The sequence below is a fragment of the Anaerococcus sp. AH8042_DFU013_CI05 genome (assembly GCF_047936775.1).
Lineage (GTDB): Bacteria > Bacillota > Clostridia > Tissierellales > Peptoniphilaceae > Anaerococcus.
This window is the reverse complement of record NZ_CP175954.1, coordinates 1,050,344-1,108,014: the sequence shown is the minus strand read 5'-3', so window position 1 is coordinate 1,108,014 and position 57,671 is coordinate 1,050,344. Positions and strand designations below refer to the sequence as shown.

Below are 57,671 nucleotides of genomic sequence, written 5' to 3'. Positions count from 1 at the left end.
GTATGGCTTGCCAAGGTGGATGCGTTGGAGGCCCTGGAGTAGTAATTGCAGATAAGAAAACTTCAAAAGCTGTAAAAGCATTTTCAAAAGCATCTGACTTTAAATCACCAGCTGATAATATCAATATCCCAGCAGAAGACAGACCAGATGATACAAAATTACAATAGTATATAAATAAAAGAGAGATATGATTATCTCTCTTTTAATTTGCCTAAAAATAATAGTTGTATTTAATTTTTATTATAGATATAATAAATAGATGAAATAATAAGAGAGGTTATTATGGGTCAAACGACATTTATGCTTATGTTCATAACTATCATCTCAAAAGTCTTTGGATTTATTAGAGAAGCAGTTATGGCAAATTATATAGGGGCAGGTGAACTAAAATCCATCTATACAACTGCAAATACCCTTCCGGTAGTAGTAGCAAACTTTGTAGCAGTAGGTATAATTTCTGGTTTCATCCCTATTTATAATAGAGCGAAAAACGAAGAGGGTGAGGCTTCTGCAGAGAAGTTTACCTCAAATATATTTAATATCTTAATGGTATTTGCGACTGTTGCCCTAATATTTGGACTTATTTTTGCAAAACCATTTTCAAAAATACTTTCTCCAGACTTAGATGGCCACTGGCTAGATCTAGCTGCTGACTATACCAGAATAATGATGTTTGCAGTATATGCATACCTTTATTCAGCTGTATTTAGGGGCTATCTAAATATTAAGGGAGATTTCTTTAATCCAGCCATTACCGGTATTATAATGAATATTATAATTATTATATTTACCGTAGCTACTGGGAAAACAGGTAATGCTTATCTTTTAATAATAGGAGCTCTTTTGGGTAATATTTTGCAATATATATTGTTCCCAAGAGCAACTAAAAAGGCTGGATACCATCACGAAAAGGTTATTGATCTATCAAATAAATACGTAAGGCAGCTGATGATTATAGCTATACCAGTAATTGTATCATCGGCAGCTGGTGAGATTTCAATAATTGTAGATAACTCCATGGCTTCAGCATATTTTGGAAAGGCAGCTATTTCTAAGCTATTTTATGCAAAAACAATGCTTACTCTAATTACTGGGGTAATTACAGTTTCAGTAACAACAGCTCTTTTCCCTAAGATTGCAGAACTAGGACAATCTGGCAAAATCAATGCCATGAAAAAATCTATTTCCTCATCAGTAGTTACAACATTATTATTAGTAGTACCGGCAACTATTGGTATGTCAGTATTATCTCAGCCAATTATTGAGCTAGTTTTCCAAAGAAATGCATTTACGAAAGAAGATACTATAATCGTAGCAAGTTTATTATCATCCTATGCTCCATTTATCATTTTCCAATCTATATCGGATGTGGTAGATCGTGGATTTTATGCTGTGGGAGATTCCAAAACTCCTGTTATAATTGTAGTTATACAACAAGTTATAAATGTAATATTCAATATGATTTTGGTTAACTTTTTTGGTATAAATGGTCTAGCACTTTCGACAGTTGTATCCACTATTGTAGGATCAGCGCTTATGATTTATAAATTTAGGGAAAACTTTGGGTCATTTAATTTTAAAACTGCCCTTATTTCTATAATAAAAATTACAATTGCAACAGCCCTAATGGCACTTACAGCAAGCGGAATTTATAATGCAATTGCTGGCAAATTACCACATATACTTGCAATATTTATAGCAATTATCCTCGCAGCTCTTGTATATGGGTTTTTAATTTTAATTGCAAGAATCCCAGAAGTGATGAACTTAGTAAATATTATCTATCATAAGGTCTTTAAGAAAAGAAAGGCACAAAAACATATTCAAACACCAAATCAAAAAGGCGATACGCTTGGAGAATTTAATAGAAGAAAAAATTCATCAAGAAGGTCAAGGACAAAAAAATAAGCAGTAGGTAAAATGAGCTGAACCCCAAAATCCGGAATACGGATGGAGGGGTTTTTTCATGCCAAAATATACGAAAGAATTTAAAATTAAATTAGTACTAGAATACTTATCAGGTCAAACAGGTGGGCGACCTGCAATAGCAAACAAATACAATATACCTGATAGCACTCTAGAAAATTGGATTAACAAATATAACTCAGGAGGCTTTGGTAACTTAGCTAAAAAACAAACTAAGAATAAATTCACTAGTGAATTTAAACTATCTGTAATACAATATAGACAAAACAATAATATCTCATACAGGCAAACCGCAGAGCACTTTGATATCACTAATGGATCAGTAATATGTAACCGGGAGAAAGCATATCGAGAACGTGGTTTATCTGGATTAGAAGATAACAGAGGAAGGCCTAAGAAAGATATGTCTAAATCAAAAAAGAAATCAAAGAACGAAAAACCAATAGTTGAGTCTGAAAGAGAAGAACTAATAAGACTTAGAGAAGAAAATAAATATCTAAAGATGCAAATACTATTCGAAAAAAAGTTTCAAGCCTTGCTACTAGAAGAGGAAGCAGAAGCAAGGAAAAAACAAAGATAATACTTCATCTTCTTAAAGAACATCCTGAAACAAAAGCAAGTGAATGGATAAAAGTAGCTAAGCTTGCTAAATCTTCATACTATGAGTGGAAAATTAAATTAGAAAATCCAGAAGACAAAGATAAAGAAGTAAAAGAAGAAATTAAATTAGTAGTTAAAAAAACTAAAGGTAGATATGGCTACAGAAGAGTAAGTACAGTTCTAAGAAACAAAGGCTTAATAGTAAATCATAAAAGAGTTCTTAGAATCATGAAACAAGAAGGGTTACTCTGTACTAAATTTAAAACTAGGTCAAGAAAATACTCATCATACAAGGGTCAAGTAGGTAAAATAGCTTCTAACGTAGTTAATCGTAACTTTAAAGCCAGTAGACCTAATAGGCTATGGTTAACAGATATAACTGAATTTAGAATTAAAGGTCATGAAGATAGACTCTACCTATCACCAATACTAGATGCATACAATAGCGAGATAATTAGCTATACACTAAGTCATCACCCAACAATTAAACTGACCAACTCAATGTTAGACAAAGCAATAAAAGGTATTAGTTCTAAAGACAATTTAGCAATACACTCAGACCAAGGATTCCATTACCAACATAGTTCATGGTCTAGTAAACTAAGAAAACTAAATATAATACAAAGTATGTCAAGAAAAGGGAATTGTCTAGACAATTCTCCGATGGAAAACTTCTTTGGTATACTAAAACAAGAAATGTACTATGGTGTAGAATTTACAAGTTATGATCAATTAAGAAAAGAAATAGAATTATATATAAAATGGTACAACGAAGACAGGATTAAGACAAAATTAAACGGAATGTCCCCTGTTGATTACAGATTACATTCCGCTTAAAATATTATTAAGTTATTCCGTGTTTATGGGTTCAGCTCAAAAATCCTGCTGCTTTTTTAGTTTAATATTTGATTTTTCATAAAAATTGAAACAATTTTACTAAAATTTTCTAGATTTGTAATTCTTACAAAATCTCTATTATAGATGAGTTTTGCATTTTCTACATCTTCATCTTCGCCAGTGAAAACTCCAAGGACTGAAACATTATCATTTCTTAAATTCCTAATTTCAAAGGCTGTGTCATCAATTGCAATTTGTCCAGTGTATTGGTCTTTATCTTTAAGTTTTACTGTATTTATATTTGCCTTTTCATCATTCGGTTTTCCATCTGAAAGGACTATTACTATATGACGGGTATCTTCGTCTGGATCGATGAGATGGTGGAGTGTTCTAAAGGCTAGTCCATCGCGGTTTGATCCTGCTGCAAAAAAATTATATATTTCAGTATTTTTATGCTTTTCCTTATAGTCACGGAAAACATTAAAAATTGTATGATCGCGGAGGGTAGAAAAGCTTGTTACACGAATAGGAATTCCTACTTCATCCATTGATTTTGAAATAATATAAGCTTGATTGGCCACAATATGTTGACGTTCGATTTGGCTTGCTGATGCATCAAGGATTAAGTCCACCTTAAATTTTGTAATCTCATCGTTTTCTTGGTTTAAAAATACATCATAATCATGTATTACTGGAGCTCTCCATACTTTTGTAGGATCAATAATCCCGTAGTCCTTGCTTACATCTACAAAATCTTCAAAAGTAGCTAAAGAATTTTTTATAGCAAGGGAAAGCTCATTTATATTTCTGTGGTTGATTGCAAAATTATTTTCTATATAGCGTTTATTTCTTTCATATTGCTCGCGCCTATTTTCTTTATAAAATCTTGCATTTGGTTTTTGTGTGTATTCTCCCTTGGTAAAGTAAAGTTTTTTGTTGGAATGGATGCCAGTTGCAACTTCTTTTTCAATTTTTTCAATCTGACCTAAGGGTAAAATTGGTTTTCCAAAAAAATCTTCTATAAATTCGCTAGAAGAGTGGTAGTCATCATTTGAAGAATTCATAAACATCAAGTTTTTGTTCAAATCTTCTTTTCTATCTTCATAGTAGATTAATCCGGTAAATTCCGCTGCACCGATTCCAAACTGTTCATCTATATTTTCATCGCTATATTCTTTTGGGCTATCATCATCAGATTCAAACTCTTTTGGCTGATTTTCTTCTACCATTTTTTCAAAAAGCTCTTCGTCTTCTTTTGCTCTTTCAAAATTGAAATAAGTTTTAAAGACTTCGTTGAGCTCATCTATTAATACATTGGTATCAGTAGTATAGATTCTAAAAACAGCTTCGTAAATTGACCTAAAAACTGGTCCTTCCACAATAGGTTTATTAAAAACTTTGCCATAATATGCTTTTTCCATTTGCTCTATAAGATTATCAGGCTGGTGGAAGTTATATCTGTGTAGTTTTTTACGGGCATATTCTTTTTGCAAATCGTCAATGACTAAGTTTTGTTTACTAAGCTCTTTAAAAGCTATTTCTTCTATCAAGAGATTTGTTATAAATTTAAACTCTTCATAGAAAGGATTTTCTTTATTTAGATAAGCAAAAAAAGAGTTTAATATTTTTGTATCAAAAGTTTTGATAGTATATCCCAAAATGATATTTTTATAAAGTTCATCCATTGGATAGGACTTATTAGGTGTAAATCTATAGTTTTTTGCAAAATCCCAAATAATATTATATTCTCGGACCTTATCAAGAGATTCAGTCATTAAATACACTCTCTTCTATGCTTGGGGGTACTTTTGTTTTTATAGTATCAATTACTATTTGTCTTTCAAATTCATCGAAAGATTTATTAGCAAGTCCCATAAGAATTGCATCAAATGGATTTAATCCCACTTCCATAGTTTCAATTGCAGAAATCAATCCGCGAAGGTCAACAGATTTGGTAGATATTTCATTGTTTTCACTTTTAAATTGAAGTGAGATAAACATATCCAAAAATGCATTTCTATATTTTTCTTTGAGTTTTGGGAAAGTATCCATGAGCAATTGATCTAGGTTCTCGCGTGTAATATTTGGCATATTTATAATCATAAACCTTGAAGCAAGGGCTTCGTTTACCTCACGAGTGCCCACATATCCGTAGTTCATGGTTGCAATAAATCTGGTGTTTGGATCTAGATTTATTTTTTCGTAACCCGGAAGGTCAATAATTCTTCTATGATCCAGGGTTGCATGTAAAACAGAAATTGCTTCGTTTTTTGCCATATTTATCTCATCAAGTACTGCAAAGCCACCCTTTGTAGCTGCTTCATAGATAGGTCCTTTTCTAAATACAACTTCTCCATCCTTAAAGGTATCAGATCCAATTAGGGAATTAAAGTCCGTATTTACGTGAAAAGAAACATTCCAAGATGGTCTAGCAAATAAATAAGCCAAATTTGATGAAAGTACGTTTTTTCCTGTAGCTTTTGCACCTGTTAGCAAAATATTTTTACCAGCTAGTATTGCCGAAATAGCTTGCTCTAGTACTTCCTTACCATAGTATTTGAATTCTGGTTCGCTAACTCTTGGATCATCGAACAATCCATTTTTTTCTCTATATATTTCAACTTGTTTTATAAGATTTTTATCAACATTTTGTTTTTCTAAGTATTCAATCATTTTTACTCCTTTTAACCATAATATTATACAATTTATTTGCAAAAATTCACTTGACAAAGTCCATTTATAGACTATATTATATTAGTATTTATGAGGAGGTCTCAAATTGGACGAAAAAACATGCGAAATATTCGATATATTTTCCCTACTTAGAAAGATTAATGGTCTAAATAAACAAAGGGTAGAGAGTTTTGGTCTGAATAATCTTGAAAGCATCATCTTATTTCATATAGATAAGATAGATAATTTAACCCAAAAAGATTTGGTAAATAAGCTCCAAATACCCAAGCAAACCGTAAATAGTAAAATCTTAAATCTAAAAGAAAATGACCTTATTACTATGCAAGGGTCTACATCTGATAAAAGAATAAAAACTTTGGTTTTAACAAAAAAAGGAGAAGATGAAGTAAGAAAGATAAATGAAGCCTTATCTTTATCCAACCAAAAAATTTATGACGACTTGGGAGAAGAAAGCATACAATCGATAAAAGAAAATCTAAATCAATTAATCGTAACTTTAGAAAAAATATAAATTAGGAGGTAATATGAATAGCTTAAAAGAGTTTAATGATGCTTATTCCTATCTAAAGCAGTATTTAAACCAGTATAAGAAAAATAGATTAATTTCTATGCTGATGACAGTACTAGAAACTATTTTTGAACTTTTAATTCCTGCAGTAATGGGGATTATTTTAAATGAAGTAATTTATCAAAAAGATCCAAGGCAGGCTTTAAAATATGGTCTTATAATTATAGTTTTATCCCTGCTATGTATGTTTACAGGTATAAAAGCTTCAAAGAATGCAGGTCTTACATCTACTGGTCTTTCTAATAATGTTAGAAAGGCACAATTTAGAAAAATTCAAGATTTTGCCTTTGAGGATTTTGAATATTTTGGAGTGCCATCACTTTTAACAAGGTTAACAACAGATATGCAGTCCCTATCTCAATCAACTTTTATGACTACAAGATTTGTTATAAAAACAGTAGTAATGGCGATAGTTTCCTTTATCCTTGCCTTCAATACTAGCTCAAAATTATCAATTATATTCTTGATATTAATGCCAATATTAGTAATTATTTTATTAAGCATCACATCAAGAGCTATACCAAAATTTAGGCAAACTCGTAAGCAATATGATAAATTAAACCAAGTTATTGAAGAAAACTTAAACAATATGAGAGTTATAAAATCCTTTGTTAGAAAAAAATATGAAATAGAAAAATTTGCCGGGGCAAATGAAGAAATGTTTAAACTAGCTGATAGCTCAGAAGGATCCATTTCTTATGTTTTCCCAACAGCCAATGCAATTTTATATGCAGCTTTTGTTGCCTTAACTTGGTTTGGTGGGATTGAAATTATAAATGGAAGACTTGGAGTAGGAGACCTTGTTTCATTTAATATGTATGCCATGATGCTATTAGGTTCCCTAATTGGTTTATCAATGGTAATCACCATGTTAATGGCAGCATCACCGTCAGTAACCCGTGTAAAAGAAGTATTAACCAGAGAAATTTCTATGGATAATAGCGACAAAGTAGAAGGTCTTACATTAGATGATGGTTCTATTGATTTTGATAATGTAAGCTTTAAATACGAAGAAGATTCTGATGCTTACCAATTAAAAAATGTGAACTTACACATTAAATCTGGAGAGGTAATAGGTATCCTAGGGCCAACTGGTTCAGCAAAATCAACCCTTGTTCAGTTAATTCCAAGACTTTATGATATTACAGACGGTAATTTAAAAGTCGGAGGTCATGATATAAAAGATTATGATCTAAAAACTTTAAGAGATGCCGTAACCATAGTTTTACAAAAAAATACCCTATTTTCAGGAACAATTATCGACAACTTAAAATGGGGAGATCCAGATGCTAGTTTTGAAGAAGTAGTAGCAATGGCAAAAATCGCCCAAGCAGATGAATTTATCAACGAAAGAAATGATGGATACCAATCAGAGCTTGGTCAAGGTGGTACAGGAGTATCGGGTGGACAAAAGCAAAGATTAACCATAGCAAGATCACTACTTAAAAAACCAAAAATATTAATCCTTGATAACTCAACAAGTGCAGTTGATACCAAAACAGAAGCAAATCTTCTAGAAGGATTTAACAAACTAGATGAGGATATGACACAAATTATCATTTCTCAAAGACTTTCATCATTTGACCATGCAGATAGGATTGTAATCATGGACAATGGCCAAATATCTGATATTGGTACTGCTGATGAGCTTTATCAAAGAAATGAAATTTATAGGATGACTTATGATATACAACAAAAAGGAGGGGAAGATGAGTAAAGAAAATTTAGAAAACAAAACAAAAGAATTTAAAATGTCTACTGACAAAAAATCTCAAGGTTTTGACTGGGCTTCCCTAAAAAAACTTTTTGACTATTTATTTGATCACAAATGGCAATTAGTAGTAGTCTTCATATGTGTAATACTATCAGCAGTTACCCAAGTTTGGGGTATTTCTATGATGCAACCAATCATAGATAATAGCATTTTAAAAGCTGATATAAATGGACTAAGAGCTGGCGTAATAAAAATGGCTATTATTTACTTAATTTCAGTAGTAACAACATTTATTTACAACAGACTAATGATCCGTATAGGTCAAAGATCAATTAGAAATCTTAGAAATGATTTATTTATCAAGATTCAAAAGATGCCTATAAACTTTTTTGACACAAACCAACACGGTCAAATAATGAGTAGATTTACAAATGATACTGACACACTTTCTCAGTCACTATCATCAACATTACCAACTCTTATCAGATCAATTTTGATGATTATCGGTACAGTTGTGGTTATGATTAGCCTTTCTCCAATCCTTACTCTTGTAATGTTTGTGGGGCTGGTTATTATGGTCTTAGTTTTAAAAAATATTGTCAGCAAGACTGGAAGATTATTTAAAGAATCACAAAAAAATGTATCAATACTTCATGGTTTTGATGAAGAAATGCTATCTGATCAAAAAGTTATAAAAGTCTTTAATAAAGAAAATGACATAATTAATGAATTTGATCAAAAATCAGAAAATCTAAGATCATCTATGGCAGAAGCTATGGTAAATGCCGGAAAAATGATGCCATTTTTAGTAAACTCAATAAATATTATGTATGCTATTCTTGCGGTAATTGGAGTTGTGCTAACAATCAATGGTAATATAACAGTTGGTATTTTAGCAACATTTTTAACAACGGCTAGACAACTTCAAGCACCTATTTCAAATATATCCCAACAAGCAAATGCAGTATTTTCTGCTATGGCTGGAGCTGGCCGTATATTTGAAATAATCGATATGCCAATTGAAGAAGATACTGGTTATATCGAACTTATAAATGCTCGTATAGATGAAAATGGCAATGCTATTGAGTGTACAGGAGATAGATGCTATTCTTGGACATGGCTTGAAGATGGCAAGAGAGTTTATAAACAACTTGAGGGTAGAATTGACTTTGAACATGTAGATTTTTCTTACAATGGCAAAGATAAAATCTTAAAAGATGTAACATTTTATGCAAATCCAGGTGAAAAAATCGCCTTTGTAGGTTCAACTGGAGCTGGTAAAACAACCATTACAAATGTAATAACTAGATTTTATGAAATCGATGAAGGTTCAATAAAAATTGATGGCATTGATACAAGAAATATTAAAAAAGACCATCTAAGAAAAGCTTTTGGTATGGTGCTCCAAGATGTAAATTTATTTACAGAAAATGTTAATGAAAATATTAGATACGGAAAATTAGATGCAAGTTACGAAGAAATCCTAGATGCCGCAAAACGAGCTGGAGCAAATGGATTTATCAATAGACTTCCTGAAGGATATGAAACAGAAATTAATGGAGATGGATCTTCACTTTCAGATGGACAAAATCAATTAATATCTATATCTAGAGCAGCGGTTGCAAATCCTCCAATGCTTATTTTAGATGAAGCTACAAGCTCAATTGATACTACAACTGAAATTAAAGTTACAAAAGCTATGGATAAACTAATGGAAGGAGCAACTTCTATAGTCATTGCCCACAGACTTTCCACAATTCAAAATGCTGATGTAATCATGGTTATGGAGCAAGGTAGGATTATAGAAAGAGGTAACCACGACCAGTTAATGGAAAAACGTGGCACATACTATCAATTATATACCGGTGCTTTGGAACTGGACTAATCAGAACTACCAGCTTAGCTGGTAGTTTCCACAGCGCCTATAAGGCGCGAATACCGGCACGCCCCTACTGGGGCTCCGAGTATTCTCCACATGCAACACTATCCCAGCTACTGCTTAAGCAGTTATTTATTTGCTCTTTGGTACTGACTCACCCGTAAACGGGTCATAATATTCCTTTAAGCTGATTTGGTCTGAATAATAATCTTCTTTTAATTGATTTTGTATATATTCTTTTATCATCTTTTCATTTCGTCCTACTGTATCAACATAGTAACCTCTACACCAGAAATGTCTGTTTCCATATTTATATTTCAAATTGGCATGACGATCAAATATTATTAATGAACTTTTCCCTTTTAGATATCCCATTATTTCTGATATACTATATTTTGGTGGTACTTCTATCAACATATGAACATGATCTACACAAAGCTCAGCTTCTATTATATTTATTCCTTTACGTTGACATAATTCTCTAAGTATTTGACCTATATCTTTTTTTAGTTTTCCATATATTGCTTGCCTTCTGTATTTTGGTGCGAACACTACATGATATTTACATCTCCATTTGGTGTGTGATAAACTATTCTTGTCCATTAAATTCTCCTTGTTTTAATTGTGCATGTGGTTATCACAATTATATATCAAGCGAGAATTTTTTGGCTTGAAGCTAAAGCTAAATTCCTCCACCTGCATAGCAGGTGGTTTATTGTTTCACTCACATTCGTTCGTTCAACTCACTTAAGTGAACAATAAAAAAATCGCTCATATTGGGCGATTTTTTACATAAGTTTTATATTCTTTTTACCATAATTTTACTTAATCATTGTTTAATTAGGTTATATAAATAATGTAAGGACAAAGAATTTCGCAACCCTATGACTTACATAAAAAGAGCACCATTGGGTGCTCTTTTGTGATTTTATTTATCATTTGCCACTAATTGGCATTGGTCGTTAAAGAATCTTTTGTAACCAAGACGTAAGAAGAAGAATACGCAAATGGTTACAGAACTTAAGATTGCAGTCATAATTGCAATTTGGTATCTAATAGCAATTAGAGGTGAGACTCCACCTAAGATTTGACCGGTCATCATACCAGGTAGGGTAATAATTCCCATATTTTTTATACCATTTAGACTTGGAGTGATGGCTGTATCAAATGAATCTTGAATAATATTATCCATAGCCATACGAGGAGAGGCTCCAAGCATCAAAGCTCCTTCTATATTTACTCTTTTATTTTCAATTGATCTTAGCATTTGATTTAGAGCAAGATTTATACCAGTCATCGAGTTTCCTATAATCATTCCCCCAAGTGGTATTAGATATTGTGGGTCATAAATAGGATCTGGTCTTACTACAATTAGTAGGAAAAATACTAGGGTGAAAATTGTACCTATTAGTTGGGCAATAACTATAGCTCTGATTAAGCCTTTTGATAATTGCCCTTTTTTTGATGAAACAATATTAAAGATTGCAAAAAATTCCATTAAAAGAATCATCAGTGTTGATAAAATAATAGATGAGCTGTCAAAAATATAAACTAAAACAAAACCAGCTATAAATAGCTGCACGGTCATTCTAACAGTACCGATTATAAATTCTTTATTTCGATTTAGTCCGTTAAAAGAAGTAATAATCATGGCAAGTATTACAAAAACGTAAGTTAAAAGCATTTGGCTATTGCTCAAATTTATTACAGAATTATCCATTATTAACTATCCCATCTACAATTTTTATAACTCTGTCGCTATATTTTTCAGCCATAGAGTTTGAGTGTGTAACATAAATAATAGTTTTATTTTGAGATTTAGCCATATCAACCATTGATTTTATAACAAAATCTTCTGTGATATCATCAAGAGCAGAAGAAGGTTCATCTAGCAAGAAAATATCAGAATCTAAAAGCATAAGACGGGCAATAGAAACTCTTTGTTGCTCACCACCAGATAAATTTTCGATATTTTTATCAAGGGGTTCATCAAGGTTAACTTTATCCAAGGCATTTTGAAGATCACTATCGCTTACTTCATTTTTTCCTTGAAATTTTCTTCCCATTAGAAGATTATCACGAATGCTTCCTGGAAAGCTTACAGGACTTTGAGAAAGCATAGGAACTTTTCTTCTATATTCAACTGAGTTCATATTTGCAATATTTTCCCCATTTAGACTGATGATGCCTGTTGTTGGAGAAATTAATTTATTAATAAGTCTAAGCAAAGTTGACTTGCCAGACCCGCTGGGTCCTATGATACAAGTAACCTCACCGAGATTGATAGTCAGATCATCAATATCGATGATGTCATTATATTTAACATGTTCAAATTTAAACATAATATCCTCAATTCATTTATAATATTTATCTAATATATTGTATAATAATCAAGGCGAAATGCAAGAATAGAATTTGACAAATAATCTTAAAAAGCTTAGAATAAATTAGTATTCAAATTTAAGAAAACATCAAATTTAAATTAAGAAAAAATAAAAAAAACTTTACAAAATAAAATTTTAGATGTATAATGTAGCAGTACATGCGGATGTGGCTCAGTGGTAGAGCATCGCCTTGCCAAGGCGAGGGTCGCGAGTTCGAATCTCGTCATCCGCTCCAATTTGCGCCAAATGGCGCTCGATATTTTATTAAAAGTAGAATATCAATTTAATCGAAAATACCAGGTGGCGTTAATTGTTCTTTTACTAGAATAATTGCTCGTTTCTTGGTTGTTTTTGTTTTTAAAAGAAGATAGTCCTTAACTAGGTAAATGGGCTTTCGTGCTTTGCACGACCATTCCATGGAGGGTCCTCAACTAGCCGGACGGGCTTGTACGGCGCCATAGCCAAGTGGTAAGGCAGAGGTCTGCAACACCTTTACCCCCAGTTCAAATCTGGGTGGCGCCTCCAAAACATAACTCTCATTTTAATTAATGAGAGTTTTTTTATTGAGGAGTTTTATGTTTATTATTAGTCACAAATCTACAATTGAATTCAAAGATTTTTTACATAAGAATAATTTTAACTTTATTGAAACTATTGATAATCCAAATCTGGATCCTAGGATTGCTGATCATCCTGATTTGTCTATTTTTAATCTCGATGGTGAAAATATGGTTATTGATAAGTCTGTATTTGTTTATTATCAGGAAAGCTTACTAATATAAATCTCATTGCTGGTGAGAGTGTAGAAACTAAATATCCTTATGATTCTCTTTACAATATTTATAAGGGGACTGATTTTTATATTCACAACGAATTTACGGAAAAAAATATATCTACTTATTTAAAAAATAAAAATATCAAACATTATCTTATAAAACAAGGATATACTAGGTGTTCTCTTGTACCCATGAGGGATAAAGTATTGACTGCTGATTATGGGATTTTTAAGGCTTTGAAAGATAAAATTGATATTGTTTTACTAAAGGAGGAAAACATTGCTCTTGATGGCTTTGATAATGGATTTTTAGGTGGGACTTGTGGATTTTTTGATGATACTTTGATTTTTAATGGTAATATTGAAAAGCTTAATAGCTTTGATATTATAAGAAATGAAGCTAATAAGTCTGGAATTAAGCTTTTGTATCCTACTAACTCAAAACTTTTGGATACTGGATCTATTTTATTTTCCAATTAATAGATAATTATAAAAATAAAAGTATAATTATAAATAGTTTTATAATTATAGGAGTTTTATTTTGGATATTTTATTTATAGGATTTGCATTATTTTCTTTATTTTTTGGAGCAGGAAATTTAATTTTTCCACCTTTTTTAGGTAGAACTTATGGGTCAAATTGGCTTATTGCAAGCATTGGGTTTATATTAACTGGTGTTGGACTTGCTTCTGTTGCTGTTTATTCTATGGCTAAGAAAAACGGGGATATCAAAGAATTTACAAAAGTTGGTGGAGAAAAATTAGGAAATCTTGTTTTATTAATTATTTCAGTTGTAATTGGTCCACTAGGTGCAATACCGCGTACGGCTGCTACTAGTGGGGAAGTTATGATAGCTTCTGGGATAAATATTTCCTATAATTTATTTATCATTTTATTTTTTGGTCTTACTTTAATATTTATACTGACAGACAATAAATTAATTGACTTAATAGGAAAATATTTAACACCACTTTTACTAGTTGTTTTATTTTTTATGATCATTTCTGAAATTGTCAATCCAATTGGAAATCCATCCATAAGTTCAATGACAAAGGTACATACATTTACAAAATCAGTTGTTGAAGGCTATAACACTATGGATGCCTTGGCTTCAATTGTTTTTGCACCAATTGTGATTAAGTTTTTGATAGAAAAAGGCTATGAAAATGATATTAGAAGAAAAACGGTTCAAGTAATTTTAGTTGCTGCGACAGGATTAGTTTTAGTTTACCTCTCCCTTACATATTTAGGAGCAACAAGTACAGAGTCTCACAATGATATTAATTCGCGTGTTCAACTTTTAATCATCCTTGCTAGATCAATTTTAGGATCATTTGGAAAATATATTTTGGCAGCTATTATAGTTTTAGCGTGTTTTACAACATCTGTTGGCCTTACAAGTTCAATTTCAGATATGTTTACTAAAATTTTTGATGACAAGATTTCCTACAATACCACCGCTATTATTGTAATAATAATTTCAATTATCCTGTCAATGGTTGGAGTGGACGGGATAATTAACTTAACAATGCCCCTTTTAACCTTTATTTATCCCATAGTTTTGGTGATGATTATACTAAATCTGCTAAATTATAATTTAAGTAAATCTTATCGTAAAATTATATTGGGATTAACTGGAACAATTTCCTTAATACAAAGTCTTAGCATGTACATTTCAATGCTAAGTTCAAGTATGGGTTCTGATTTTGAGAAATTAATAGCCTGGTTGCCACTTTATGATTATGGTTTTCCATGGCTAGTACCCTTTATATTTTTATTTGTAATAGGACTTTTTAATAGAGAAAAAAGCTCGACTTTAGTCTAATAATCATTTATGTTATAATTGTAAAAAAGCTTAGGAGAGAATAGATGGATATTATTAAACCTTCAACAATTGCTGGAGTTATGGAGTTACTTCCTGACGAGCAAGCAGTTTTTGACAGGATGAAAAATACAATAGAAGACACATTTAAAGATTTTGGATTTTCAGCAATCGACACACCTGCAATAGAAAAAAATGAAATTTTATTTGCAAAAGGTGGAGGGGAAACTGAAAAGCAAATTTTTGAAATAGCAAGTGATTCAAAAGATATGAGCTTACGTTTTGATCTTACAGTTCCACTTGCAAGATATGTTTCAGAACATTTATCAGATCTAAATTTCCCTTTTAAACGCTATCAAATTGGCAAAGTGTACCGTGGTGAGCGTAACCAAAAAGGTAGATATAAAGAATTTTATCAAGCAGATATTGATATTATAGGTCATAATGATCTTTCTATTTATAATGATGCATTGCTTGCTAGAGTTATCTTTGAAGCCTTTAATAGAATAAATTTTCCAAATATTACCTTTCATATCAATAATAGAAAATTATTAAATGGATTTTTCAAATCTCTTGAAATCGAGGATAGCACTGAGGTTTTAAGAACTATTGATAAAAAAGATAAGATTGGTATAGATAAAACCAAGACACTTCTTACAGAAATAATTGGCGAAGATAAGGCTAATAAAACCCTAGAATTTATAAATGCAGATAATCAAAATACTGAGATTTTAGATAATCTAGCAGGTTTTGCTGATAATGATTTATTTAAAGAAGGCCTGGAAGAATTAAAAACCGTTTATGATTACATGATCAAATTTGGAATAGATGATAAAAATATCAAAATTGACCTTTCTATCACACGTGGCCTTGATTATTATACATCCACAGTTTATGAAACATTTATAAATGGTTACGAATCAATTGGATCAGTTTGCTCTGGTGGTAGATATGAAAATCTTGCTAGAAACTTCACCAAACAAAACTTGCCAGGTGTAGGAATGTCTATTGGGCTTACAAGATTATTTTATCAACTTCAAGAACTTGGCTTGGTTGAAGAAGAAAAATCATCAAAGATTGATTATCTAATCCTACCAATGGATAAAGAATATCATTTTTATGCTATAGATGTCCTACACAAGCTTAAAGCACAAGGCAAAAAAGCAGATATATTCTTAGAAGATGGTAAATTTAAGAAGAAAATTAATTATGCAGATAAGGTAAATGCTAAGTATGCTGTCATAATTGGTGAAGAAGAAGCTTCCAAAAATGAAGTATCTATCAAAAATATGGAGACTGGTGAACAATTTAATAAAAATATCGAGGATTTGGACTTTTAATCATTGATTTTATTTCAAATTCTTGATATATTTGTTATAGATAATGTTTTATCAAAAAAATTTGGAGGTACATATGAGTAAATTAACAGAAACAGTACAAACTGGTGATTGGGCAAGCGAAAAACACGTTCCAGAAATTGATTTCGAAAACGTTGAAAATGGCAAAGTAAGAATCAGAGCAGCAGTTGGTAGTGAAATCGAACACCCAAATACTTTAGAACACCACATTGCATGGATTAAAGTTTTCTTCAAAGCTGAAGGATCACAATTCCCAGTTGAAATTGCTTCATCTGAATTTACAGCTCATGGAGAAGAAGATTTATTCACAATCCCATGTGCAACAGGATATATAAAAGCAGACAAAAAAGGTACAATCTACGCACTAAGCTATTGTAACATCCATGGTCTATGGGAAAATTCTGCAGAATTAAACTAATTTAGTTTTATCAGACAAGTTTATGCTTGTCTGATTTTTTATATAAAAAATCTTCCAAAGCTAATTTGATGGGAGATTTTTATTGATATTTGTAATAGTTTTTAAATTGCTTGAAAGATCATATATTGCTTTTACATTTGAATAATCTTTGGGGTTATTCTCTTTTATATAATCGCATAGGTCCATCATCCAAACTAAGATATATTTGTTAAGATAAAAGGCTTGGATACCATTTGCAAGAATCGATCTTCTGCCATTTATTACAATATCATTGCGAATTTCTTTAAAAAACTTGGTCCAATATTTATTTGATGCCTCATTTATAATTAAAGATTCGATTAAAGTTTTGAGGGCCATTATGTATTTTTCATCTATAGGATTAATATAAAAATCTATAACTCCATCATGGTTTAAAATTATATCCTCATTTGCTTTTAAGTTTTCATAGCTACTAAGATATTTTTCTCTATTAAATCCTTCAAAAAAATTTGGATAAAGTCCGTAGGGGAAATTTGAAATTTTAATTGTATCTTTTAAAAATTCTAATTCTTCATTTCCATTATCGAAACTCGCTATAAATATGGGTGATAAGGTAACTAAGAGTCTTAACCTATTATTATTCTCATCATTTTTAAAAGAAAATTTTATATAATCCGTATTTTTTTTAATATCAATCATTTTTTTGTATTACATCAAAAAATCGGCCACCGTTTGCTCTAGCTAAGTCTTCTGCTTTAAGTTTTATGCTATGGCCAACTTTGCCAGCAGATACTTTTATAAATTCGTGGTCTTTTGCACTCTCATCAATTACAACATCATAATCTTTTTTCATAGCAAGACTAGTTGTAGCTCCTCTTTCATAACCGATTTTGGATTTTAAATCTTTTAAAGGCAGCATTTCTAGAGATTTCACTCCAACACACTTACTAGCTTTTTTAAAGTCAATATTTTCAGCACCTGGGATTACAAAGATAAAAATATCATTTGTATTAGATACTGTGGCAAGAGTTTTATACACCACGCTTATGTCTTGGTGTGTTTCTTCTGTTAGGTCAATTGTAGATTTAAATTCACCTTCAAAACCATAATCTATATGTTCGTAAGCTATATTTAGATTGTCTAATGCGCGCATGGCGTTTGTTTTTACTTCTTTTTTCATAAAAATCACTTCCTTTTTTTCATTATACTCGAACATTACTATCTTTATGGGTATAAGTTTTTAAAGAATGGAGAATATTATGAAAGATGGAATTATAATTACTTATGTTTACCACTCTTGCTATACAGTAGAGACTAAAGATTTATTTATTATTTTTGATTATTACAAGGGTCTTTTAGACATTCCTGAAAATAAACAAGTGGTATTTATATCAACCCACGCACATAGCGACCACTACACATCAGAAATATTAAAAGTACCTGAGATGGAAGATAAGACTTATATACTAAGCTCAGATATTGGCAAATTGCCATCCAATGAAAATATTATATATATTAGAGACAATAAGCTTTCTATGGATCAGCTAAAGAGCCTTTACAATTCAAAAAATGTACAATTTGTAAATAAAAATAATACTTATAATATAAAACTTAACAATGGTCAAAATTTAAGGATTAAAACTTTTGGATCAACAGATAAGGGAATTTCAATTTTGCTTTATGTTGATGATATGACTATCTTCCATGCTGGTGATCTAAATTATTGGGCTTGGCCGAAAAATGATACTGAAACAATGCAAAAAGAATATGATGACTTTATGGTAGAAGTAGAAAAAATAAAAAAAGAACCAGTAGATATTGCATTTTTTCCAGTAGATCCAAGACTTGATGAAAATTATTACAAGGGTGGGGATATCTTTATAAAAGAAGTAGAACCTCAAATATTTTTCCCAATGCATTTTGCTGACAATTTTGAAATTAGCAAGAAATTTAAAGGAGATTTTTCTTATGAAAACACGGATGTTAGGGAGATAACTAAGGAAAATCAAAAATTTGTTATAGACACAGATAACTAGAAATAATATGATATAGTTATTGAACTTAAGGAGTATTATGGAAAAGATAGCAATATTAGCAGATACTGCATCCGATATCGATACAAAGCTTGCAGAAGAGATGGGAATATATCTTTTGCCTTTATATGTAAATTTGGATAGCAAGTATTATAAAGATAGAATAGAAATAAGTCCAGATGAATTTTATGATTGGATGAGAGATAGTGACTCTATTCCAAAAACCAGTACAGCTTCACCTGGGGAACTTCATGATATATTAGAACAAATTAAAAATGACGGTTATGAAAAAGTAATTGCCGTTAGTATTGGTGCCCATTTTTCATCAACTTACAACTTATTTAATATGATAAATATAGATGGGCTTAAGACCTACGTTTTTGATAGTGGAAATCTTACTTTATCAGAAGGTATTTTTGCTATCTATGCAAAAGAGTTAGTGGATGACGGATATGGATTTGATGAAATAATTGAAAAATTAAATGCTAAAAAGGATGATTCAAAAGTTTTTTTTGCTCTAGATACCTTTAAATATCTAGTAGCTGGAGGGCGAGTACCAAGGTCTTTTGGAAAGATTGGTGATGCCTTATCAGTTAAACCAATTATAACCATCAATCCAGAGGAAAGTATTTTTAAACTTTTTAAAATAACTAGGGGAGAGAAAAAAGTTTTAAATGAATTTAGAAAAATAGCAGAAAAAGAGCTTGAAAATGTAAAAGACTATTACTTTTATATTGGTCATGGTGGTTATGAAGGAGGAATAGAGAAATTAGAAGAATTATTTTCTGATATCATAGCTGGAGCAAAAAGAAATTTTGAAATCCAAATTTCCCCAACGCTTGGGGCAAATACGGGACCGGGTCTCTTTGGTTTTGGATTTTTCAAATTAGATTAAAATATAAATTAACTATTATATATAAAATTGTATTAATTATTAATTGACAGCAATTTATAAAAGTTAGTATAATAATAAAAAGTCGATATAAAAATCTGATAAATTGTTAGTAATAAAAAACGAAGATAAATATATTTTTAGATATTCATGGCCTCGGCCATGAGTATTTTTATTTGCAGATAAATATCATAATTTAAATACAATATATTTTATACATAAAGGAGATTTTATGGAAAAAATAGCCCTAATCACTGATTCTGGAGCTGACCTGTCAGAAGAGTTTATAAAAGAAAATAATATATATGTAGCTAACTTATATGTAGTAATAGATGATCAATTTTACGAAGATAGAGTTGCTATAAACCCAGCTGACTTAAATAAGAAAAATAATGAAAATTCTAAGTTTACTGCAAAAACTACATCGCCATCGCCAGCAGATTTTAGCGAAGTTTTTAAAAAAGTTGCTAATGATGGATTCAAGAAAGCAATTTATGTGGGACTTAATCCAAAATTATCATCTACTTTTTCAAATGCTGAGCTAGCAGAAAAGCATGGATTAGAAATAGCAATGGTAAATAGTGGGTCAGTAACCTTGCTTGAAGGTCTTATAGTAATTTATGCCAATGATTTGATAAAAGAAGGATTTACTTTTGAAAAGATAGTAGAAAAACTTAACAAAAATGTAGGTAATCAAAAAGCTTATGTTTGGTTTGATACTCTTAAGTATTTAAAAGCTGGAGGTCGACTTGGAAAAGTAGCCAAAAGAGCATCTTCAATATTAAACTTCAAACCTGTTTTATCACTAGATGGGCAGGGAGATTTTGATCTAATAAAATTAAAGGTCAAAAAAGAAAAATCCTGCGACATCATAGAAGAAAAAATCAGAGAAGATTTAGCAAATGTAAAAAAATACTATATGACCTATATATCTGGAACAGAAAGAAGCTTACTTAAAGATATAAAAAATAGACTAGAAGATATAGAAGAAAACGCTGAATCTGCACTAACAAGCCAATTTGGCTCTGCAATATCCGCTCATGCCGGTAGCAAGGCCTATTCTGTAGGATATCTAAAAATAATTGAATAAAATATTTGACAAAATCAAATAAAGCTAGTATTATATACGACATAGACAACAAAGAAGTACCCAGATACTCACCTGCCGATATAAATTTGTAGGTAAATAATTTTTAAAGACGAGATTTAAAAATTGGAACGGGTACTTTGTGCCCGCTTTTTTTATGTAATTATACATTGGAGGTATAACTATAAAAGATTTAAGAATAAATGATGAAATTAGAGCTGACCAAGTAAGATTAATCGATGAAAATGGTAACCAAGTTGGTATTACAAGCCTAAGAGATGCACAAAATCGTGCTGATGATGCAAAACTAGATTTAGTTTTGATGAGTCCAAATGCAAAACCACCTGTTACAAGAATCATGGATTATGGAAAGTTTAAATACGATCAAGAAAAAAAGGAAAAAGAAAATAAGAAAAAACAAAAAAATGCTCAATTAAAAGAGACAAGATTTTCCTTAAATATTGAAGACAATGATTTACAAACTAAGGCAAATCAAACCATTAAGTTCTTAAACAACGGGGATAAGGTAAAAGTTTCTATAAGATTTAGAGGTCGTGAACTTGGCCGTAAAGAACCAGGTTATGAATTGATGGATAAATTTAAAGAGATGCTAGGAGATAGCGCTGTGGTTGATAAAAAACCAAAAATGGAAGGTAGATCCCTAGTAATGTTTCTAGAACCAAAAGGAGAAGAAAATGGCAAATAAAAATAAAACAAGAAGAGCTGCTGCAAAAAGATTTAAAGTAACAGGCAGTGGAAAAGTCGTAAGAAGAAAAGCATACAAAGGTCACTTAACAGCAAAAAAATCACCAGCTAGAAAAAGAAATCTTAGAAAATCAACAGTAGTTTCTAAAGCTGATGAAAGAAATGTTAAACAATTATTAGGAATGTAATTAGGAGGCAAATAGAAAATGGCAAGAGTAAAAAGAGCAATCAACGCTAAGAAAAAACACAAAAAAGTATTAAGACAAGCAAAAGGATACTACGGTTCAAAAAGCCTTCTATATAAAACAGCTAACCAAGCTGTAATGAAATCTTTAAACTATGCTTACATTGGACGTAAACAAAGAAAAAGAGATTTCAGAAAACTTTGGATTGCAAGAATCAATGCTGCAGCAAGACTTAATGGTACAACATACTCAAAACTTATGGGTAATCTTAAAAAAGCAAACATTGATATCAACAGAAAAATGCTTGCAGAAATCGCTGTAGAAAATCCAGCAGAATTTAGCAAAATCGTAGAATTAGCTAGCCAAAACGCTTAATGGTTATAAACTCTACATCCAACCAAAAATTTAAATATATATCAAAACTTAAAAATAAAAAGTATAGGGATATAGAAGATAAATTTATTATAGAATCTAAAAAGTTAGTAGAAGAGGCCATCTCTTCTGCTGATGTAGATTTTATTTTTTTATCAGAAGCTAATAAGGATTATAAATGCAATCTTGAAAAAATAATATTTGATGACAGCCTTTTTAAAAAACTATCAAGCCTTAAATCCCCAGATGGATTTGCAGCAGTAGTTAAAAAGAAAAAGGAAAAAGAAATTTCATCAAAAAGAGTTTTACTATTAGATGGATTAAATGATCCAGGCAATATGGGAACTATAATCCGTTCTGCAGAAGCCTTTGGATTTGATGATATTTTGCTTGCCCCGAATACTGTTGATATATATAACGAAAAAACTTTAAGAGCCTCAATGGGCTCCATTTTTAGATTAAATATAAAACAAATTAGCTATGAAGATATAGATTTGTTAAAAAAATCTTACAAATTGGTAGCAGCCGACATGAGCGGGTATGATATTAATAATTGTAAGATAGAGGATGATATTATCCTTGCAATAGGAAATGAAGCAAATGGTTTATCTCAAACCATAAGATCAATGACAGATATATATGTGAAAATTCCTATGAAAGGACAAATAGAGTCCTTAAATGCAGCTATTGCAGCTAGCATTTTGATGAATAATCTTAGCTTATGATTCGGAAAAAACTTTAGCTATTCTTTACCAGAAAGAGGGAATGATGGAAGCCCTTAAAGTTACGGCTAAATATATTCACCGATGAAGCTTGATATGAAATTAGTAATTGATACGGTTTGCTGCGTTATAAGCTTTTAAGTGGGTTAATATAAACCAATTAAGGTGGTACCGCAGGTAAATTCTGTCCTTTTCTAGGGCGGAATTTTTTTATTACAAAAATTGAAAGGAATAGTAATGGAAGAAAATTTAAATCAAATTTTATCTAAGGCACAAAGTGAGATAGAAGCTGCAGATAGTCTTGATACTCTAGAAAAAATAAGAGTAGCTTACCTTGGAAAAAAAGGCGTGATAACAGATCAAAAGAAAAATATATCTAAACTGTCAAATGAAGAAAAACCAATGGCAGGAAAGCTTATAAATCAAACAAGTACAGAAATTGAAAATGCGCTTAGTGAAAAGTCTGAAACTGTTAAAAAAGAACTTTTAAAACAAAAAATCGCAGAAGAAACTATAGATGTAACAGCTCATTTTGAAAAACACGACAGTGGGCACTTGGCATTAATAAACCAAACATTAGAAGAACTTGAAACAATTTTCCAAAATATGGGATTTGATGTTGTAGAAGGGCCAGAGATAGATACGGTAAAAAATGTTTTTGATGATCTAAACTCACCAGCAGACCATCCAGCAAGGTCAACTAGTGATACTTTTTATATAACAGATGATATATTACTTCGCCCACACACTTCATCCATGCAAATTAGAGTTATGAATGAAGGAAAACTACCAATTAAAATGGTATCAGCAGGAAGAGTATTTAGAAATGATGAAGTAGATGCAACCCACTCACCAATGTTTCACCAATTAGAGTGCCTAGTTGTAGATGAAAATGTATCTATGGCAAATCTAAAGGCAACGCTTGAAACATTTATTAAAGAAATGTTTGGAGATGATATGGAACTAAGATACCGTCCACATCACTTCCCATTTACAGAACCATCTCTAGAAGTAGATGCTACTTGTCCAGTTTGCCGCGGTAAGGGTTGCCCAGCTTGTGGAAATACTGGTTGGTCCATGGAGCTTTTAGGTGGGGGAATGGTACATCCAAATGTATTAGAAGCTTGTGGAATCGATAGCGAAAAATATACTGGTTTTGCCTTTGGTCTTGGAGTAGACAGGATTGCCATGGTAAAATACGGCCTAGATGATATCAGATTACTATATGACAATGACAAAAGATTTTTGGAACAATTTTAGGAGAGATAATGTTAGTACCTTTAGTTTGGCAAAATAATTACGTAAAAATAGATGAAGATTTAAAAACTATTACAGATAGACTTTCAGAAACTGGATCTCACGTTGAGGAAGTAACAATTACAACAAGTCAATTAGAAAGTGTAGTTGTAGGTCATGTCCTAGAACAAGAAAAGCACCCTGATGCAGATAGATTACAAGTTTTAAAAATAGATATTGGAAAAGAAGATCCATCAACAATAATAACAGCAGCAAAAAACACAAAAAAAGGTGATTATTTATTTGTAATTACAAGTGGGACTACAATGGATAATGGAGATTGTATAGGAGACCATGACTTTTTTGGTATAAATTCTGAAGGCATGCTTACTTCATATGCAGAGCTTGGCTATCCTGATAATGTAATTCCAAAAGAATTTAAAGATGGAGTTATCATTTTAAATGAAGAATATAAACCGGGCACACCTGTAAGTGAAGTTTTATCTTCAAATACTCCAGTAATTGAATATGAAATCACACCAAATAGACCGGACTGCCTATCAATAATTGGTATGGCAAGAGAGACAGCAGCAAGCTTTGGCAAAAAAATTACTCTTCCTTCTGTTGACTACAAGGAAAATGACGAAGATATCAAAGATTACTTTAATGGAGTAAGTATCGAGTCAGAAAATTGTGCTAAATTTACCACAAGAGTGGCAAAAAATGTAAAAGTAGCTAAGTCACCTCAGTGGTTACAAAACTATCTGATTTTAGCAGGTATGCGTCCAATAAATAATATCGTAGATATTACAAACTTTGTTCTCCTTGAAACTGGCCAACCATTACACGCCTATGACTTGGATAAATTAGCTGATAAAAAATTAATAGCGCGCCAAGCCAAAGATGGAGAAGTTTTAAAAACTCTTGATAGAGAGGAAAGAAAGCTTGATTCTGATATGCTAATTATTGCCGATGGAGCAAATCCAGTTGGTATAGCAGGAGTGATGGGAGGATTTGATACAGAAGTTACTGATGAAACTACAAATATAGTTCTTGAAGCTGCAAATTTTGATGGAGCAAGTGTAAGAGAAACTTCTAAAAAACTTGCTTTACGTAGCGAATCATCAACACGATTTGAAAAAGGACTTCCACTTGAAATGGCAGATTTTGCAAGCCGCCGTGCTATGAAACTTATATCTGATTTAGGAATCGGTAAAGTTGTTGGTGGATTTATAGAAGAGGGCAAAGAAAATTCAGAAGAAAAAACTGTAGACCTTCGCATATCAAGATTAAATTCCCTAACAGGAGTAGATTTTTCAAAAGAAGAAGCTATCAAAAATCTAGAACTTTTAGAATTTGAAGTTGAAGATATAGATGACAATACAATCCGTGCCAAAGTACCATTCTTTAGAACAGATGTAGAAATAGAAGCAGACTTAATCGAAGAAATTGTAAGATTATACGGTATGGGCAAAATTGAACCAAAAGCACTTTACTCAAGCCTACAAAGAGGGCTTAGATCTGATGCAAGACTTTTAAGAGATGATTTAAAAAGAGAACTTACAGGCCAAAAATTTGCAGAACTTACTACTTATTCTTTCATCTCTCCAAGAGAATTTGACAGAATGGGAGTTTTAGAAGATTCTCACCTAAGAGAATATATAAAATTAACAAATCCACTAGGTGAGGACTTCTCAGTAATGAGAACAACTCAAATTTCAAATATGCTAGATGTAATTGCAAAAAACATAAACCGTGGACAAAAAGATTTAAGATTATTTGAGCTTGGTAAAACTTTTGTAAAAACTGATTCGAACTTACCAGATGAAGATGACACTTTAACTATGGGACTTTATGGAGCATATAATTTTTATGATCTAAAAGATATATTTGAAGTAGCTATGGCACGTGTTGGTTTTAATGGATTTACCTATAAGACACAAAAAGAAAATCCTATTTTCCATGCAGGAAGGTGTGCAGATATTTATTATGGTGATGAATTTATCGGAACTATGGGAGAAATTTCCTATGAAGTTCGCGATGAATACAATATCAAAAAGGGAGCTTTAATTTTAGAAATCAATCTTTCTCAAATAAGAGATCAAAGAATAAAGAATAAAAAATATACGGCTCTTCCAAAATACCCAGCAATTACCCGTGATTACTCATTTGTAACAGATAGAAATCTTGAATCTAAGTTTATTGAAGATACAATTATTAATAATGGGGGAGAACTTGTTAAAAATATCGAGTTATTTGATATTTATACAGGTGATCAAATTGAAAACGACAAAAAATCTATATCCTACAAGGTAGAATTTAGATCAGATGATAAGACCCTAAAAGAAGAAGACATAAAAGATATTGAAGAAAATATCTTAAATGATTTAGAAAAATCAAACATAGTTTTACGTAGTTAGGAGTAAAAGTGAGCGAGAAAAAAGTTCAAGTAGAAATCGATGGGGCAACATACACCCTAGTAACTGATGAAAATGAAGAACAAATCAAAGATATTGCCGATTATGTAAGTGGAAAAATTGCTGAGGTAAAATCGAATAAACTAAGTTATGACAGAGAACTGGTCTTAGCAAGTGTAAATATTGCCAACGATTTATATAATGTCGGCAATAGATATAAAAGACTTAGAGAAGAATCAAGTGAGGCTGTGGAAAAATATCCAGGTCTTATTGAAAATTACAAAAAATCAGTAGACCACAATGACGAATTAATCGCAAAAGTAGATGAGCTTTCAGCAGAAATTAGTCAGATAAGAGAAGAAAACGAATCATTAAATAAAAAACTAATAGTAAACGAAGAAAGTGATAAAACTATTGAAAAATTGAGAGCCGAACTTGAAAGATTACAAAAAGAAGTTGTGGCTCTTAAATCAGAAAATGACCAATTGAAAGGGTCTATTTAATGAAAAAACCTGAAATATTAGCTCCTGTCGGTAATTCTGGTATGCTTTTTGCAGGAATTGCCGCTGGAGCTGATAGTTTTTACTTAGCCATAGATGATTTTGGGGCCCGCGCATATGCAGAAAATTTCACTTTAGAAAATATAAAAGAAACTATCGACTACATCCATCTTTTTGGAAGACGTGTTTTTATCACTATGAATACGCTTATAAAAGATCACGAAATGCCGAAGGCTATTTCCTATGTAGAAAAATTTTATGAGTATGGAGTAGATGGTCTCATCATCCAAGATTTAGGATTTTTTTCAGTTATTAAAAATCAAGTCCCAGGAATGGAATTACATGCATCAACCCAAATGGCAGTTCGTGAATATTTCGGAGCAAAATACCTAGCGGACCTTGGTTTTGATAGAATTGTTATAGCTCGTGAAACACCAATAGAAGAAATAAGAAAAATTGCAAGCTTACCCGTTGAAACAGAAGTTTTTGTTCACGGGTCGCTTTGCGTTAGTTTTTCTGGAGAATGTCTGATGAGTTCTTATTTTGGAGGCAGATCAGCAAACAGGGGAAGATGTGCTGGTCCATGTAGACAAAAATATAAATTAATATCTAATGAAAAAATTTTAGGCGATGATTATTATTTAAATATGAAAGACCTAAATGCCATCGATAATCTAGATCAACTTTTAGAAATAGGAGTAGATTGTTTAAAAATCGAAGGACGTATGAAGACACCAGAATATGTATTTTCCGCAGTTAGCAATTACAAAAATAAAATAGAAAATGATTCTTATAACAAAAACGAAATGCTAGATAGCTCAAATAGAGGTTACACTAAAGGATTTATTTTTGGCCAAAACAAAGATTATATCAGCTTAAAAGATGATAATAAACATAGAAGTGTGGGCAAAGTTATAGACAGCAAAAATAAAAAATATTTTATCACAAATTCTATTTTATATATCGGAGATAATCTTGAAATCTTAACAGAAAAGGGCAAAAAATTACTATTTACAACTACTAGAGATTACCAAGTAGGAGAAAAAATATTACTTGAAAAATATCCTGATGCAAAAGTTGACTCACACGTGTTGATAGTAAATTCTAGCAAGCTAGCAAAAGATAAAGATCAAGCACTTAGCAATTATCGTAACCTTCCGGTAAATATTTATTTTAAGGCTAGACTTGGAGAAAATCCTCAAATAAAATTAAAAAATAAAAATGTTTCAGCAACTTATGTTCATAATGTAATTATTGAACAAGCAAAAAATATTGCGATTTCTGAAACTGATATTAGAGAAAATTTATCAAAATTCAATGATGAAATATTTACTCCAAGTCAAATCAATATTGAAATAGATGATGAACTTTTTCTTAGGAAAAAAGATATAAATGAGTGCCGTCGTATGGGAGTGGCAGCTTTGAAGGAAGCGATTTTAAATAATTATCACAGAAATGAAATCAAAATTAATTTGCCAGTCTTAGAAAAAAATCAAAATCATATAGTAGAAAAAAATATAGAATTGCTTAGTAATGATATTAGCCCAGAGCTTTTAACTGATTTTGACAATATCTATATTAGAAATTTTGATCCCAAATATGCTGGTCATAATTTGTATCTAAATTTGGATTCTCACGATGAATACGACATTATTAGTCTAATTGATCTTATAAAAGAAAATAAAATAAGGGGTATTATTTGCAATAATTATAGAGATCTTAGCTTTATCCATAAGTTTAAAGAAAATGATATAAAAATAAGGATAGGTAGAAGCTTAAATATTTTCAACTCCTATACGGCAGATTTTTATAAAGCTTTTGCAGAAAATATTTGTGTATCAACAGAGATTGGCTTAGATATTTTAAATAATATAAGCAAAAATCAAGCTGTAGAGGCCCTAGTTTATGGAAGGTCAGAATTGATGAATATGCGTCATTGTCCATTTTCCGTTATAAAAAAATGCGGATTATCAGGTTGTAAAACGTGTAGATTTAATAAGTCAGGATTAGAATCACATGATGGGGATAAAATGAAAGTTATTCGATATGGAGAATATTCAAAAATTTACCCAGACCAAGCTAGTATATTTATTCATGATGATTTTTCAGATAATGTATCACTTTTATATTCAGTGATGGATGATAAGGATATTTTAAATATAAATAATGCAAGAATCAGGGATTCTTATAAAAAAGGAGTGATTTAATGCAAGAGCGAACTTTAGAAGCTTTAGAATATGAGAAAATTTTAGAAAAAGTAGCAGGCCAAGCACGTTCAAGTGTTATAAAGAATAAAATTTTAAATCTAGCTCCTATGACAGATGCTGATGAGATTAAAGAAGAATTAGAAAATACAGCACAAATGGTAGGAGTTATTTCACGTTTTGGAAATATAGATTTATTTGGTCTTTATGATTTTTCTGCTATGATTGGCTATGTTAGAAAAAGAGGAATCCTAGAACCTTACGAGCTTTTACAAGTAAATGACCTTTTAAGAGTATCTGAGTATTTAAAAGATTATGGCAAAGACATAGAAGAGCCATATATTAAAGATTTATTCAATCGAATTTCAATCAATGATTTTATAAAAGATGAAATCGAAAGATCTATTATTAGCGAAGATGAAATAGCTGATAATGCTTCAAGTGAGCTTAGAAATATCCGTAGGCAAAAAGCTCGCAAGGAAGCTGATATAAAAGCAAAACTTAATTCCTATATTTCTAGTGACAGATATGATGATGCCTTGCAAGACAAGGTAGTATCTATCCGTGATGGCCGTTATGTAGTGCCAGTTAAAACTAATAAAAAATCTGTAATTGGTGGAATTATTCATGATAAGTCATCATCTGGTAATACTTTATTTGTAGAGCCAGCTGCTATTGTTGAGTTAAACAACCAGCTAAAAGATTTGGAACTTAAAGAAGAAGATGAAATTAGAAGAATCCTAGATAGATTATCTCGTTTTGTTGAAAAATTTGATGTAGAAATTTTAGAAAACCAAAAGATAATTGGACGCATAGATTTCCTAGCAGCCAAGGCTAAGTTTGCAATAAATAATGAATACACCAAGCCAAAGATAACTACTGATAAGATAATAAAACTAAATCAAGCCCGCCATCCGCTGCTAACTGGAAAAGTTGTGCCAATAGATGTTGTGATTGGTGGTGATTATAAAACTTTAATAATCACAGGACCAAATACTGGGGGTAAAACAGTGTCTTTAAAAACTGTTGGATTAATATCCCTTATGGCCCAAACTGGTTTTTTATACCAGCAGATGAAAATAGTATAGTAAATGTTTTTGATGATATTTTTGCAGATATAGGAGATACCCAGTCTCTAGAGATGAGTTTATCAACATTTTCAGCATCTCTTACAAAAATTGTAAATATATTAGAAAATGCATCAGATAAATCATTAGTCTTATTAGATGAGCTTGGATCTGGAACTGACCCTACAGAAGGCGCAGCCCTTGCTATTTCTATTCTAGATTATTTACGTAAAAAAGAAATAATGACCTTTGCAACAACCCACTACAGTGAACTAAAGTACTATGCAGTAGAAACTGATGGTGTGATGAATGCATCTGTAGAATTTGATGTAAATACTCTTTCTCCAACATATAAGCTAGAGATAGGTACTCCAGGAAAATCAAATGCCTTTGAGATTTCAAGACGACTTGGTCTTGATGAAGGTATTTTAAAAAATGCCCAAAATTTACTTGGTGAAGATACCAAAAATGTAAACAAAATCTTAGAAGAGATTGAGGAAAATAAAGAAAAAATCGAAGCGAAAAATGCTGAAATTGACCGTTACAAAAGAGAAATTCAGAAGGCTAAGAGAGATTTAGAAGAAAAATCCAAAGAAGTAGAAAAACAAAGAGCAGCTATCATCAGAGAAGCTGAAGATAAGGCAAATGAGATATTAGAAAAAGTAAATACAGAGTCTCAAGAAATGCTAAAAGAAGCTAAAAAATCTAAAAATGCCAACACTTCAGACATTGACCGCAGCTTAAATAATATTAGAAATAGATATAAGTCTAACAAAATTGAGAGGAAACAAAAAGGTCTTAGCATTGGAAGATCTGATGATGCTCCAGAAGACTTAAAGCTAGGTGATATTGTGATCATCGAGGGAATTAATGAACGCGCTGAGGTTATATCTGAGCCAGATGACAGAGGCAATATCAAGCTACAAATGGGCATTTTAAAGATGGATTCGAATATCAAAAACGTCACCAAAGTAGAAAGTGATAGCAAAACAGAAAAAAATATTCAAAAGGTGTATAATGCTAAAAAAGCAATGAATATTTCACCAACCCTTGATTTGCGTGGACAAAGATATGATGATGCTATGAGAAACCTTGATAAATATCTAGATGATGCAATGCTTTCAGGACTTTCAAAAGCAAAGATTATCCACGGAAAGGGAACTGGTGCTTTGATAAATGGAGTTACTGAAACTTTAAAAACAGACAAAAGAATTGCAGACTTTAGGCTAGGCGATGACAAAGAAGGCGGCTATGGAGTAACAATAGTTAGCTTTGAGTAGGGAGGATTAATGAAAGATTTTAAAGATATAATTGCAAAAAAATTGGAGAATGAGGATTTAAACTTATCCTATGATGAGATTTATAATCTAATCGAGATTCCACCACAAGATGATATGGGGGATTTTTCCTTTCCTTGCTTTACTCTAGCAAAAGTACTAAGAAAAAATCCAGCGCAAATTGCAAGTGATTTGGCAGAAAAATTAGAAATCGAAGAATTTGAAAAAATTACAAATCTAAATGCCTATTTAAACTTTTTCGTAGATAGAAATCTTTATGAAAACTCAGTGTTAAACGAGATTTTAGAAAAAAAAGAAGACTATGGAAAATCTGATGAAGGCAATGAGAAAAATATTGTAATTGACTTTTCATCAGTAAATATTGCCAAGCCTTTTCATATAGGTCACATTAGATCTACAGTTCAAGGTGATGCTATTAGAAATATCCACGAATTTTTAGGATACAATGTCATAGCAACAAACTACCTAGGTGATTACGGAACCCAATTTGGAACTATGATAGCAGCTTACAAGCTCTGGGGAGATGAAGATGCTATAAATAAAGATCCTATCAACGAACTTTTAAAACTTTATGTAAGATATAACGCCGAGGCTAGTGAAAATCAAGAAATGATGGATGCTGCTCGTGCGGAGTTTAAAAATTTAGAGGATGGCGACCCTGAAGCTACAAAATTATGGCAATGGTTTAAAGATATTTCTCTACGTGAATTTGAAAGAGTTTATGGGCTTCTTGATATCAAATTTGATGATTATAACGGGGAAAGTTACAATTCACAATTTATACCAGAAAGTATTGAGCTTTTAAAAGAGAAAAATCTTTTGGTAGAAAGCGATGGGGCACAAATAGTTGATTTAAGTCCATATGACTTAACTCCAGCAATCATTATAAAATCAAATGACTCTAGCTCATATATAACCCGTGATATAGGTACTGCTATAAACCGCAAAAGAAAATATAATTTTGAAGAAAACTTATACGTTGTAGCCACCCAACAAAACCTACATTACCAACAACTAAGAAAAATTTTAGAACTAATGGGCTATGAATGGTGGAATGATAATAAACATATTGCCTTTGGTATGGTAAGTCTAAAAGATCAAACCATGTCAACTCGTAAGGGCCAAGTAGTTTTCCTTGAGGATGTTTTAAATAAAGCAATTGATAAAACTAAATCAATTATGGAAAACCGCGGTGCGGATATAGAAGATATAGAAAAAACTGCAAAAATTGTAGGTATTGGTGCAGTAAAGTTCCAAGAATTATATAACAATCGCATTAAAGACTATGTTTTTGACTGGGATGAAGTTTTAAACTTCGATGGAGAAACTGGACCATATGTCCAATACACCTATGCACGCGCAAAATCTGTTTTAAGAAAAGCTGGAGTAGAAACTTTTGATGCTCTTGACTTTAAAAATATAAATACAGATGAAGAATTTGCCTTAGTAAAAACCTTAGCAGAATTTGGCAATGTAGTAGCAAAAGCTCGTGAAAAATACGAACCATCACTTCTTACAAGACACTTAACAGAAATTGCCAAAGCCTTTAACAAGTTCTACAATGCATCTCAAATAATGGTAGATGATGAAAATATTAAAAATGAACGTTTGGCTTTAACTTACGCAACTTCTATTGTTATCAAATCTGGACTTAGCCTATTAGGTATAAAAACAGTGGAGAAAATGTAATGAATGATAAATTAAAAGATTTTATGGAAGTGACATCCCAGGCTTTTAAGGAAAGTTTTAGCAAAATAAATAAAGTTTATGTAGCATTTATTGTTATTTTAATCAGAGCCTTTTTAATAAATTCTAGAGCGACCAGCATACTTGGTGGAGGATTTATTGGTGGTTTGATAAATTATTTTATTGAAGTCGCCCTACTTTGCTTTGTTGCCCAAGCCATGAGATCGGTTGTTGTTTATGGTAACACAGGTAAAAAATCCATAATGAATTCTATAAACAATTTTTGGCAACCAATCTTATCAGCATATTTCTTCTTTTATCTAATAGAAATGCTAATAAGCGGATTGCCAGGCTTATCTGACATAAAAATTATATTATATGTAGGATTTAATTTCCTTATGTCTGCCTTATTAGAAGAAATTTATATAAATGGCAATGCAGGATTTGATGCACTTAAAAAATCCGCCAAATTTGTCTGCGATAATTTCTTTACTTACGGATTATTTTCCTTAATTTGCATAATAATTATTACAAATTTAACATTTACAATCACTTATGGAATTTTAGGTCATGTAATTTATGTACTATTAATCGCAATAATTGATTTGATTTTCTACCTGGTTAGAGGACATTTATTTAAATATTTAGACAAACATTCCTACCGACAAAGAAAATTTATGAGAGGCTAAGATGAAACTTGATAATTATTTCATAAAATTTACAGAAAATCTTGCATACCTAGACCTAAAAGATTCATCGTCCTATCCGATTCTAGAGGATGTGCCACTACCAATATATGTAGATGACATCCAAAGCGGTATTATGACAGGCACTATGAGTGAGAAAATAGAGCTTGAAAATTTCCTGGATGGTATGATTATAAATATAGGTGCTGATAAGGATTTTTTACACAATGAAGAGTATAAGATTATTCTAACTAATTTTTTAGATGATATTAGCAAGTACGCATCAAGCAAGGCCATGGCCATTGCTGATAAGGATATAAATAAAGCTCTTTTACTTTTAAGGGGTGGCTATATTTTAAATCCTATAGATAATTACAATGCATATTTATATGCTAGATTTTTATGGCCACAAGCCTTTGAAGCAAAGGATAAGTTCAAAGAAGACTTTATAAGAGAGGCATTAAACATTTTACAAAATATTATTTCAAATGATGAAAACTTTGCTATTTCATATTATGAATTAGGGAATATTTACACAAATCTTGGCGAATATATTAAGGCACGCAGTTTTTATAACATTGCCTTACAAAAGACTGATTCAATAGAAGCTCAGGATGAAATCAGGGATAAACTTACTGAAATTAATGATAATGCAGAGATTGAAGAAGCCCTATATTTTATTGGCAAAAGTGATTACAATGGTGCAATCAAAAAATTGACAGGCCTGCTTTCAAATAAAAAACGAGCAGATGCCTATTATTATTTAGGAGTTGCCTACCAAAATGTAGGTCAATATGAAAATTCAATAATGGCTTTTGAAAATGCCCTAGATGCTGGTGCAGAATTTAGGGAGCTTTATAATGACTATGCTGTTTCACTATTCTTAAATGAAAGGCAAATCGATGCTTTAAATATAATCGAAGAAGGCTTAAGAAAATACCCCCAAGACCCAAGATTAGTTTATAATAAAATTCAGATAAATCTAACACTTGGGAATATTGGCAGGGCAAAAGAAGATATAGATGAGCTTTTGACTTATGATGATTTAAGCGATGAGATTAGGTCAAACTTACTAACAATTAAAGATCAATTCAAAATTTAAAGACCCATAGAGGTCTTTTAAAATGAGCAAAATGAAAGAGGCTTTATGATTATAATTAGAAATATCATTTTAGAATCAGATAATCCCGATAAACTAAGACAAAAAATATCCAAGCTAATTAATAAAAAAGACTTTGATTACGAGATTTATAGAAAGTCTATAGATTCCAGAAAAGGCATTAAATTCTCCTACCAGGTCCTGGTTGATATTAACCCAACTGACAAAGAATTAAAAAGAATAAAAAATGCTGATAGATTTGAATTTAGGCAATCAAATATAGAGATCAATCATCCTCCAAAAGAAGTTACAATCATTGGAGCTGGTCCCTCAGGCCTATTTACCGCCTACGTTCTTTCTCAAAATGGTGTAAAAGTAAAAGTTTATGAACGCGGCGAAGCCATTGAAGATAGGATAAAAACTATAGAAAAATTTAAAAATACCGGAAAGTTAAATCCTGAATCAAACATCCAATTTGGCGAAGGTGGTGCAGGAACTTATTCTGACGGCAAACTTACAGCCCGTAGCAAGGACCCAAGAGTGAGAATGGTTTTAGAAACTTTCCACAAACACGGAGCTCCAGATGATATTATGATAGATGCAAAGCCGCACATTGGTACAGATTTACTACGTGAAGTAATTATAAATATGCGCGAGGAAATAAAATCAAACGGGGGAGAGTTTTATTTTTCACACCACTTAGATGGTATAAATATAACTGATAAAAAAGTAAAAAACATCTCTATCAACGGAAATAATATTGAAAGCGGAGCCTATGTTATAGCCATCGGCCACTCGGCCCGTGATACATTCGAAATGCTAAGTGATAAAATTCCTATGGAAAATAAAAATTTTGCAGTTGGCTTTAGAATTGAACACAAAAGACAAACCATAAATAATTCTCAATATAATGGAAAAGACACAGATTTAGAGGGAAATCCATTACCAGCAGCTTCTTATAATCTTTCTTATAATGATAAAGAAAGTGGTCTATCTGCATATACATTTTGTATGTGCCCCGGTGGTTATGTGGTAAATGCCAGCAGTGAAGAAAACATGACATGTGTAAATGGGATGAGTTACCATGATAGAGATGGAGAAAATTCAAATGCTGCAATAATTGTGACTATAGGTGAAGAAATCTATGGAAATAATTTGCTAGATGGAATGAGATTTCAAAGAGAAATTGAAAAAAAGGCATTTAATTTAACTAAGGGAGATGTTCCAGTACAAAAATTTATAGACTTTAAAGAAAACATAGAAACAACAGATTTAGGTGATATAAAACCATCCATAGAATCTGCCTATAAATTATCAAATCTAAGGGGCATCTATCCAGCAGCAATTGATAAAATGGTTATACAAGCAGTAGATTACATGGGCAATAGACTATCAGGATTTTCAGATAATGATGCAATACTATCAGGAGTAGAAACCAGATCTTCATCACCTATTAGGATGCTAAGGGATGAAGAAAATAAATCTAAAGACATATCCAATCTATATGTAATAGGAGAAGGTAGCGGGCATTCAGGAGGAATAGTATCCTCAGCAGTAGACGGAATTAAAACAGCAGAGGCTATTTTATCTAGAAAATAAATCTAGAAAATAAATCTAGAAAATAAAATTTTGAAAAATTAGAAAAAAGATTTGACAAGGCAAAAAATAGGGTGTATACTTCTATAGTCACTACAAAAGAACTTGAGCTTTTAAAAAGATTTTTAAAAAAACTTCAAAAAACACTTGACAAGCTCAAAAAATAGTAGTACACTATAAAAGTCGTTACAAACAACGACAACATGAACCGGATGTTTAAATAGACATCTAAAATGAAATTTAATATCAATGATTATGTAAAACAAAAACATAATCAACCTATCAATAAATAACTAAAAAGTTATTGACAACTTTAACCAAGTTGATTCTTTTGATAAAAGGATGATTAACAGGCCAGTCCGGCCAGAAGATGACAAAGTGTGTCTCCACATCATGAGACCCACGGAGTGGTCGCAGGACGGAACGGCCGAGAAATAAATCACGCATTGATTAAAAAGATCAGTGTAAATGAAAAGAGCTTGAATCAAAAAGCTTTTATGAATTAGATTAAAAAACTACATTAAGATGTAGATAAAATTTTCATGAGAGTTTGATCCTGGCTCAGGATTAACGCTGGCGGCGTGCATAACACATGCAAGTCGAACGATGAAACTCATTAGATTTCTTCGGAATGAAAATGAATGGATTAGTGGCGAACGGGTGAGTAACGCGTGAGTAACCTGCCTTACACAAGGGGATAGCCTCTGGAAACGGAGAATAATACCCTATGAAACTAATAGCTTGCATAAGCTTTTAGTCAAAGTGCTTAGCGGTGTAAGATGGACTTGCGTCTGATTAGCTAGTTGGTGAGATAAAAGCTCACCAAGGCAACGATCAGTAGCCGGCTTGAGAGAGTGTACGGCCACATTGGGACTGAGACACGGCCCAGACTCCTACGGGAGGCAGCAGTGGGGAATTTTGCACAATGGGGGAAACCCTGATGCAGCGACGCCGCGTGATTTAGAAGGCCTTCGGGTTGTAAAAATCTTTTGTATAGGAAGAAAATGACAGTACTATACGAATAAGGTCCGGCTAATTACGTGCCAGCAGCCGCGGTAATACGTAAGGACCGAGCGTTGTCCGGAATCATTGGGCGTAAAGGGTACGTAGGCGGGTTTTTAAGTTAGAAGTCAAAGGCTATAGCTCAACTATAGTAAGCTTCTAAAACTGGGAACCTTGAGTAATGGAAGGGAAAGTGGAATTCCTAGTGTAGCGGTGGAATGCGCAGATATTAGGAGGAATACCAGTGGCGAAGGCGACTTTCTGGCCATTAACTGACGCTGAGGTACGAAAGCGTGGGTAGCAAACAGGATTAGATACCCTGGTAGTCCACGCCGTAAACGATGAGTGTTAGGTGTCTGGAGTAAATCTGGGTGCCGCAGCTAACGCATTAAACACTCCGCCTGGGGAGTACGCACGCAAGTGTGAAACTCAAAGGAATTGACGGGGACCCGCACAAGCAGCGGAGCATGTGGTTTAATTCGAAGCAACGCGAAGAACCTTACCAAGTCTTGACATATTACGGAGGGCATCTAGAGATAGATCCTTAGAGCTTCGGCTCACTGTAATACAGGTGGTGCATGGTTGTCGTCAGCTCGTGTCGTGAGATGTTGGGTTAAGTCCCATAACGAGCGCAACCCCTTTTGCTAGTTACCATCATTAAGTTGGGGACTCTAGCAATACTGCCGGTGACAAACCGGAGGAAGGTGGGGATGACGTCAAATCATCATGCCCTTTATGACTTGGGCTACACACGTGCTACAATGGCAGGTACAGAGGGAAGCTACAGAGTGATCTGATGCAAAACTCAAAAAGCCTGTCCCAGTTCGGATTGCACTCTGCAACTCGAGTGCATGAAGTTGGAGTTGCTAGTAATCGTGGATCAGAATGCCACGGTGAATGCGTTCCCGGGTCTTGTACACACCGCCCGTCACACCATGGAAGTTGGCAATACCCGAAGCCTGTGAGCTAACCTTTTAGGGAGCAGCAGTCGAAGGTAGGGTCAGTAACTGGGGTGAAGTCGTAACAAGGTAGCCGTATCGGAAGGTGCGGCTGGATCACCTCCTTTCTAAGGAAGCCCGGCCTGGTGGGTGGAAAGTGCAAAGCACTTTTCATCCTAGGCGAATGTTTTGCTTGCAAAACAGAGACTAGGACGCCTCTACAAAGAGGAAAGAAAATCCACTAGCCAGGCAGAGAATGATACGTTATTCTCTATCAATTAGAAACACAGACATAATCATTGATATAAATTAAATTTCAATAACCAACTATATAATATAAAAAGTAAATATGGGGATATAGCTCAGTTGGGAGAGCACCTGCCTTGCACGCAGGGGGTCAAGAGTTCGAATCTCTTTATCTCCACCAGCAAGACCTAACCCCATTTGCAAAGCAAATGGATGGTAGGTCGGCCGTCAGGATTTCCAAACGCGCGAAGCGGGTTTGCAGAAATCTACGACGTTAATAGTATAGATAAATAATCTGTACATTAGAAAATAAAATGAACCACTCATAAAAATGAGTAAAAAATTAAATAGCAAACAATATTTCCAGTCAAGAAACAAAGGGCTCAAGGTGGATGCCTTGGCACATGAAGACGATGAAGGACGTAAGTGAACGAAAACTAGGGCAAGCTCACAAAAAGCACTGACCCCTAGGTATCCGAATGGGGAAACCCGGCTGTGGAAGACACAGTCATCATAAAGTGAATACATAGCTTTATGAAGTAAGACCCTGCGAACTGAAACATCTAAGTAGCAGGAGGAAAAGAAAGAAAACTCGATTTTCCAAGTAGCGGCGAGCGAAAAGAAAACAGCCCAACCCAATAAGAAATATATTTTTTAGCAGAATCATTTGGGAAGATGAACCAAAGAAAGTGACAGTCTTGTAAGCAAAAGAAAATATATTGTGGGGGCAAGTAGCAGTGAACACGAGAAATTTGCTGTGAAGATAGGGGGCCCATCCCCTAAGGCTAAATACTAACATGTGACCGATAGCGAACAAGTACCGTGAGGGAAAGGTGAAAAGAACCCCGAAAGGGGAGTGAAAAAGAACCTGAAACCTTGAGCCTACAATCAGACAGAGCACAACAGTGTGATGTCGTACCTTTTGTAGAATGGGCCAGCAGTTATCGTACTTAGCAAGGTTAAGTCTTTAAGAGACGGAACCAAAGCGAAAGCGAGTCTTAATAGGGCGAAAGTTAAGTGCGATAGACCCGAAACCGGGTGATCTATCCATGGTCAGAGTGAAGGTGAAGTAAAATTCACTGGAGGCTCGAACCGGGTGCGGTTTAAAACGCATCGGATGAACTGTGGATAGGGGCGAAAAACCAAACGAACCCGGAGATAGCTGGTTCTCCTCGAAATAGCTTTAGGGCTAGCCTATGATTAAAGATTTGCGGAGGTAGAGCACTGACTGGCCTAGGGCGGCTTACCGTACCAAAGCCTATCAAACTCCGAATGCCAAAAAATCAGATCATGGAGTCAGACTTAGAGGGATAAGCTCCTAAGTCGAAAGGGAAACAGCCCAGACCGACAGCTAAGGTCCCAAAATCTGGATTAAGTGGAAAAGGATGTGAACCTACTAAGACAACCAGGACGTTGGCTTAGAAGCAGCCATACATTTAAAGAATGCGTAATAGCTCACTGGTCAAGTGGGTTTGCGCCGAAAATAAACGGGGCTAAAATTCAGTACCGAAGCTTCGGATTGATAGAGAATTTAAATCTATAATATAAAGGAAACCATTAAAAAAGGATAAAGAAAACTAAACTAGACTGAGAAATATTAAAATATACAATCAAGATAAAACGAGTTATCAACTAATTAATTACGCAAAATCACAAGTAAAAGGTAAGTTGGTCTGCACTTTGACAAATCACTCCTCCAAAAGCCGGAGGGGCTAATTTTGAAACAGTGAGACATTTGACCTACTAACAAATCAAAGATTTGAGTTAGGTCAAGATAACTACAAAAATCACTAGATTAAACAGTAAGATATATAAATAAAAAAATATATCAAAGTCTGGAAAAAAAGTATTCTAAAACCGATAAAAAGATGGTTACTTATGTATAGATTTAAATACTCTATCAGTGGTAGAGGAGCATTGTATTAGGGAAGAAGCCCAAGCGAAAGCAGGCGTGGACTTAATACAAGAGAGAATGCTGGCATGAGTAGCGAGAAGGGATGTGAGAATCATCCCCGTCGAAACCCCAAGGACTCCTGAGCAAGGCTCGTCCCCTCAGGGAAAGTCGGGACCTAAGGCGAGGCCAAAAGGCGTAGCCGATGGATAACAGGTTTATATTCCTGTACCGCTTAAAGTCGCTATTAGAGAAGTGATGACGCAAGAGGATAAGCTAAGCTGCCCGATGGATGGCAGTCTAAGCACAAAGGCTGATTAGTAGGCAAATCCGCTAATCAAAAAGCTAATGTGTGATAGGTATCGAAAACATGAGTAGAGAAGTAGCCGATTTCAAATTGCCAAGAAAAGTCACTATCGATGACCAAAGCGCCCGTACCAAAACCGACACAGGTAGGGAGGTAGAGAATACCAAGACGCGCGGAAGAACCTTTGTTAAGGAACTCGGCAAAATGTCCCCGTAACTTCGGGAGAAGGGGAGCCATAGCGATATGGCCACAGAAACCAGGCCCAAGCGACTGTTTACCAAAAACACAAGTTTCTGCAAAATCGTAAGATGAAGTATAGGAGCTGACACCTGCCCGGTGCTGGAAGGTTAAGGGGAAGGCTTAGCGCAAGCGAAGGCTAGAACTTAAGCCCCAGTAAACGGCGGCCGTAACTATAACGGTCCTAAGGTAGCGAAATTCCTTGTCGGGTAAGTTCCGACCCGCACGAAAGGTGTAACGATTTGGGCACTGTCTCAACAAAGGATCCGGTGAAATTGTAGTAGTCGTGAAGATGCGACTTACCCACGCTAGGACGGAAAGACCCCGTGGAGCTTTACTGTAGGCTGATATTGGATTTTGAGATTAGATGTACAGGATAGTTGGGAGGCGAAGACGCGTGTACGCCAGTATGTGCCAAGCCATCCTTGGGATACCAACCTTCTAATATCAGAATTCTAACATTGACCCTTAATCAGGGCAAAGGACATTGTCAGTTGGGCAGTTTGACTGGGGCGGTCGCCTCCTAAAAAGTAACGGAGGCGTTCAAAGGTTCGCTCAGAATGGACGGAAACCATTCGTAGAGTACAAAGGCAAAAGCGAGCTTAACTGCGAGAGATACAGCTCAAGCAGAGTAGAAATACGGACTTAGTGATCCGGTGGCACCGCATGGAAGGGCCATCGCTCAACGGATAAAAGCTACCCCGGGGATAACAGGCTTATCTCCCCCAAGAGTCCACATCGACGGGGAGGTTTGGCACCTCGATGTCGGCTCGTCTCATCCTGGGGCTGAAGTAGGTCCCAAGGGTTGGGCTGTTCGCCCATTAAAGAGGCACGCGAGCTGGGTTCAGAACGTCGTGAGACAGTTCGGTCCCTATCCAGCGTGGGCGTAAGAAATTTGCGAGGACCTGTCCTTAGTACGAGAGGACCGGGATGGACATACCACTGGTGTACCAGTTGTTCCGCCAGGAGCATAGCTGGGTAGCTAAGTATGGAATTGATAAGTACTGAAAGCATCTAAGTACGAAGCAACCCTCAAGATAAGATTTCTAAAAGTACGTAAAGAAAATACGTTTGATAGGTCCAAGGTGTAAGTGCAGCAATGTATTAAGCTAATGGATACTAAACTTTTAATCTTGACTGGAAATATTGATTGCTATTTAAAAGGTTCAAAATATAATATAGTAACGATAGCGTTGGGGATACACCTATATCCATACCGAACATAGAAGTTAAGCCCAACTACGCCGATGGTACTCGGAGGGTGACCTCCCGGTAGAGTAGGAAGTTGCTAAATGATTAAGAGCTAGTCAAATGACTAGTTCTTTTTTGTGCTTACAAAGCCACTATGATAAAACTCATAGTTTAGTTTATCCTATAGATTATGAAGTTTATTAGAAAATAAATTTTAAAGCTTTATACTAGAATTTTTGTTTCATTAATAAATACACCTGTACAAATTCTTTTTGTATGTTCTCTAATTAATATGTATTTTAATGATTACAACATTAGATTTGTAACACCTATAAAAATAATAATATTTGAAATATATCAATATATATCCTATAATAAAGCTATTAATGAAAGGAATATTTATGACTAGTTTTAAATATAAAATTTTGGGCATTAGTTTAGCTTTTTTTGTGCTCAATCCTGCAAGTGTTTTTGCTGCCGAAGTTATTAAGTATGATGATTCTGATTTAGACCAAGTTTTTGTGGATAATGATATTGAATATGATAAAAAAGCAGTTGAAGATCGTAAAGCTGAGTTTTTGTCTAATCCTAATAAGACTGTAGCACCTGATTATGAGGTTGAAAAAGTAATAATTACTGAAGAAATTACTGAAGAAGATGGAGAAATTGAAAAAACTGTGACAACTGAAACACATTTGAAAGATAAAAATCCTGCTCCAATTTATTCTAAAACACCTGTGTATAAAAGAGTGGTGGATATATCCGAGCACCAAAACCCTTCTAATATCAATTATGATAAATTTGCCAGTGACATTGATGGGGCAATACTTAGATCTTCAATAACAGATGCTGAAACTTTAGATATACGTAATGACTATCAAGTAAATAAACATTATAATGAGCTAAATAATCGCAAGGTACCTATTGGATTTTACCACTATTCTCGTGCAGTAAATCCCACAGAAGCTATAAAAGAAGCTAACTTCGTATATCAATTTATAAAAAATAAAAATGTTTTATTGCCTGTTTATATAGACATAGAAGATAATAAAAGACAAGCAAAGGCTGACAAAGGCGCTATTTCTGAAACTGCTGAGGCTTTTGTAACATTTATGCAATCAAAGGGTTATACTAGTGGAATTTATTCTTATCCTTGGTTTGCAGATAAATATTTGACTAGAGATGTAAAAAATAAATATGAATTTTGGATAGCAGATTATGATTCTAAAGACTTTACTTCTTACAATAAATCAGATTTTGCGTCATGGCAGTTTACCAATCAAGCTAGGGTAGATGGATATAATGGAAATGTTGATATGAGTGTGCTTTATAAAGATTATCCATATATGAAAACTGGTATTTCTAAAAAGCCAATGAGTGCTTTAGTGGAGGAAATAATTGCTGGCAAATGGGGAGTTGGAGCTGAAAGGCAAAAAAGACTTGTTTATGCTGGGTATAATTATGATATAATTCAAAAAGCTGTCAATCAAAGATTGGCAAATGCATAAAAAGGAGAATATAAATGGCTGAAATTAAATATGATATCGTTGAGACTCTTGGTGTACTTTCTGACAATGGAAAGGGATGGACCAAGGAATTAAATCTTGTAAGTTGGAACGAACGCGAGCCAAAGTTTGACATCCGTGATTGGAATGAAGATCATACAAGGATGAGAAAAGGCGTAACTCTTACAAATGAAGAAGCAGAAGTGCTTTTTAACGTATTAAGCGAAGAATTTGGAGAATAATAATTAGACCTTAAGAATTGATTTTCTTAAGGTTTTTTATTGTCTAAAGCTTTAAACATCAAGCTTTTGAAGTATATTTAAAAAAGGTGATATAATGATATATTTAGATAATGCAGCAACTGCAATAAAAAGAGAAGAAGTAATAAAATACATACTAGAACACACAAAAGAATTTGACGGAAATCCAGAAAGCACCCATGCAATGGGGAGAAATGCTAAGAAAGTTTTGGAAGATTCACGTAAAAAAATTGCTGATTCAATAGGGGCCAATCCTAAAAATGTCATATTTTTATCTGGGGCTACTGAAGCAAATAATACTGTAATCAATGCCTTTCGTAACAAGGAAATTATTACAAGTGCCATAGAACATGATTCGATTTTAAATAGTATTGCCAAAGAAAATGCTATTTTGCTCAAAGCGGATAAAAATGGGCAAATTTCTGTTGGTGATCTAAAAAGCAAAGTAAATGATAATACAAAACTAGTTGCAATTATGTATGTAAATAACGAAACTGGGACAATCCAGCCGGTAAAAGAAGTTGGAGACTACTTAGCAGATAAAGATATATGGTTTCATATAGATGCGGTCCAAGCTTACGGTCATGTTGATATTAACGTGGATGAATTAAATTGTGATTCACTAGCAATATCAGGCCATAAAATCGGTGGACTTAATGGATTTGGTGCACTTTTCTTAAGAGAAAATATTGATTCTTTTATGAAGGGTGGAGAACAAGAGAAAAATCGTAGAGCAGGCACATCCTTTGTGGCTGGGGCTTACTCAATGGCAGCTTCTTTTCCAAAAATGCTTGCAGAACGTGATCATATAAAAAAACTTAAATCGTATTTTATAGAAAGATTAAAAGAAACAAATATAAATTTTGAAATTAATGGTGATATAGAAAAATCTTCTGCCCATATTTTAAATATTTATTTTCCTGACCAAAAGTCAGATTTCTTGCTTACATATTTAGATATGAATGGCATTTGTGTTTCTGCTGGATCTGCTTGTAGGGCGGGTAGCTTTTTACCAAGCCATGTGATTTCAAATATGTATGATGAAAATCGAGCAGAACATTCGGTAAGATTTTCCTTTGGTTATCAAAATACAAAAGAAGAAATTGATAAAGTTATAGAAGTTTTATCAAATTTATAGAATCAGTCATATTGGCTGATTTTTTTGTGCCATTATTTAAGGAAGATTTAAGATTAGTTTAAGTTTAATCAAATGTTAGTATTTTATAATATCCATAAGGAGGAAGGGAAATGCTAACGATAAAAAACTTAAATAAAAAATTTGATAAAAAAATCATCTACGAAAACTTAGATTTAGAACTAAAAAAAGGAGAAATCTTTGCCCTAATAGGGCCAAATGGTATTGGAAAAACTACCCTTATTCGTATGATGCTAGAACTTGATACGGATTATGAAGGGGAAATTGATAAGGGACAGAATAAAATTTCTTATAGTCCAGAGTCTCCAAATTTTCCAGAAATATTGACAGGTAAAGAATTCTTAGAGCTTGTAAAATATCATCATGGATCAGATGATAATATTGATCAGTTAATGAAAAATGTTGGACTTGATCCGGATAATAAGACTAAAATTATAAATTATTCAAAGGGTATGCTACAAAGATTAGCAGTAGCCCAATCTCTAATTGGAAATCCCGACATAATTCTTTTGGATGAGCCATCAAGTGGTTTAGATTTTTTTGGACAAATGGCTATGCAAGATTTGATAAAAGGCTTAAAGACTTCAGACAAGGCAATACTATTAAACTCTCATTTGCTATATGATGTTGGAAAAATTGCAGATAGGGGAGTAATTATTATGGGTCCTAATAATTTCAAAAAGTTTTCTAAAGAGGATTTTAAGGAAAAATCACTGGCTCAGATATTTTTAGACTTTGCAAAGGAGATTGGCTATGAACCTCACTAAACTACATATAAAGGAAAATTTAAGTAAATCTTCATTTATTATTTTTGCTGTAATTGGATTAATAATTACATTTTTAGCTAGAGGGATGGAAGTTACTGCACCAGGAGTAAATACTAGTGGAGATTTTGGAAAATTCGGTGTCCAATGGACGATAATTAGCTTAATATCTGCCCTTGCCTGTGTAACATTAACAACTGGTAGTCTTAAAAAATATTTAAAAACTGACTTGCCAGATATACTAAAAGTGCATGGGCTAAGTTTAAATAGGCAAATTAATCAAATATTTAAGGCTGATGTAATTATAAGCATGATGATGGGTGCCCTGCTTTTAATAGGAATGCTTGTAAATATTATTATAGAAAGACCTAAAATTAGCCTAATAGGATTATTAATGGCTATTCTAATTTACCTTTTAACAATATTTGTTGTAAATTTGATAATGGGAATATTAAACCTAATATTTAATTCTGCGGCAGCATCATTGTTTGGAATATTTTTTGTAATTGTGGGTGCATTGAAAGGCATATTAACTTTTGTTTTGGAAATGCAAGGCGGACTATTTGCTGACATTTTGGTCAAAGTTTTATATATTTTCCCACCAATAAATGAATTTGGTAAAATTGCTCGCGATTTATTTTTAGGAGATTTTAATAATTTTGCATTAGTCGGTCAATGTTTGTTCTATGTTTGGATTTTGATTGGCTTATATTATCTAGTAAAGAGATGGAGGGTGGGAGATGAAAAATAAAATTATTTATTTTATTATTGGGCTAATATTAATTATATTTAATTACCAAAATCGTATTACAACTATTGATAATACTACCTTGCATTTGATTGAAGATGTAAATAATTATGATACAGAAAAATTATGGCCAGGATTTGAGAATAAGGACTATATGAAAGATATTAGGTATAATTCTAGCAAAGAGTTTAGGTATGATAAGGGAAATATTACTTTTAAAACTCCTGATCAACCAGTAGTGAGTATTGAAGCCTTAAAAGATGATAATGTTCCATTAATAAAAGCTGTTCCATTTGAAAAATTTAGAGACATTGCCGACCAAACTGGTTCATCAAGTGCAAATGTAGAAGCAAAATATAAGTCAGTAATAATCCATGAATCATTCCACTGCTTTCAAATGGAACATAGACTAAGTGAAGTAGCAGATATTAGTGATAATATTGATACAGAAGACCCAGATTATGAAAAATTTGTAGAAACTTGCAAAAAATTAAATCAAGATGATACATATAAAAAACTCTGGGAAGATGAATATAGATCTTTGCTATATTTATATGAAAATAATGATGCAAGCAAGTATAAAGAAGCTAAGAGCAAACGATTTTCATATGTAAAATCAAATTTTCCTGATGAATTTGATTATTTCAAAGAACTAGTTAGCTATAAAGAATTTATAGAAGGTAGTGCCAGATTTGTAGAGGAAAAATATATGGTAGACCTTTTAAATGACCCATATATCAATTATGAAGATAGGATTTTTTATAGTATTGATACTTCCTTATATTCAGAAGGGTCATTAAAGGCAAAGATACTCGATAAATATTATCCACAATGGAAAGAAAATATAGATTTTTCTAGGAATAATAATTTTGATAAGATGTTTAAAAAAGGAAATATTTTGTGAATGAAAAAATTTTAGTAGTCGATGACAATGATGAAATACGTGATATAGTTAGCCTCTATCTTAAAAATAGCAACTTTGAAGTTTATGAAGCTAAAAATGGAAAAGAGGCTTTGGATTTTTTAAAAAATAATAAAATTTCTTTGATGATTCTAGACATTATGATGCCAGAAGTAGATGGGATAGAGGTTTTAAAAGCTATTGGCAATGACAGAGATTTTCCTATAATATTTCTATCAGCAAAATCTAGTGTAAAAGATAAAATAGAAGGTCTATACCTTGGAGCGGATGATTATTTAGCAAAACCCTTTGACCCAGGAGAACTGGTGGCAAGGGTTATTGCACTTTTAAGAAGAAGTAATCGAAAGTTAGATAATAATATAGTAAAAATAGGAAATCTAAGTTGGGATAAGGACAAAAGACTTGTTTACAAAGATGATAATCTTTTGACTTTACGATCTAAAGAATATGAATTACTTACTTTGTTTATGACAACCCCTGGCAAGGTATTTACCAAGCAGGAAATTTACGAAAATCTTTGGCAGGAGTATTATTTCGAAGATGACAATACAATTATGGTTCATATATCAAATCTTAGAGAAAAAATAGAAGATAATTCAAAAAGTCCAGCAAAAATAATCACCATAAGGGGATTGGGCTATATGCTTAGGAAAGAATAATGAATACAAAAAAGAATATTTTTAAAAATACTATCATTTTTATATTAGTTTTTTTACTATCTACAATCATATTTTTTGCAAGTCTATTAAAGATTTTAGATGGAGGTCGTTTTGAAAATTTATTTGGTGAATATATGCCCGTATCTGATAATATTGATGAAAGTGAATTAGATTGGGAAAAAATCGCGGAGCTTGGAGGATCAGCATTTGTAGTAGATGGAAATAAGGTAATAAGATCTTATAATAAAAAATATAATAAAGAGTACAGCTATTCTCAGTTACTTGATTTTACTACGTTATATGAGGGGAATCAAAATACTTTTGTTTTCGATACCTATGATGGTAACAAATTATTTCTAAATTATCCAAGTGAAAAAGTTTCAACCATCATAAATTTTGATCTTAATAAGGGAGAAAGCTCACTTAAGAGTAACTTAATAGTTTTAATATTTATAATTATTGGTGCCTATATTTTAATAATATATTTGATAGTCCGTTGGCTCTCATATAAAATCAACAATGAATTGCTAGAAATACATAAAAAACAGGAAAAAGATAAGGATCTTTTATTTAAGGGTATAGCCCATGATGTAAAAACACCTTTGTCAGTGATATTATCTTATAGCAGGGCCATGGATGAAGATATAATTGCAAGTGATAAAAGAGAAGAATATTTAAAAACTATAGGAAGAAATGCAGAAGTTTTAAATCAAAGAGTAGATGAACTTCTAGAATTTTCAAGCCTTGATAGCTTTCATGTTAATAAAGAAAATAAAGATATTTTGGAACTTGTAAGAAGATACGTTGGAGATAATTACTCATATTTTTTAGATAATAATGCAAGTGTAGAAATACTTTTCGACGAAAATGATAAATATTTTGTCCGCGTGGATGAAAAATTATTTCAAAGAGTACTTCAAAATTTATTACAAAATTCAATAGACCATAATAAAGAAAATGTTGTAATTTCAATTGATTTTATAGATGATAAACTTATCATAAAGGATAATGGTAGGGGCATAGACCCTAAAAATATAGAAAATATTTTTGACCCACTTTTTACCGAAGATTCTAGTCGCCAGGGAGAAAAACTTCGTGGCATGGGTTTATCAAATGTTAAAAAAATTTGTGAGCTTCATAATTGGCAAGTTTACTATAAAAATGGCTTTGTAATCAGCTTTTAAAATAGTATAGTATTTTTCTGATATATAGGGAGGGTGCTAATGAAAGATAAAAAAGATACAAAAGTAGTAGTAGGTATCAGCGGCGGAGTAGATTCCTCAGTTGCAGCCCTGCTTTTAAAAGAAGAAGGCTATGATGTAGTCGGAATATTTATGAAAAACTGGGATGATACAGATGAAAATGGAGTGTGCACTGCAGAAGAAGATTTCGAAGATGCAGTAGCCATTGCAAATCAAATCGGTATTCCGTATTATTCGATAAATTTTGAAAAAGAATATTATGATAGAGTATTTACCTACTTTTTAGATGAATATAAAAAAGGAAGAACTCCAAATCCTGATATAATGTGCAATAAGGAAATAAAATTTAAGGCATTTTTAGATTATGCTAAAAATCTAGGAGCTGATTATGTAGCAACAGGCCACTATGCCAGAGTAGATAGATCTGGGGATGAAACAGTGATGCTACGTGGACTTGATAATAACAAAGACCAAACTTACTTTTTAAGTCAATTATCCCAAGATCAAATTAAAGATGTATTATTCCCAGTAGGAGAATTACAAAAATCTGAAGTAAGAGAGATAGCAAAAAAACACAATCTTGCAACAGCAAATAAAAAAGACTCCACAGGAATTTGTTTTATTGGAGAACGCGATTTTAATGAATTTTTAAGCAACTACATGCCAGCCCAACCGGGCGATATTGTTGATACAGACGGAAATGTTTTAGGAAAACACGATGGACTAATGTATCATACAATTGGTCAAAGACGTGGACTTGGTATCGGCGGAGATGGTGCAGCATGGTTTGTATGCGGCAAAGATTTAGAAAAAAATGAGCTTATAGTTTGCCAAGGAGCAGAAAATCCACTTTTATTTTCAAATAAGCTTTATGCTAGCGAATTTTCCACCTTTACAGACAAAAAAATCCCAACAGAGTTTGACTGCACAGCCAAATTTAGATATCGCCAAAAAGATATCAATGCCCATGTAAAAGTTTTAGATGACAATCATGTAGAAGTGACATATGATGATACAAAGGCAGTAACTCCTGGCCAAGCTGCAGTATTTTATATAGATGAAGTATGTATAGGATCTGCAATAATTGATGAAGTATATAATGGGGAAACTAAGCTAAAAGTTTAATTTTTTAGGAAGATTGATTTATGATAATAGACAATGATTACAGCTTTATTGGCTCAGATATCAGAAAAATTAGAGAATCAAAGGGTATTACTCGTAAGGAAATAGCAGAAAATCTTTATATTTCCGAGGAGACCATAAGGAGAATTGAAAAGGGTGATAATGACCCTAGAATATCTACTTTAGTGCCTATTTGTAACTATCTTGGTATTGATATCAAGGATTTTATAAATGATACAGAGTTTGAATACAAAAATTTATTATCATTAAGAAAAGAAATTGGAGACTTGTTAAATAATGATTCTATGGATAAAGCTAAGACACTTATAAAAAGTCTAGATAATTTTGATTTTTCTAAAAATATAGCTTATGAAAGAGAGCTCTATGCTACAAAACACTATTTTAATGGCTTGATAGGTATTAAAAATAATGCAAAGCTAGATAATTCCTCTGATGATCTTGAAAACGCTTTGTCAGATTTGAATTCTAGATTTAAAGTTAATAAGTTTAAGAATTATAAATACGATGATTTTTCGCTTAGAATTTTATTGGCGCTTGCCTTAAATGAATACAAAAAAGGAAATTTTGATTTATATAAGGATATCATGGCCGAAATGTCTGGCTATGTAAATTCTTCTATAGAAAATTATTTTGTATTTTGCTATAATCTGGCGGTCTTTTATGCAAGAATTGGAAAATATGAGCAATCTTTAAATGTATGCAACCAAGCTATAGGATCTGCAAAAATTGTAAAAGAAACAACATATTTAAATATGCTTTATTATGCAAAGGGGATTAATCATTTATACTTGCACGAATACGATAGGGCAAAAGAAAGTTTTGAATACTGTAAAGTTCTAACAAATATATTTGCATCAGATATTATAAAATCTAGTTTGTCGAATCAAATAGATAGTTTACTAGTAAAAAATAATTAATATAAAAAATAGGAATCCACACAAATGTGTATTTAAATCATTTATTATATATGCTACCATGTAATCAACAAGGAGGTAGTAATATGAAAAAAATTAAAAAAGCAATCGTTGTCGCATTTTTATTAATGCTAACATTTAACCTTAATCTAAATAAGAGCAATCTAGTCGCACTTGGTAGCCTTGACGAACACATAATCGATATATTTTACCTAGCATAAAAATTAGTATTGTAAATTAAGGCATATAGAAAGATGATTTATAGATAGAAGCTTAGAGATAAAATTATTTCGTTTACCTCCTTAGTAAATAGCTTCTATCTTAAGAAAACGCATATTGTAAGGAGATATTATGGAAAAAAATAAACTATTAGTTGGCGCATTATCAATTACCCTACTCACAAATACAATTTTACCAGCAACAAATATTGCTACAAAATTAAATACACCAATTACAAGTGTAGCATATGCAGCAAGCGATTCAAATGAATCAGGCGAAGCTATTGAAAAAATTAATTACTTAAAAGAAATAATTACTAGCATAGAAAATATAAATGGTGGCCTTGAAGGCAATCAATTAAACTGGTTAAAAGAATTAAATCATGCTGCTGAGCTAATGACAAAAATTGTAAAAAGTGGAATAAATAGTGCATCTGAATTAAGAGATAAAATTATCCCAAGAATTGACTTACTAATAAATGTAGCAGAAACAATTACAGCTGATGCAACAGAGTTAGCTGATAGTGAACAACAAGCTCATATAATAGTTGGATTTTCAGTAACTCGCGCTATACTTAAAGCAACAGATTTATTTGAAAATGCAGAGGGACTTAAGAAAGCATCAGAAGACTTGACTGCATCTCTTGAAAAGGCTCGCCAAGTTCCAAAACTAACTGAAAATTCAAAAAGAACTCACTACACTTTACAAAAACTAGATAAAGCAATTGCAAATGCTAAGAGAATAAGAAATAAAGAACTTAAAAATAAACTTGATCCAGCAGAACTAGCGGATGTAGATTTATTAATCAAAGAAGCACAAGAAGTAAGAAGAAATCCATCTGCAAAAGTATCTGAAGTAAATTCAATAACAGAAAAATTAAATTCAAAAATTGATGAAGCTATAAAAGCTATCCCAGAGGGAGAAAGAGCTGCAAACAAGGTTCAAAAAAGAGGTCTTGAAAAAGATATCCAAGCAGCTAAAAATCTTCGCGATTCTAGTTTAAAAGGAAAAGTTGACTTTAGTGTAATCAGAGAATTAAACAGAGAAATTACTCTAGCAACTAGAGTTTTAAATAGCACAAAATCTACACTAAATGAAGTAGAAGCAGCTGATCAAGCGATTGTAGCAGCTATGAATAATGCACTTTCAAAAGTAGAAGAAACAGAAACAAAAGATGAAGAAATCCCAACTGAAGAAATTACTCCAGAAGTAGAAGAAAATACAGATGACATAATCGAAGATGAAACTTCTGATGATTTAGAATCTGAAACTGAAGAAGAAACAGAAGAAGAATCTACTGAAAAAGTGGATGAAGAAATAGCAGATGAAACAAATGAAAGTGAAGCTGAGATAGTAGAAGCAGAGTAATAAAAACCAATCTTTCCTCATAAAAGAATATATATAAATTGATATACAAAACTGGTATACACAAAAAACCTCCTTAAACAATGAAAGGAGGTTTTTGTGTATAAATTTAAAAATAGAAAATTAATAAAAAAATTAACACGGTCTTAATATCAGATTTGTTAATATAAAAATACAAAAGGAGGTATATATGAAAAAATTAGCAACCTTAGCACTAGCTATGCTTGTAATTCCAAGTGTGAATTCATTTGCTGTTGGTGAAAATGAAAAAACGATTGATACTAATCAAAAAATGGAAATGAAAACTGAAACAAAAGAAGAAAAACAAAATCAAATGGACCGTTATGAAGTAATTGAGGTTTTTGATGATACAGTTACTTTAAGATTTATTGAAACATTAAATGGTAATCAAATTCCAACATACAATGGAGCAGAATTTAATGTAGCAAAAGAAAAATTTGCTGATAAGGATATAAAAGTAGGGGATATATATAAAATCACCCACGATGACATAGTCATGCCATCTAACCCAGCACAATTTGGCCAAATTTTCTCAATAGAGAAAGATGTTTCATCAAACAGCGAAGATAAAAACGCAAAAGAAGAAAAAGTTACACAAGAATTTGTTGTAGAAAAAGTAAATGAAGATGGATATACCATTTATGATTTGAATAACAAAGATAATAAATACATGATTAGCAAAAAAGATGCTAAAAATATGGATTTATTAGAGGGAGATACTATTGAAATTACTCATAATGGAGTAATTATGGAATCTAATCCAGCTCAATTTAATAAAATATTTGATATTAAAAAACTTCACAGCGATCATAAAGATGATGAAAAAGAAGATAGCAAAGAAGAAAAAATAACCGAAGTTTTTCTAGTAGATGAAGTAAATGAAGGTGGATATACAATTTCACCAAAAGAAAACAAAGATAATAAATATTCTATCAGCAAAGAAGATACAAAAGGCATGGATTTAGCAGTTGGGGACAAATTAGAAATAACCCACACAGGTCTTGCAACAAAATCAATCCCAGCTCAATTTGTAGGCGATATTGAAATACGCAAAGTGGATAATAAATCAGATGTAGATTTGCCAAGTGATGATAAAGATATGGCAGATAAAAACGATAAGTCAGATATTAAAAAAGAAAACGATATTAAGTCAAATAAGAAAAAAGAAATAGATAATGAAAAAATGGATACAATAAAAAAAGATGACAGTACATCTATAAAAAATAAAGTCGCTGGAGCTAATCCAAAAACTGGTGTCCTTTCATCAGTAGGGCTGATTGGATCAAGTGCAGTAGCAATTGCTATGGCAAAAAAAATTAGAAACTATTAAAAATAAACCCTTGTGTTAATTCTAAGGTGACCCCAAAAAGTTGGACTTAACATCAGACATAGATATATATTTATGTCTGATGTTTTTGTTTGTACTTTCCCCTAGGGGAAAGTCGATTTCTAAGCTGCATTCTTTTTTCTATATTCTACTGGTGATAAGTATCCTAATTTTTCTTTTATTCTTTCTTCGTTGTAATATTTTATATACACATCTATAGCTTGTTTTAATTGTTCATAGGTTTTGTAAGTTTGACCATAATACATTTCTTGTTTTAATATTCCAAAGAAGTTTTCCATTGGAGCATTATCTAAGCAATTGCCTTTTCTTGACATACTTTGGGTTATTCCATATTCTTTAAGTATTTTTGTGTATTGTTTTACCTGATATCCCCATCCTTGATCTGAATGAAATATTCTTTCTTTACAGTCTCTTGTTATCTCGATTGCTTCTTTTAGTGGAGTTAAAATCGCCTGCATTGTTGGTCTCTTACTTACGGAATATGATATTACCTCACCGTTATACATATCTAGAAATGCATTTAAGTACAAGTTTACCTATTCTAGTATTAGATTTGTCATCAGTAGTGTAATATTTAAATTCTGATGTATCTGTTGTTATCTTTTGATGGGGTAATGGTGATTTAAAATTACGTTTTATTAAGTTATCTGATAACTTTCCTATATGTCCTTTATATGATGAATACTTAGATTTTCTTCCAAAGCTTTTAACCTGTAGTTTTAACTTTTGTACTAATCTTTGTACTTTCTTTTTGTTTATGAGTATTCCTTGATTTCTTAATTGTCCATATATCCTACGATAACCATAGTTTTTATGATTAGCTCTAATATTTAATATTTTTTCTTCTAAATCAGCATCTTTGTTAGTTCTATCGAATCTTTTTTGCCAATACATGTATGTTGATTTTGGGAAGTTAAATTTACTTAGTAAATCTTTCAATTTGTATGTTGGTCTAAGTTCGTCTATTATTCTAGCTATTTCTTCTTTTTGAGTTTGCCCCTTTGTCTCAATTCTTTCTTTTTTTTTAAGAAATCTACTTCCATTTGTAGCCAATATACTTGATCTTCTAGTTCTTTGATTCTATCTTGTTCTTCTTTTGTATATTCTTTATCTTTTGATTTACTAGCTGTTTTATATTTTTTAGTCATATTTGAAGGCCTTCCTAGTTTTTTGGGTTCTAGTCCTTCAATTCCATGCTTTCTATATTTGCCAACCCAAGTACATATCATCGATGGATTTGTAATACCTAAATTGTTGGCTAAGTCTTGATAGGACCATTCTTCTGTTAAATACAACTTTACTGCATTTCTTTTAAATTCTACAGAGTATGATTGTTTTTTTCTAGATCTTTTTAAACCATCGTAACCGAGTGTTTGATATGCATTGACCCGAACTCTTATTAATTTGTTATCAGGGATATTAAATATCTTAGCTATGGACTCATAACTTTCGTTACCTTCTAAGTATCTTTCAACTACTTTATATTTAAATTCTGTACTATATTTTGCCATAAAAAACTGACCTCCTTAAGTTGGTTGGTCCAACTTTAAGGGGTCAGTTCATTCACAAGGGTTATATTTATATATTAATTTCTAAAACTATTGGGGTATGGTCTTGGCGTTTGCCAGAGTCAATCATATCTGAGCGGCTAACATTATCTTTTATTCTATCGCTTACTAAAAAGTAATCAATTCTCCAGCCAGAATTATTGATTTTGCTTGTTTTTACTCTTTGTGCCCACCAGGTGTATTTACCTTCTACATCCCCGTGTAGGTATCTAAATGTATCTGTAAATCCACGGCTAAGTATATAAGTAAAACCTTCACGTTCTTCATCGGTAAATCCTGCAGACATATGATTATTTTCTGGGTGAGCTAGGTCGATTTCTTCATGGGCCACGTTAAAATCTCCCGCTGCAATTACAGGTTTTTCCTTATCTAGTTTTACAATATAGTCAGAATATTTTCTATCCCATTTTTGCCTATCAGAAAGTCTTTTTAATTCTCCACCTGCATTTGGTGTATAAACTTGGGTAAAATAAAAATCATCAAATTCTAAAGTAACCATTCTTCCCTCAAGATCCATTGGTTCTGGAGCTTCGATAAACGGAAAATTGCTATTGCAATCCAATTCTTTTTTATAAAGAGTCATGCATCCTGCATAGGATTTACGTGCACCTTCTGCAGAATTTACATGGACATAATTATAGTCTGGAAAAAATTCTTCGAGTTTTTCTTTGTGCTTTTTAGAAAGCCCTGTTTGAGGTAATTTTGTTTCTTGAAGAGCTATCACATCAGGGTCTTCTTTTTTTATAGTTTCAAAAACTTCACGTGTCATAACTGCTCTGTTTGAATCACTAGTTAGAGCAGCATTTAGTGAGTCTATATTCCATGAAATAAATTTCAAATTAATCTCCTTTACTTGGGTCTATTTATAAAGTCATTATAAAATTTAATACCCTTTATTGCAAGGAGAAAAAAGTTTTAATATTATTTTTTTAATTGATCATATAATATGAACAGGAAATATTTGGCATGTTAAAACTTTTAAGGAGTTATTTATGGAAAGAACACATGGCGTTGAAGTAATATCTGACATTTATGATTATCTAAAAAAATTTAACTATATCATAGAGGAAATGTAAGATAAAGCCGAACCAGATAATGTTGCATCAGTATTTAGGCAAATGATTTTTGAATACCATTACATACTTTCACAAGATTTTGAAGATATAAAATTGGGGTTGGTAGAACCAATAGGAGATAACAAAATTATAGTTCACGTCTTAGTTGTGCTTAACGGAGACTATGTAGAGAAAAAATTCTTATTTGCAGGAAATGATGTTAAAAATCACACAGACATTACGGGAAAAGTATATAAATCAAAGCACTTTT

At 32.4% G+C, this 57,671-nt stretch carries 52 protein-coding genes, 3 tRNA genes, 3 rRNA genes and 1 pseudogene (2 of these 59 running past the window's edge); 48 read left to right on the top strand and 11 right to left on the bottom strand.

Annotation, left to right across the window (positions count from 1 at the left end; genetic code table 11):
• From ACKRLN_RS05745 to ACKRLN_RS05730, 4 genes are all read left to right on the top strand, one after another.
• Window positions 1–167 carry the final stretch of a 4Fe-4S dicluster domain-containing protein gene (locus tag ACKRLN_RS05745; RefSeq protein ID WP_203128445.1) on the top strand. The gene continues 1,357 nt to the left of window position 1, outside the view, so 167 of the gene's 1,524 nt are visible here — the last part of the coding sequence; its start codon lies beyond the left edge, outside the window; the stop codon is at window positions 165–167.
• Window positions 168–282: 115 nt separating this feature from the next.
• Window positions 283–1,908 (top strand): murein biosynthesis integral membrane protein MurJ, encoded by a 1,626-nt coding sequence (gene murJ / locus ACKRLN_RS05740; protein ID WP_416334554.1) that lies wholly within the window; start codon window positions 283–285, stop codon window positions 1,906–1,908.
• Between the two features lie 58 nt (window positions 1,909–1,966).
• Complete coding sequence (locus ACKRLN_RS05735) at window positions 1,967–2,506, top strand: transposase (RefSeq protein ID WP_416334553.1); 540 nt, start codon at window positions 1,967–1,969, stop codon at window positions 2,504–2,506.
• Window positions 2,419–3,363, top strand: coding sequence for an IS3 family transposase (locus tag ACKRLN_RS05730; RefSeq protein WP_416335384.1), 945 nt, complete (start codon window positions 2,419–2,421; stop codon window positions 3,361–3,363). The genes ACKRLN_RS05735 and ACKRLN_RS05730 overlap by 88 nt, the downstream gene beginning before the upstream one ends.
• Window positions 3,364–3,419: 56 nt before the next feature.
• Here the strand turns inward: ACKRLN_RS05730 and ACKRLN_RS05725 are convergent, their stop codons facing one another.
• Together ACKRLN_RS05725 and ACKRLN_RS05720 are read right to left on the bottom strand one after the other, a co-directional pair.
• Window positions 3,420–5,138, bottom strand: a complete 1,719-nt coding sequence (locus tag ACKRLN_RS05725) for a hypothetical protein (protein ID WP_416334552.1) — start codon at window positions 5,136–5,138, stop codon at window positions 3,420–3,422.
• Window positions 5,131–6,036 (bottom strand): AAA family ATPase, encoded by a 906-nt coding sequence (locus tag ACKRLN_RS05720; RefSeq protein ID WP_416334551.1) that lies wholly within the window; start codon window positions 6,034–6,036, stop codon window positions 5,131–5,133. The genes ACKRLN_RS05725 and ACKRLN_RS05720 overlap by 8 nt, the downstream gene beginning before the upstream one ends.
• A 106-nt stretch (window positions 6,037–6,142) precedes the next feature.
• Between ACKRLN_RS05720 and ACKRLN_RS05715 the strand changes: the two genes are divergently transcribed.
• The 3 genes from ACKRLN_RS05715 to ACKRLN_RS05705 are packed head-to-tail and all read left to right on the top strand — an operon-like array spanning window position 6,143 to window position 10,224.
• Window positions 6,143–6,568, top strand: coding sequence for a MarR family winged helix-turn-helix transcriptional regulator (locus ACKRLN_RS05715; protein ID WP_416334550.1), 426 nt, complete (start codon window positions 6,143–6,145; stop codon window positions 6,566–6,568).
• Window positions 6,569–6,581: 13 nt separating this feature from the next.
• Window positions 6,582–8,342 carry an ABC transporter ATP-binding protein gene (locus ACKRLN_RS05710; RefSeq protein ID WP_416334549.1) on the top strand — a complete coding sequence of 587 codons (1,761 nt, stop codon included), beginning with the start codon at window positions 6,582–6,584 and terminating at the stop codon, window positions 8,340–8,342.
• Window positions 8,335–10,224 (top strand): ABC transporter ATP-binding protein, encoded by a 1,890-nt coding sequence (locus ACKRLN_RS05705; RefSeq protein WP_416334548.1) that lies wholly within the window; start codon window positions 8,335–8,337, stop codon window positions 10,222–10,224. Before ACKRLN_RS05710 ends, ACKRLN_RS05705 begins: the two co-directional genes overlap by 8 nt.
• A 126-nt stretch (window positions 10,225–10,350) precedes the next feature.
• Here ACKRLN_RS05705 and tnpA read toward each other — a convergent pair whose 3' ends face one another.
• The 3 genes from tnpA to ACKRLN_RS05690 form a co-directional block, all read right to left on the bottom strand.
• Window positions 10,351–10,821 (bottom strand): IS200/IS605 family transposase, encoded by a 471-nt coding sequence (tnpA, locus tag ACKRLN_RS05700; protein WP_416334547.1) that lies wholly within the window; start codon window positions 10,819–10,821, stop codon window positions 10,351–10,353.
• A gap of 325 nt (window positions 10,822–11,146) precedes the next feature.
• Entirely contained in the window at window positions 11,147–11,938 is a 792-nt protein-coding gene (locus ACKRLN_RS05695) for an ABC transporter permease (protein WP_416334546.1), read from the bottom strand.
• The gene (locus tag ACKRLN_RS05690; RefSeq protein WP_416334545.1) at window positions 11,931–12,560 is read right to left on the bottom strand and encodes an ATP-binding cassette domain-containing protein; all 630 of its coding nucleotides are present in this window, start codon (window positions 12,558–12,560) and stop codon (window positions 11,931–11,933) included. Before ACKRLN_RS05690 ends, ACKRLN_RS05695 begins: the two co-directional genes overlap by 8 nt.
• Before the next feature lie 202 nt (window positions 12,561–12,762).
• Between ACKRLN_RS05690 and ACKRLN_RS05685 the strand changes: the two genes are divergently transcribed.
• From ACKRLN_RS05685 to ACKRLN_RS05655, 7 genes are all read left to right on the top strand, one after another.
• A tRNA-Gly gene (locus tag ACKRLN_RS05685) sits at window positions 12,763–12,837 on the top strand.
• Window positions 12,838–13,053: 216 nt separating this feature from the next.
• A tRNA-Cys gene (locus ACKRLN_RS05680) sits at window positions 13,054–13,127 on the top strand.
• Between the two features lie 50 nt (window positions 13,128–13,177).
• Window positions 13,178–13,384 carry a DUF6873 family GME fold protein gene (locus tag ACKRLN_RS05675; protein ID WP_416334544.1) on the top strand — a complete coding sequence of 69 codons (207 nt, stop codon included), beginning with the start codon at window positions 13,178–13,180 and terminating at the stop codon, window positions 13,382–13,384.
• Window positions 13,351–13,857, top strand: coding sequence for a DUF6873 family GME fold protein (locus ACKRLN_RS05670; protein ID WP_416335383.1), 507 nt, complete (start codon window positions 13,351–13,353; stop codon window positions 13,855–13,857). The genes ACKRLN_RS05675 and ACKRLN_RS05670 overlap by 34 nt, the downstream gene beginning before the upstream one ends.
• Before the next feature lie 61 nt (window positions 13,858–13,918).
• Window positions 13,919–15,202, top strand: coding sequence for a branched-chain amino acid transport system II carrier protein (gene brnQ / locus ACKRLN_RS05665; protein ID WP_416334543.1), 1,284 nt, complete (start codon window positions 13,919–13,921; stop codon window positions 15,200–15,202).
• A 44-nt stretch (window positions 15,203–15,246) separates the two neighbouring features.
• Window positions 15,247–16,539, top strand: coding sequence for a histidine--tRNA ligase (hisS, locus tag ACKRLN_RS05660; RefSeq protein WP_416334542.1), 1,293 nt, complete (start codon window positions 15,247–15,249; stop codon window positions 16,537–16,539).
• A 73-nt stretch (window positions 16,540–16,612) separates the two neighbouring features.
• Window positions 16,613–16,975, top strand: a complete 363-nt coding sequence (locus ACKRLN_RS05655) for a class II SORL domain-containing protein (RefSeq protein ID WP_416334541.1) — start codon at window positions 16,613–16,615, stop codon at window positions 16,973–16,975.
• A gap of 60 nt (window positions 16,976–17,035) precedes the next feature.
• On the opposite strand, the gene ACKRLN_RS05650 is transcribed toward ACKRLN_RS05655, so the two are convergent.
• Complete coding sequence (locus ACKRLN_RS05650; RefSeq protein WP_416334540.1) at window positions 17,036–17,653, bottom strand: hypothetical protein; 618 nt, start codon at window positions 17,651–17,653, stop codon at window positions 17,036–17,038.
• Window positions 17,646–18,134, bottom strand: a complete 489-nt coding sequence (locus tag ACKRLN_RS05645) for an aminoacyl-tRNA deacylase (RefSeq protein WP_416334539.1) — start codon at window positions 18,132–18,134, stop codon at window positions 17,646–17,648. The genes ACKRLN_RS05650 and ACKRLN_RS05645 overlap by 8 nt, the downstream gene beginning before the upstream one ends.
• Before the next feature lie 79 nt (window positions 18,135–18,213).
• On the opposite strand from ACKRLN_RS05645, the gene ACKRLN_RS05640 reads away from it, so the two are divergent.
• From ACKRLN_RS05640 to ACKRLN_RS05480, 33 genes and pseudogenes are all read left to right on the top strand, one after another.
• Window positions 18,214–18,990 (top strand): MBL fold metallo-hydrolase, encoded by a 777-nt coding sequence (locus ACKRLN_RS05640; protein WP_416334538.1) that lies wholly within the window; start codon window positions 18,214–18,216, stop codon window positions 18,988–18,990.
• Between the two features lie 37 nt (window positions 18,991–19,027).
• Window positions 19,028–19,882, top strand: a complete 855-nt coding sequence (locus ACKRLN_RS05635) for a DegV family protein (RefSeq protein WP_416334537.1) — start codon at window positions 19,028–19,030, stop codon at window positions 19,880–19,882.
• A gap of 229 nt (window positions 19,883–20,111) precedes the next feature.
• Window positions 20,112–20,969 (top strand): DegV family protein, encoded by an 858-nt coding sequence (locus ACKRLN_RS05630; RefSeq protein WP_416334536.1) that lies wholly within the window; start codon window positions 20,112–20,114, stop codon window positions 20,967–20,969.
• Window positions 20,970–21,135: 166 nt separating this feature from the next.
• Complete coding sequence (gene infC / locus ACKRLN_RS05625) at window positions 21,136–21,672, top strand: translation initiation factor IF-3 (RefSeq protein WP_416335382.1); 537 nt, start codon at window positions 21,136–21,138, stop codon at window positions 21,670–21,672.
• A complete protein-coding gene (gene rpmI / locus ACKRLN_RS05620) occupies window positions 21,662–21,859 on the top strand; it encodes a 50S ribosomal protein L35 (RefSeq protein ID WP_203128278.1) in 198 nt (65 codons plus the stop codon). Before infC ends, rpmI begins: the two co-directional genes overlap by 11 nt.
• Window positions 21,860–21,877: 18 nt before the next feature.
• Window positions 21,878–22,231, top strand: a complete 354-nt coding sequence (gene rplT / locus ACKRLN_RS05615; protein ID WP_203128276.1) for a 50S ribosomal protein L20 — start codon at window positions 21,878–21,880, stop codon at window positions 22,229–22,231.
• Window positions 22,231–22,953 carry a TrmH family RNA methyltransferase gene (locus ACKRLN_RS05610; RefSeq protein ID WP_416334535.1) on the top strand — a complete coding sequence of 241 codons (723 nt, stop codon included), beginning with the start codon at window positions 22,231–22,233 and terminating at the stop codon, window positions 22,951–22,953. The genes rplT and ACKRLN_RS05610 overlap by 1 nt, the downstream gene beginning before the upstream one ends.
• Before the next feature lie 234 nt (window positions 22,954–23,187).
• The gene (gene pheS / locus ACKRLN_RS05605; protein ID WP_416334534.1) at window positions 23,188–24,210 is read left to right on the top strand and encodes a phenylalanine--tRNA ligase subunit alpha; all 1,023 of its coding nucleotides are present in this window, start codon (window positions 23,188–23,190) and stop codon (window positions 24,208–24,210) included.
• 8 nt (window positions 24,211–24,218) lie between these two features.
• Window positions 24,219–26,606 carry a phenylalanine--tRNA ligase subunit beta gene (gene pheT / locus ACKRLN_RS05600; protein ID WP_416334533.1) on the top strand — a complete coding sequence of 796 codons (2,388 nt, stop codon included), beginning with the start codon at window positions 24,219–24,221 and terminating at the stop codon, window positions 26,604–26,606.
• Window positions 26,607–26,614: 8 nt separating this feature from the next.
• Window positions 26,615–27,106 carry a cell division protein ZapA gene (zapA, locus tag ACKRLN_RS05595; protein ID WP_416334532.1) on the top strand — a complete coding sequence of 164 codons (492 nt, stop codon included), beginning with the start codon at window positions 26,615–26,617 and terminating at the stop codon, window positions 27,104–27,106.
• Window positions 27,106–29,310 (top strand): peptidase U32 family protein, encoded by a 2,205-nt coding sequence (locus tag ACKRLN_RS05590; RefSeq protein WP_416334531.1) that lies wholly within the window; start codon window positions 27,106–27,108, stop codon window positions 29,308–29,310. Before zapA ends, ACKRLN_RS05590 begins: the two co-directional genes overlap by 1 nt.
• Window positions 29,310–31,654 (top strand): annotated as a pseudogene (locus tag ACKRLN_RS05585) (endonuclease MutS2). The gene ACKRLN_RS05590 and the pseudogene ACKRLN_RS05585 overlap by 1 nt, the downstream one beginning before the upstream one ends.
• Before the next feature lie 9 nt (window positions 31,655–31,663).
• Window positions 31,664–33,361 carry an arginine--tRNA ligase gene (gene argS / locus ACKRLN_RS05580; protein WP_416334530.1) on the top strand — a complete coding sequence of 566 codons (1,698 nt, stop codon included), beginning with the start codon at window positions 31,664–31,666 and terminating at the stop codon, window positions 33,359–33,361.
• Complete coding sequence (locus ACKRLN_RS05575) at window positions 33,361–34,047, top strand: hypothetical protein (protein WP_203128260.1); 687 nt, start codon at window positions 33,361–33,363, stop codon at window positions 34,045–34,047. Before argS ends, ACKRLN_RS05575 begins: the two co-directional genes overlap by 1 nt.
• Window position 34,048: 1 nt before the next feature.
• The gene (locus ACKRLN_RS05570) at window positions 34,049–35,146 is read left to right on the top strand and encodes a tetratricopeptide repeat protein (RefSeq protein WP_416334529.1); all 1,098 of its coding nucleotides are present in this window, start codon (window positions 34,049–34,051) and stop codon (window positions 35,144–35,146) included.
• 45 nt (window positions 35,147–35,191) lie between these two features.
• Entirely contained in the window at window positions 35,192–36,742 is a 1,551-nt protein-coding gene (locus ACKRLN_RS05565; protein WP_416334528.1) for an NAD(P)/FAD-dependent oxidoreductase, read from the top strand.
• A 535-nt stretch (window positions 36,743–37,277) separates the two neighbouring features.
• Window positions 37,278–38,807 (top strand): 16S ribosomal RNA (locus ACKRLN_RS05560).
• A 223-nt stretch (window positions 38,808–39,030) separates the two neighbouring features.
• Window positions 39,031–39,106, top strand: a tRNA-Ala gene (locus tag ACKRLN_RS05555).
• A 184-nt stretch (window positions 39,107–39,290) separates the two neighbouring features.
• Window positions 39,291–42,501, top strand: a 23S ribosomal RNA gene (locus tag ACKRLN_RS05550).
• Between the two features lie 36 nt (window positions 42,502–42,537).
• Window positions 42,538–42,654: ribosomal RNA gene (gene rrf / locus ACKRLN_RS05545) — 5S ribosomal RNA — on the top strand.
• Together the 16S, 23S and 5S rRNA genes with 1 tRNA gene alongside form the textbook arrangement of a ribosomal RNA operon.
• 298 nt (window positions 42,655–42,952) lie before the next feature.
• The gene (locus ACKRLN_RS05540; RefSeq protein ID WP_416334527.1) at window positions 42,953–44,059 is read left to right on the top strand and encodes a GH25 family lysozyme; all 1,107 of its coding nucleotides are present in this window, start codon (window positions 42,953–42,955) and stop codon (window positions 44,057–44,059) included.
• A 14-nt stretch (window positions 44,060–44,073) separates the two neighbouring features.
• On the top strand, window positions 44,074–44,298 hold the full coding sequence (locus ACKRLN_RS05535; protein WP_203128218.1) for a YdbC family protein: 225 nt from the start codon (window positions 44,074–44,076) through the stop codon (window positions 44,296–44,298).
• 94 nt (window positions 44,299–44,392) lie between these two features.
• Window positions 44,393–45,454, top strand: coding sequence for a cysteine desulfurase family protein (locus ACKRLN_RS05530; RefSeq protein ID WP_416334526.1), 1,062 nt, complete (start codon window positions 44,393–44,395; stop codon window positions 45,452–45,454).
• 110 nt (window positions 45,455–45,564) lie between these two features.
• A complete protein-coding gene (locus ACKRLN_RS05525) occupies window positions 45,565–46,239 on the top strand; it encodes an ABC transporter ATP-binding protein (RefSeq protein ID WP_296143154.1) in 675 nt (224 codons plus the stop codon).
• Window positions 46,226–46,987, top strand: coding sequence for a hypothetical protein (locus ACKRLN_RS05520; RefSeq protein WP_296143152.1), 762 nt, complete (start codon window positions 46,226–46,228; stop codon window positions 46,985–46,987). Before ACKRLN_RS05525 ends, ACKRLN_RS05520 begins: the two co-directional genes overlap by 14 nt.
• On the top strand, window positions 46,977–47,888 hold the full coding sequence (locus tag ACKRLN_RS05515; protein WP_416334525.1) for a hypothetical protein: 912 nt from the start codon (window positions 46,977–46,979) through the stop codon (window positions 47,886–47,888). The genes ACKRLN_RS05520 and ACKRLN_RS05515 overlap by 11 nt, the downstream gene beginning before the upstream one ends.
• Window positions 47,885–48,565 carry a response regulator transcription factor gene (locus tag ACKRLN_RS05510; protein ID WP_296143148.1) on the top strand — a complete coding sequence of 227 codons (681 nt, stop codon included), beginning with the start codon at window positions 47,885–47,887 and terminating at the stop codon, window positions 48,563–48,565. Before ACKRLN_RS05515 ends, ACKRLN_RS05510 begins: the two co-directional genes overlap by 4 nt.
• Window positions 48,565–49,749 (top strand): sensor histidine kinase, encoded by a 1,185-nt coding sequence (locus tag ACKRLN_RS05505; protein ID WP_416334524.1) that lies wholly within the window; start codon window positions 48,565–48,567, stop codon window positions 49,747–49,749. The genes ACKRLN_RS05510 and ACKRLN_RS05505 overlap by 1 nt, the downstream gene beginning before the upstream one ends.
• A 39-nt stretch (window positions 49,750–49,788) precedes the next feature.
• On the top strand, window positions 49,789–50,892 hold the full coding sequence (gene mnmA, locus ACKRLN_RS05500) for a tRNA 2-thiouridine(34) synthase MnmA (protein WP_416334523.1): 1,104 nt from the start codon (window positions 49,789–49,791) through the stop codon (window positions 50,890–50,892).
• Window positions 50,893–50,912: 20 nt separating this feature from the next.
• Window positions 50,913–51,827, top strand: a complete 915-nt coding sequence (locus ACKRLN_RS05495) for a helix-turn-helix domain-containing protein (RefSeq protein ID WP_416334522.1) — start codon at window positions 50,913–50,915, stop codon at window positions 51,825–51,827.
• Window positions 51,828–51,910: 83 nt separating this feature from the next.
• Window positions 51,911–52,045, top strand: a complete 135-nt coding sequence (locus tag ACKRLN_RS05490) for a hypothetical protein (protein WP_274379873.1) — start codon at window positions 51,911–51,913, stop codon at window positions 52,043–52,045.
• A gap of 130 nt (window positions 52,046–52,175) precedes the next feature.
• Window positions 52,176–53,411, top strand: a complete 1,236-nt coding sequence (locus tag ACKRLN_RS05485) for a CAMP factor family pore-forming toxin (protein ID WP_416334521.1) — start codon at window positions 52,176–52,178, stop codon at window positions 53,409–53,411.
• A 187-nt stretch (window positions 53,412–53,598) separates the two neighbouring features.
• A complete protein-coding gene (locus tag ACKRLN_RS05480) occupies window positions 53,599–54,759 on the top strand; it encodes a hypothetical protein (RefSeq protein ID WP_416334520.1) in 1,161 nt (386 codons plus the stop codon).
• A 119-nt stretch (window positions 54,760–54,878) separates the two neighbouring features.
• Here ACKRLN_RS05480 and ACKRLN_RS05475 read toward each other — a convergent pair whose 3' ends face one another.
• The 4 genes from ACKRLN_RS05475 to ACKRLN_RS05460 form a co-directional block, all read right to left on the bottom strand.
• A complete protein-coding gene (locus ACKRLN_RS05475) occupies window positions 54,879–55,283 on the bottom strand; it encodes an IS3 family transposase (RefSeq protein ID WP_416334519.1) in 405 nt (134 codons plus the stop codon).
• Window positions 55,276–55,830, bottom strand: a complete 555-nt coding sequence (locus tag ACKRLN_RS05470; protein WP_416334518.1) for an IS3 family transposase — start codon at window positions 55,828–55,830, stop codon at window positions 55,276–55,278. Before ACKRLN_RS05470 ends, ACKRLN_RS05475 begins: the two co-directional genes overlap by 8 nt.
• Window positions 55,752–56,288, bottom strand: a complete 537-nt coding sequence (locus tag ACKRLN_RS05465; RefSeq protein ID WP_416334517.1) for a transposase — start codon at window positions 56,286–56,288, stop codon at window positions 55,752–55,754. Before ACKRLN_RS05465 ends, ACKRLN_RS05470 begins: the two co-directional genes overlap by 79 nt.
• A gap of 67 nt (window positions 56,289–56,355) precedes the next feature.
• The gene (locus ACKRLN_RS05460) at window positions 56,356–57,183 is read right to left on the bottom strand and encodes an exodeoxyribonuclease III (RefSeq protein ID WP_203128239.1); all 828 of its coding nucleotides are present in this window, start codon (window positions 57,181–57,183) and stop codon (window positions 56,356–56,358) included.
• A 280-nt stretch (window positions 57,184–57,463) separates the two neighbouring features.
• Here ACKRLN_RS05460 and ACKRLN_RS05455 point away from each other — a divergent pair, with 280 nt between their 5' ends.
• Window positions 57,464–57,671 carry the 5' portion of a hypothetical protein gene (locus tag ACKRLN_RS05455; protein ID WP_416334516.1) on the top strand. Its footprint extends 2 nt past the window's final position, so the window shows 208 of its 210 coding nt (coding positions 1–208); it begins with the start codon at window positions 57,464–57,466; the stop codon is cut by the window's right edge — 1 of its three bases falls inside, at window position 57,671.

Bases quoted from the DNA above. Each gene is read 5' to 3' on its own strand.
- murJ (WP_416334554.1), top strand. From the start codon at position 283: ATGGGTCAAACGACATTTATGCTTATGTTCATAACTATCATCTCAAAA.
- ACKRLN_RS05735 (WP_416334553.1), top strand. From the start codon at position 1,967: ATGCCAAAATATACGAAAGAATTTAAAATTAAATTAGTACTAGAATAC.
- ACKRLN_RS05725 (WP_416334552.1), bottom strand. From the start codon at position 5,138: ATGACTGAATCTCTTGATAAGGTCCGAGAATATAATATTATTTGGGAT.
- ACKRLN_RS05720 (WP_416334551.1), bottom strand. From the start codon at position 6,036: ATGATTGAATACTTAGAAAAACAAAATGTTGATAAAAATCTTATAAAA.
- ACKRLN_RS05710 (WP_416334549.1), top strand. From the start codon at position 6,582: ATGAATAGCTTAAAAGAGTTTAATGATGCTTATTCCTATCTAAAGCAG.
- ACKRLN_RS05705 (WP_416334548.1), top strand. From the start codon at position 8,335: ATGAGTAAAGAAAATTTAGAAAACAAAACAAAAGAATTTAAAATGTCT.
- tnpA (WP_416334547.1), bottom strand. From the start codon at position 10,821: ATGGACAAGAATAGTTTATCACACACCAAATGGAGATGTAAATATCAT.
- ACKRLN_RS05695 (WP_416334546.1), bottom strand. From the start codon at position 11,938: ATGGATAATTCTGTAATAAATTTGAGCAATAGCCAAATGCTTTTAACT.
- ACKRLN_RS05690 (WP_416334545.1), bottom strand. From the start codon at position 12,560: ATGTTTAAATTTGAACATGTTAAATATAATGACATCATCGATATTGAT.
- ACKRLN_RS05675 (WP_416334544.1), top strand. From the start codon at position 13,178: ATGTTTATTATTAGTCACAAATCTACAATTGAATTCAAAGATTTTTTA.
- hisS (WP_416334542.1), top strand. From the start codon at position 15,247: ATGGATATTATTAAACCTTCAACAATTGCTGGAGTTATGGAGTTACTT.
- ACKRLN_RS05655 (WP_416334541.1), top strand. From the start codon at position 16,613: ATGAGTAAATTAACAGAAACAGTACAAACTGGTGATTGGGCAAGCGAA.
- ACKRLN_RS05650 (WP_416334540.1), bottom strand. From the start codon at position 17,653: ATGATTGATATTAAAAAAAATACGGATTATATAAAATTTTCTTTTAAA.
- ACKRLN_RS05645 (WP_416334539.1), bottom strand. From the start codon at position 18,134: ATGAAAAAAGAAGTAAAAACAAACGCCATGCGCGCATTAGACAATCTA.
- ACKRLN_RS05640 (WP_416334538.1), top strand. From the start codon at position 18,214: ATGAAAGATGGAATTATAATTACTTATGTTTACCACTCTTGCTATACA.
- ACKRLN_RS05635 (WP_416334537.1), top strand. From the start codon at position 19,028: ATGGAAAAGATAGCAATATTAGCAGATACTGCATCCGATATCGATACA.
- ACKRLN_RS05630 (WP_416334536.1), top strand. From the start codon at position 20,112: ATGGAAAAAATAGCCCTAATCACTGATTCTGGAGCTGACCTGTCAGAA.
- rpmI (WP_203128278.1), top strand. From the start codon at position 21,662: ATGGCAAATAAAAATAAAACAAGAAGAGCTGCTGCAAAAAGATTTAAA.
- rplT (WP_203128276.1), top strand. From the start codon at position 21,878: ATGGCAAGAGTAAAAAGAGCAATCAACGCTAAGAAAAAACACAAAAAA.
- ACKRLN_RS05610 (WP_416334535.1), top strand. From the start codon at position 22,231: ATGGTTATAAACTCTACATCCAACCAAAAATTTAAATATATATCAAAA.
- pheS (WP_416334534.1), top strand. From the start codon at position 23,188: ATGGAAGAAAATTTAAATCAAATTTTATCTAAGGCACAAAGTGAGATA.
- pheT (WP_416334533.1), top strand. From the start codon at position 24,219: ATGTTAGTACCTTTAGTTTGGCAAAATAATTACGTAAAAATAGATGAA.
- ACKRLN_RS05590 (WP_416334531.1), top strand. From the start codon at position 27,106: ATGAAAAAACCTGAAATATTAGCTCCTGTCGGTAATTCTGGTATGCTT.
- argS (WP_416334530.1), top strand. From the start codon at position 31,664: ATGAAAGATTTTAAAGATATAATTGCAAAAAAATTGGAGAATGAGGAT.
- ACKRLN_RS05575 (WP_203128260.1), top strand. From the start codon at position 33,361: ATGAATGATAAATTAAAAGATTTTATGGAAGTGACATCCCAGGCTTTT.
- ACKRLN_RS05570 (WP_416334529.1), top strand. From the start codon at position 34,049: ATGAAACTTGATAATTATTTCATAAAATTTACAGAAAATCTTGCATAC.
- ACKRLN_RS05565 (WP_416334528.1), top strand. From the start codon at position 35,192: ATGATTATAATTAGAAATATCATTTTAGAATCAGATAATCCCGATAAA.
- ACKRLN_RS05540 (WP_416334527.1), top strand. From the start codon at position 42,953: ATGACTAGTTTTAAATATAAAATTTTGGGCATTAGTTTAGCTTTTTTT.
- ACKRLN_RS05535 (WP_203128218.1), top strand. From the start codon at position 44,074: ATGGCTGAAATTAAATATGATATCGTTGAGACTCTTGGTGTACTTTCT.
- ACKRLN_RS05530 (WP_416334526.1), top strand. From the start codon at position 44,393: ATGATATATTTAGATAATGCAGCAACTGCAATAAAAAGAGAAGAAGTA.
- ACKRLN_RS05525 (WP_296143154.1), top strand. From the start codon at position 45,565: ATGCTAACGATAAAAAACTTAAATAAAAAATTTGATAAAAAAATCATC.
- ACKRLN_RS05520 (WP_296143152.1), top strand. From the start codon at position 46,226: ATGAACCTCACTAAACTACATATAAAGGAAAATTTAAGTAAATCTTCA.
- ACKRLN_RS05515 (WP_416334525.1), top strand. From the start codon at position 46,977: ATGAAAAATAAAATTATTTATTTTATTATTGGGCTAATATTAATTATA.
- ACKRLN_RS05505 (WP_416334524.1), top strand. From the start codon at position 48,565: ATGAATACAAAAAAGAATATTTTTAAAAATACTATCATTTTTATATTA.
- mnmA (WP_416334523.1), top strand. From the start codon at position 49,789: ATGAAAGATAAAAAAGATACAAAAGTAGTAGTAGGTATCAGCGGCGGA.
- ACKRLN_RS05495 (WP_416334522.1), top strand. From the start codon at position 50,913: ATGATAATAGACAATGATTACAGCTTTATTGGCTCAGATATCAGAAAA.
- ACKRLN_RS05490 (WP_274379873.1), top strand. From the start codon at position 51,911: ATGAAAAAAATTAAAAAAGCAATCGTTGTCGCATTTTTATTAATGCTA.
- ACKRLN_RS05485 (WP_416334521.1), top strand. From the start codon at position 52,176: ATGGAAAAAAATAAACTATTAGTTGGCGCATTATCAATTACCCTACTC.
- ACKRLN_RS05480 (WP_416334520.1), top strand. From the start codon at position 53,599: ATGAAAAAATTAGCAACCTTAGCACTAGCTATGCTTGTAATTCCAAGT.
- ACKRLN_RS05475 (WP_416334519.1), bottom strand. From the start codon at position 55,283: ATGTATAACGGTGAGGTAATATCATATTCCGTAAGTAAGAGACCAACA.
- ACKRLN_RS05465 (WP_416334517.1), bottom strand. From the start codon at position 56,288: ATGGCAAAATATAGTACAGAATTTAAATATAAAGTAGTTGAAAGATAC.